The organism is Candidatus Limnocylindrales bacterium (assembly GCA_035559535.1).
Lineage (GTDB): Bacteria > Moduliflexota > Moduliflexia > Moduliflexales > JAUQPW01 > JAUQPW01.
In genome coordinates this window covers 1-57,671 of sequence record DATMBG010000033.1, presented here as the reverse complement: position 1 = coordinate 57,671, position 57,671 = coordinate 1, and the positions used below count along the sequence as shown (strand labels likewise).

General features: G+C 44.5%; 53 protein-coding genes and 2 tRNA genes (1 of these 55 running past the window's edge). 18 read left to right on the top strand and 37 right to left on the bottom strand.

The window, feature by feature from the left end; genetic code table 11:
• The 10 genes from VNM22_10740 to VNM22_10695 form a co-directional block, all read right to left on the bottom strand.
• Positions 1 to 314, bottom strand: partial view of an FG-GAP-like repeat-containing protein gene (locus VNM22_10740; GenBank protein HWP47627.1) — the start only. The gene continues 1,744 nt to the left of window position 1, outside the view; only the first 314 of its 2,058 coding nucleotides appear in the window; it begins with the start codon at positions 312 to 314; the stop codon falls past the left edge of the window.
• Positions 311 to 802, bottom strand: a complete 492-nt coding sequence (locus VNM22_10735; protein ID HWP47626.1) for a hypothetical protein — start codon at positions 800 to 802, stop codon at positions 311 to 313. The genes VNM22_10740 and VNM22_10735 overlap by 4 nt, the downstream gene beginning before the upstream one ends.
• A 225-nt stretch (positions 803 to 1,027) precedes the next feature.
• Positions 1,028 to 1,099, bottom strand: a tRNA-Val gene (locus VNM22_10730).
• Between the two features lie 73 nt (positions 1,100 to 1,172).
• On the bottom strand, positions 1,173 to 2,279 hold the full coding sequence (aroB, locus tag VNM22_10725) for a 3-dehydroquinate synthase (protein ID HWP47625.1): 1,107 nt from the start codon (positions 2,277 to 2,279) through the stop codon (positions 1,173 to 1,175).
• A gap of 19 nt (positions 2,280 to 2,298) precedes the next feature.
• On the bottom strand, positions 2,299 to 2,982 hold the full coding sequence (locus VNM22_10720) for a DUF1080 domain-containing protein (protein HWP47624.1): 684 nt from the start codon (positions 2,980 to 2,982) through the stop codon (positions 2,299 to 2,301).
• Positions 2,983 to 3,000: 18 nt separating this feature from the next.
• Positions 3,001 to 3,741 (bottom strand): hypothetical protein, encoded by a 741-nt coding sequence (locus VNM22_10715; GenBank protein ID HWP47623.1) that lies wholly within the window; start codon positions 3,739 to 3,741, stop codon positions 3,001 to 3,003.
• 334 nt (positions 3,742 to 4,075) lie between these two features.
• On the bottom strand, positions 4,076 to 5,215 hold the full coding sequence (locus VNM22_10710) for a tetratricopeptide repeat protein (protein HWP47622.1): 1,140 nt from the start codon (positions 5,213 to 5,215) through the stop codon (positions 4,076 to 4,078).
• Between the two features lie 130 nt (positions 5,216 to 5,345).
• The gene (gene hflX / locus VNM22_10705) at positions 5,346 to 6,707 is read right to left on the bottom strand and encodes a GTPase HflX (GenBank protein ID HWP47621.1); all 1,362 of its coding nucleotides are present in this window, start codon (positions 6,705 to 6,707) and stop codon (positions 5,346 to 5,348) included.
• A gap of 453 nt (positions 6,708 to 7,160) precedes the next feature.
• Complete coding sequence (locus VNM22_10700) at positions 7,161 to 8,879, bottom strand: ATP-binding protein (GenBank protein HWP47620.1); 1,719 nt, start codon at positions 8,877 to 8,879, stop codon at positions 7,161 to 7,163.
• A 93-nt stretch (positions 8,880 to 8,972) separates the two neighbouring features.
• Positions 8,973 to 9,251, bottom strand: coding sequence for an ATP-dependent Clp protease adaptor ClpS (locus VNM22_10695; protein ID HWP47619.1), 279 nt, complete (start codon positions 9,249 to 9,251; stop codon positions 8,973 to 8,975).
• A gap of 229 nt (positions 9,252 to 9,480) precedes the next feature.
• Here VNM22_10695 and uppP point away from each other — a divergent pair, with 229 nt between their 5' ends.
• The 4 genes from uppP to VNM22_10675 all read left to right on the top strand — a co-directional run bounded on the left by uppP (position 9,481) and on the right by VNM22_10675 (position 14,069).
• Positions 9,481 to 10,299, top strand: coding sequence for an undecaprenyl-diphosphatase UppP (gene uppP / locus VNM22_10690; protein HWP47618.1), 819 nt, complete (start codon positions 9,481 to 9,483; stop codon positions 10,297 to 10,299).
• A 192-nt stretch (positions 10,300 to 10,491) separates the two neighbouring features.
• Positions 10,492 to 12,201, top strand: coding sequence for a D-aminoacylase (locus VNM22_10685; protein HWP47617.1), 1,710 nt, complete (start codon positions 10,492 to 10,494; stop codon positions 12,199 to 12,201).
• Positions 12,202 to 12,845: 644 nt separating this feature from the next.
• Positions 12,846 to 13,580, top strand: coding sequence for a DUF732 domain-containing protein (locus tag VNM22_10680; protein ID HWP47616.1), 735 nt, complete (start codon positions 12,846 to 12,848; stop codon positions 13,578 to 13,580).
• 156 nt (positions 13,581 to 13,736) lie between these two features.
• Positions 13,737 to 14,069 carry a hypothetical protein gene (locus VNM22_10675; GenBank protein ID HWP47615.1) on the top strand — a complete coding sequence of 111 codons (333 nt, stop codon included), beginning with the start codon at positions 13,737 to 13,739 and terminating at the stop codon, positions 14,067 to 14,069.
• 222 nt (positions 14,070 to 14,291) lie between these two features.
• Here the strand turns inward: VNM22_10675 and leuD are convergent, their stop codons facing one another.
• The 5 genes from leuD to VNM22_10650 form a co-directional block, all read right to left on the bottom strand.
• Positions 14,292 to 14,858 carry a 3-isopropylmalate dehydratase small subunit gene (leuD, locus tag VNM22_10670; protein HWP47614.1) on the bottom strand — a complete coding sequence of 189 codons (567 nt, stop codon included), beginning with the start codon at positions 14,856 to 14,858 and terminating at the stop codon, positions 14,292 to 14,294.
• A 135-nt stretch (positions 14,859 to 14,993) separates the two neighbouring features.
• Complete coding sequence (locus VNM22_10665) at positions 14,994 to 16,340, bottom strand: 3-isopropylmalate dehydratase large subunit (GenBank protein HWP47613.1); 1,347 nt, start codon at positions 16,338 to 16,340, stop codon at positions 14,994 to 14,996.
• A gap of 147 nt (positions 16,341 to 16,487) precedes the next feature.
• Entirely contained in the window at positions 16,488 to 17,042 is a 555-nt protein-coding gene (gene rfbC / locus VNM22_10660) for a dTDP-4-dehydrorhamnose 3,5-epimerase (GenBank protein HWP47612.1), read from the bottom strand.
• A gap of 16 nt (positions 17,043 to 17,058) precedes the next feature.
• Positions 17,059 to 17,220 carry a hypothetical protein gene (locus VNM22_10655; GenBank protein ID HWP47611.1) on the bottom strand — a complete coding sequence of 54 codons (162 nt, stop codon included), beginning with the start codon at positions 17,218 to 17,220 and terminating at the stop codon, positions 17,059 to 17,061.
• A complete protein-coding gene (locus VNM22_10650; protein ID HWP47610.1) occupies positions 17,221 to 17,427 on the bottom strand; it encodes a hypothetical protein in 207 nt (68 codons plus the stop codon). It lies immediately after the preceding gene.
• A gap of 279 nt (positions 17,428 to 17,706) precedes the next feature.
• Between VNM22_10650 and VNM22_10645 the strand changes: the two genes are divergently transcribed.
• Entirely contained in the window at positions 17,707 to 19,146 is a 1,440-nt protein-coding gene (locus VNM22_10645) for an MFS transporter (GenBank protein HWP47609.1), read from the top strand.
• A gap of 122 nt (positions 19,147 to 19,268) precedes the next feature.
• Positions 19,269 to 19,673, top strand: coding sequence for a MaoC family dehydratase (locus tag VNM22_10640; protein HWP47608.1), 405 nt, complete (start codon positions 19,269 to 19,271; stop codon positions 19,671 to 19,673).
• Between the two features lie 73 nt (positions 19,674 to 19,746).
• Here VNM22_10640 and VNM22_10635 read toward each other — a convergent pair whose 3' ends face one another.
• Positions 19,747 to 20,106, bottom strand: coding sequence for a TraR/DksA family transcriptional regulator (locus tag VNM22_10635; GenBank protein ID HWP47607.1), 360 nt, complete (start codon positions 20,104 to 20,106; stop codon positions 19,747 to 19,749).
• A gap of 182 nt (positions 20,107 to 20,288) precedes the next feature.
• Here VNM22_10635 and VNM22_10630 point away from each other — a divergent pair, with 182 nt between their 5' ends.
• Positions 20,289 to 21,659, top strand: coding sequence for a B12-binding domain-containing radical SAM protein (locus VNM22_10630; protein ID HWP47606.1), 1,371 nt, complete (start codon positions 20,289 to 20,291; stop codon positions 21,657 to 21,659).
• A gap of 4 nt (positions 21,660 to 21,663) precedes the next feature.
• Positions 21,664 to 22,404, top strand: a complete 741-nt coding sequence (locus VNM22_10625; protein HWP47605.1) for a hypothetical protein — start codon at positions 21,664 to 21,666, stop codon at positions 22,402 to 22,404.
• 96 nt (positions 22,405 to 22,500) lie between these two features.
• On the opposite strand, the gene VNM22_10620 is transcribed toward VNM22_10625, so the two are convergent.
• The 6 genes from VNM22_10620 to VNM22_10595 all read right to left on the bottom strand — a co-directional run bounded on the left by VNM22_10620 (position 22,501) and on the right by VNM22_10595 (position 28,161).
• A tRNA-Gln gene (locus VNM22_10620) sits at positions 22,501 to 22,573 on the bottom strand.
• 51 nt (positions 22,574 to 22,624) lie between these two features.
• Positions 22,625 to 23,428 carry a DsbA family protein gene (locus VNM22_10615; protein ID HWP47604.1) on the bottom strand — a complete coding sequence of 268 codons (804 nt, stop codon included), beginning with the start codon at positions 23,426 to 23,428 and terminating at the stop codon, positions 22,625 to 22,627.
• A gap of 145 nt (positions 23,429 to 23,573) precedes the next feature.
• Complete coding sequence (locus tag VNM22_10610; GenBank protein HWP47603.1) at positions 23,574 to 25,274, bottom strand: glutamine--tRNA ligase/YqeY domain fusion protein; 1,701 nt, start codon at positions 25,272 to 25,274, stop codon at positions 23,574 to 23,576.
• A gap of 223 nt (positions 25,275 to 25,497) precedes the next feature.
• Positions 25,498 to 26,907 (bottom strand): glutamate--tRNA ligase, encoded by a 1,410-nt coding sequence (gltX, locus tag VNM22_10605; protein ID HWP47602.1) that lies wholly within the window; start codon positions 26,905 to 26,907, stop codon positions 25,498 to 25,500.
• A 43-nt stretch (positions 26,908 to 26,950) separates the two neighbouring features.
• On the bottom strand, positions 26,951 to 27,331 hold the full coding sequence (locus tag VNM22_10600) for a hypothetical protein (protein ID HWP47601.1): 381 nt from the start codon (positions 27,329 to 27,331) through the stop codon (positions 26,951 to 26,953).
• Positions 27,328 to 28,161, bottom strand: a complete 834-nt coding sequence (locus tag VNM22_10595; GenBank protein ID HWP47600.1) for a TIGR02757 family protein — start codon at positions 28,159 to 28,161, stop codon at positions 27,328 to 27,330. Before VNM22_10595 ends, VNM22_10600 begins: the two co-directional genes overlap by 4 nt.
• A gap of 371 nt (positions 28,162 to 28,532) precedes the next feature.
• Between VNM22_10595 and VNM22_10590 the strand changes: the two genes are divergently transcribed.
• Positions 28,533 to 28,718 carry a hypothetical protein gene (locus VNM22_10590; GenBank protein HWP47599.1) on the top strand — a complete coding sequence of 62 codons (186 nt, stop codon included), beginning with the start codon at positions 28,533 to 28,535 and terminating at the stop codon, positions 28,716 to 28,718.
• Between the two features lie 260 nt (positions 28,719 to 28,978).
• Here VNM22_10590 and mgtA read toward each other — a convergent pair whose 3' ends face one another.
• The gene (mgtA, locus tag VNM22_10585; protein HWP47598.1) at positions 28,979 to 31,522 is read right to left on the bottom strand and encodes a magnesium-translocating P-type ATPase; all 2,544 of its coding nucleotides are present in this window, start codon (positions 31,520 to 31,522) and stop codon (positions 28,979 to 28,981) included.
• 717 nt (positions 31,523 to 32,239) lie between these two features.
• Here mgtA and VNM22_10580 point away from each other — a divergent pair.
• The 3 genes from VNM22_10580 to VNM22_10570 all read left to right on the top strand — a co-directional run bounded on the left by VNM22_10580 (position 32,240) and on the right by VNM22_10570 (position 37,447).
• Complete coding sequence (locus VNM22_10580) at positions 32,240 to 33,766, top strand: thymidine phosphorylase family protein (GenBank protein HWP47597.1); 1,527 nt, start codon at positions 32,240 to 32,242, stop codon at positions 33,764 to 33,766.
• A 275-nt stretch (positions 33,767 to 34,041) separates the two neighbouring features.
• Entirely contained in the window at positions 34,042 to 35,742 is a 1,701-nt protein-coding gene (gene glgP, locus VNM22_10575; protein ID HWP47596.1) for an alpha-glucan family phosphorylase, read from the top strand.
• Positions 35,743 to 35,800: 58 nt separating this feature from the next.
• Complete coding sequence (locus VNM22_10570) at positions 35,801 to 37,447, top strand: formate--tetrahydrofolate ligase (protein HWP47595.1); 1,647 nt, start codon at positions 35,801 to 35,803, stop codon at positions 37,445 to 37,447.
• 529 nt (positions 37,448 to 37,976) lie between these two features.
• On the opposite strand, the gene VNM22_10565 is transcribed toward VNM22_10570, so the two are convergent.
• The 3 genes from VNM22_10565 to VNM22_10555 form a co-directional block, all read right to left on the bottom strand.
• Positions 37,977 to 38,843, bottom strand: coding sequence for an RNA polymerase sigma factor RpoD/SigA (locus VNM22_10565; GenBank protein HWP47594.1), 867 nt, complete (start codon positions 38,841 to 38,843; stop codon positions 37,977 to 37,979).
• Between the two features lie 29 nt (positions 38,844 to 38,872).
• Complete coding sequence (locus VNM22_10560; GenBank protein ID HWP47593.1) at positions 38,873 to 39,727, bottom strand: L,D-transpeptidase; 855 nt, start codon at positions 39,725 to 39,727, stop codon at positions 38,873 to 38,875.
• A 286-nt stretch (positions 39,728 to 40,013) separates the two neighbouring features.
• Entirely contained in the window at positions 40,014 to 40,310 is a 297-nt protein-coding gene (locus VNM22_10555; GenBank protein HWP47592.1) for a hypothetical protein, read from the bottom strand.
• A gap of 730 nt (positions 40,311 to 41,040) precedes the next feature.
• Between VNM22_10555 and VNM22_10550 the strand changes: the two genes are divergently transcribed.
• Complete coding sequence (locus VNM22_10550; protein HWP47591.1) at positions 41,041 to 42,012, top strand: universal stress protein; 972 nt, start codon at positions 41,041 to 41,043, stop codon at positions 42,010 to 42,012.
• A gap of 200 nt (positions 42,013 to 42,212) precedes the next feature.
• On the opposite strand, the gene VNM22_10545 is transcribed toward VNM22_10550, so the two are convergent.
• Entirely contained in the window at positions 42,213 to 42,335 is a 123-nt protein-coding gene (locus tag VNM22_10545) for a hypothetical protein (GenBank protein HWP47590.1), read from the bottom strand.
• A gap of 91 nt (positions 42,336 to 42,426) precedes the next feature.
• Positions 42,427 to 42,687, bottom strand: a complete 261-nt coding sequence (locus VNM22_10540) for a hypothetical protein (GenBank protein HWP47589.1) — start codon at positions 42,685 to 42,687, stop codon at positions 42,427 to 42,429.
• 661 nt (positions 42,688 to 43,348) lie between these two features.
• On the opposite strand from VNM22_10540, the gene VNM22_10535 reads away from it, so the two are divergent.
• The 3 genes from VNM22_10535 to VNM22_10525 all read left to right on the top strand — a co-directional run bounded on the left by VNM22_10535 (position 43,349) and on the right by VNM22_10525 (position 45,524).
• Positions 43,349 to 43,771 carry a hypothetical protein gene (locus tag VNM22_10535; GenBank protein ID HWP47588.1) on the top strand — a complete coding sequence of 141 codons (423 nt, stop codon included), beginning with the start codon at positions 43,349 to 43,351 and terminating at the stop codon, positions 43,769 to 43,771.
• A gap of 143 nt (positions 43,772 to 43,914) precedes the next feature.
• Positions 43,915 to 44,493 carry a class I SAM-dependent methyltransferase gene (locus VNM22_10530; protein ID HWP47587.1) on the top strand — a complete coding sequence of 193 codons (579 nt, stop codon included), beginning with the start codon at positions 43,915 to 43,917 and terminating at the stop codon, positions 44,491 to 44,493.
• An 89-nt stretch (positions 44,494 to 44,582) separates the two neighbouring features.
• The gene (locus VNM22_10525) at positions 44,583 to 45,524 is read left to right on the top strand and encodes a radical SAM protein (protein ID HWP47586.1); all 942 of its coding nucleotides are present in this window, start codon (positions 44,583 to 44,585) and stop codon (positions 45,522 to 45,524) included.
• A gap of 75 nt (positions 45,525 to 45,599) precedes the next feature.
• Here VNM22_10525 and VNM22_10520 read toward each other — a convergent pair whose 3' ends face one another.
• The 4 genes from VNM22_10520 to VNM22_10505 form a co-directional block, all read right to left on the bottom strand.
• Positions 45,600 to 46,259 carry a phosphoribosyltransferase family protein gene (locus VNM22_10520; protein ID HWP47585.1) on the bottom strand — a complete coding sequence of 220 codons (660 nt, stop codon included), beginning with the start codon at positions 46,257 to 46,259 and terminating at the stop codon, positions 45,600 to 45,602.
• Positions 46,260 to 46,581: 322 nt separating this feature from the next.
• Positions 46,582 to 46,908: an MTH1187 family thiamine-binding protein gene (locus VNM22_10515; protein HWP47584.1), complete on the bottom strand. Its 327-nt coding sequence runs from the start codon at positions 46,906 to 46,908 to the stop codon at positions 46,582 to 46,584.
• A gap of 104 nt (positions 46,909 to 47,012) precedes the next feature.
• Positions 47,013 to 47,495, bottom strand: a complete 483-nt coding sequence (locus VNM22_10510; GenBank protein HWP47583.1) for an Hsp20/alpha crystallin family protein — start codon at positions 47,493 to 47,495, stop codon at positions 47,013 to 47,015.
• 353 nt (positions 47,496 to 47,848) lie between these two features.
• Positions 47,849 to 48,280, bottom strand: coding sequence for a DUF2267 domain-containing protein (locus tag VNM22_10505; GenBank protein HWP47582.1), 432 nt, complete (start codon positions 48,278 to 48,280; stop codon positions 47,849 to 47,851).
• A gap of 870 nt (positions 48,281 to 49,150) precedes the next feature.
• On the opposite strand from VNM22_10505, the gene VNM22_10500 reads away from it, so the two are divergent.
• Positions 49,151 to 49,588, top strand: a complete 438-nt coding sequence (locus VNM22_10500) for a DUF2267 domain-containing protein (GenBank protein HWP47581.1) — start codon at positions 49,151 to 49,153, stop codon at positions 49,586 to 49,588.
• 25 nt (positions 49,589 to 49,613) lie between these two features.
• Here the strand turns inward: VNM22_10500 and phoU are convergent, their stop codons facing one another.
• The 5 genes from phoU to VNM22_10475 all read right to left on the bottom strand — a co-directional run bounded on the left by phoU (position 49,614) and on the right by VNM22_10475 (position 56,151).
• Complete coding sequence (gene phoU / locus VNM22_10495; GenBank protein ID HWP47580.1) at positions 49,614 to 50,405, bottom strand: phosphate signaling complex protein PhoU; 792 nt, start codon at positions 50,403 to 50,405, stop codon at positions 49,614 to 49,616.
• Positions 50,406 to 50,543: 138 nt separating this feature from the next.
• Positions 50,544 to 51,362 (bottom strand): phosphate ABC transporter ATP-binding protein PstB, encoded by an 819-nt coding sequence (gene pstB / locus VNM22_10490; GenBank protein ID HWP47579.1) that lies wholly within the window; start codon positions 51,360 to 51,362, stop codon positions 50,544 to 50,546.
• Positions 51,363 to 51,406: 44 nt separating this feature from the next.
• The gene (gene pstA, locus VNM22_10485) at positions 51,407 to 53,119 is read right to left on the bottom strand and encodes a phosphate ABC transporter permease PstA (GenBank protein HWP47578.1); all 1,713 of its coding nucleotides are present in this window, start codon (positions 53,117 to 53,119) and stop codon (positions 51,407 to 51,409) included.
• 65 nt (positions 53,120 to 53,184) lie between these two features.
• A complete protein-coding gene (locus VNM22_10480; protein ID HWP47577.1) occupies positions 53,185 to 55,800 on the bottom strand; it encodes an ABC transporter permease subunit in 2,616 nt (871 codons plus the stop codon).
• A gap of 99 nt (positions 55,801 to 55,899) precedes the next feature.
• Positions 55,900 to 56,151, bottom strand: coding sequence for a hypothetical protein (locus tag VNM22_10475; protein HWP47576.1), 252 nt, complete (start codon positions 56,149 to 56,151; stop codon positions 55,900 to 55,902).
• Positions 56,152 to 57,221: 1,070 nt separating this feature from the next.
• Between VNM22_10475 and VNM22_10470 the strand changes: the two genes are divergently transcribed.
• Positions 57,222 to 57,548, top strand: a complete 327-nt coding sequence (locus tag VNM22_10470; protein ID HWP47575.1) for a CapA family protein — start codon at positions 57,222 to 57,224, stop codon at positions 57,546 to 57,548.
• Positions 57,549 to 57,671: the final 123 nt, after the last annotated feature.

Here is a 57,671-nt window from a genome sequence, read left to right as displayed (position 1 = left end):
TTAATGAGAAACTCACCCTGTTTATTGGTAACTCCAGCCCTTACGGCCGATTGAAGTGGAGGCAACGGGATATCTCCTTTATCGGTATGAATAACATAATCTGTGGGACCTCGCCGGGTAGAAGGATCCAGAAGAAAAATGTCTGCATCGGGAATAGGTTTTGAAGTGACCGCATCGGTTACAGTTCCATATACATTACCGACCAGTTGATCAGCCGATAAGGAGGTATATCCCTCCGTTTGAGAAAATACAGGTTCTGAAGCCAGGATGTCCAAGAGAAGCAGCAGAATGACCCAGAGGGAGTTTTGCTTCATTTATCTTTCTCCTTTTCCGACGTGATTTTCTTGATTTTTTCGGTTCTATAAGAGTACAAATATTTAGATTCTGAGAAATCCGGCAGCGTTATGGCTTTAACTATTAAAGTTTCGTTATCTTTCCATTGAGGGTCGTAGGTTGAAAACCGTTCGTTCGGCTTTGGCAGGGTTACTTTTTTTAAACCACTTCCATCATATCGGACAACCCATACATGGGTCGTGGTCAGGGGGCTATGGCCACCCAGATTATAACTCACAAATGCAATCAATTCTCCATCAGGAGACCAAACGGCCGACTTTACTCCCTCGTCTTTTCCCAGGTTGCTTATCTGTCTTTTCTGGGTTTTATCCATCTCCATGACCCAAAGCTCGGGTCGTCCAGCACGACAAATAATGGCAAGGGCTCGTTTTTTATCGGGGGAAGGGATCAACTCTTCTTCCTTAGGTTGGGGAATATCCTCGGTCGTCTCTTGACCAGAAATTTTCATCGGAAAGGAGAAAAGTACGAGAAGTAATATAAGTATCAGTTTCTCGACTCTTGAGAACCGTTTCCCTATCCTGTAAACCGTTTGCATCTTCTTCAAATCTTTCAATCCAGGGACTTTAGAAAAAACCTGACAAAATGCAAGCTTACAAACTTCTCTAAGGATGTTGGTAATGTGTCTAAGCGAAATGTTTCACTCTATCGAATCCGGAGGGGGAGGAAAGGAGAGTGGGTGCTACTGGTTTCGAACCAGTGACCTCTGCCGTGTGAAGGCAGCGCTCTACCCCTGAGCTAAGCACCCATTTTCTACTTTAACCTTATAAGCTATTTCGTTATGCTCTGTCAAGGAGTAAGTTAGAAATTTTCTTCGGATTTCAGTTTGGATGGCTCAGGACTTTTCTGACTATCTCGTCGTCTACTCTAATTCCATAACGACCGTTGATAGTGACCATTTCCCCTATTTTTCTGGGTAAAACATATTCTGCTTTCCCTCCCCGGGCTTTTTTATCTAAAGTAGTAGCCTGAATAATTTCCTGGGGGTTTAAATGGGAAGGAAGGGTGACCGGAAGCCCGAAAGCTTCTAACAAACTCCTCTGGCAACGAACCTCTTCTTCGGTTAAATAGCCCAGTTCTTGGGCGATACGGCTTTCTATTGTCATACCTATAGCCACGCCCTCTCCATGGAGGATCCGATATTGACAAAGGGCCTCAATGGCATGTCCGATGGTATGACCATAGTTTAAGATCTTTCTCAAGTCCCCCTCTCGTTCATCTTGCTCAACCACATAAGCTTTGATTTCGCAACATCGTCCGATGATATAAATGATCGGTTCACTTTCTAAGTTTAAGATTTTGTCTTGATTCTCCTGGAGGTAATCGAAGAGAGATCGATCTTGAATCACGGCATATTTTACGATTTCAGCCAGGCCGGCCTTTATCTGTCGAAGGGGAAGGGTTTTTAAAGTATCTATATCGATATAAACGGCTGCAGGTTGGTAAAAGGCGCCTACCAGATTTTTTCCCCAGGGGACATCTACTGCCGTTTTACCTCCGATACTGCTATCCACATGGGCCAGCAGGGTGGTAGGAATCTGGATGTAGGGAATCCCCCGATTATAGGTGGCAGCCACAAAACCGGCCATATCTCCGACCACCCCACCCCCCAGAGCGATAATGGCCGAGTCTCGACCAAAACCCTGGCGGAACATCTCATCCTCCAGGTAAGCTTTAGTTTCACGGGTTTTGTATTCCTCTCCGGCCGGGAAAGTAATAAGCGTAACGTGTAAACCTTTTTTTTGAAAATCCTTTAGCAATGGGATTCCGAAAATAGGGGCCACTTCAGAATCTGTGATAAGGGCATAACGATCTGCAAGGGGTTTATTTTTTAGATCCTGTCCCACTTGAAAAAGTAACCCCGAGCCGATTTTAAGGTCATAGGAATGATCAACGTGTTTAGCCAGATGAACGCGGATTGTTTTCAAGGAATCTTACTCCCTATCTTTAAGGTTTATTCAATTCTTTAATGGCTATGTTTCGATATCGGGTAAAACGACCTGGGGCCCATCGATCGGTTCCACCATGTACCTGCAATCCGATCATTCCTTTATCCGGCAGGCGTTTCTGATTATCCGTCCAGTCCATAAGAGGTTGTCCGTTCATCCAGGTCTTGATGTGGGGAGGATTTCCTTCAATTCGGACAAGCAGACTATTCCATTGATCCCTTTTCCAAACTTTAGGAAAGTCCTTGGCCGGAAGGAGAAAACCGCCTATCCCTTCTCCATAAATACCTCCCACGTTTCCTTGCGGAAGGTAATCGTTTAAGATCTGGTAAGCCTGACCTCGCTCATTAGCCCGTAAAAAGATTCCACTATCGCATCCAAAATCCGGCATAAGCTCAAGGTACAATTCAAAATCACCAAATTCTTGATCTGTCAGGAGAAGCCCCCCATTACCCGGTCTATCCTGGGTTCCGGCAATCGCGCCATCTTCAATGATCCAGCTTTGGGTATTACCATGGACACTTTCTTTACTCATATGCCAGCCTGTAAGGGTTTTTCCATCGAAAAGGCTTTGAAAACCTTCGGGAATTTGTTCTGGAGAGCCCGTCTCAGAGGCAGGAGGTTGTGCCTTGCCGGTACACCCTATTAAGAAAAAAACCATGAATAAATTTATAAAATAAAACATAGAAGGCCTCTTTTCCCTTTATACCAGCTTTCCATAGGAGAAGACCAATCGAATCCCGGTATCCCGCAGGATCTGTTCTACCTCAGGCCGAACTCGATAGCAAAAACATACCGGAAATATCTCCCCTGCAAGGTGTTGACGGGCTCGTTCGACTTGTTTAATAAAGTCCTTGACCTCTTTGAGGGTCAGGTTGTGTTTTGCCTCACCGACAATCCAGATGGTCGTTTCCGGCCTTGCCGGATCTGTAGCCGTTCCAAAGATATTCACCTCTTCGGGCTCGGTATCCCACCTTTGCCAAGACCGATGTAATTCACTGACCTGCCAGCCAAGCTCGCGTTTCAGTACGTTATACAAGACGATATAAGCGATGTTTTCAATATCCCCACCCACCGTATCACTCAATCCACCAACCTGTTTCTGGAGACGATCTATAGCCCAGGTCAATTTCTCAATGGCTTCCCGTGTTTCCGTTTGAAAGATATTCAAGCGTTCTTCGGTTTTGTGTTGGGCTTCGGCCAGTTGTTCCACAGCCAACTCCAGTCTGCTGACCTGTTCTTCGGTTCTATGTTGTGCTTCTGCTAACTCCCTCACAATCTGCTTCAGCTCACTAAAATCTTCACGTGTCACACCCGCCTGATGTATCTGGGTTGCAACCCGATCCAGCACGCGCATAAGAACTTCCGCAGTCTGCGCATCGAAAGCTTGACGCAGCTCGGCCAGCAAAGCTTCCCGGTCTATTAGAATTAAGCTATCACTCATGGTGGATCCCTCAGGTTATAAAAAAGAGGGTTTATTTTAATTTACATATTTAATTCTCCACCGGCAATTTCTTCAACACTTTTGTAACTTTCTTAAACCGTAGGTTTGAGAGTATCCCAGTGGACAGAGGTTTTGAAATAAATCAGATTTTTCTGGGTAGAAAAATATGAAACTCAGAGCGGCTGGTATCAAGAAGCTCCTTTACTCCTATTATCGCAGGCCATAATGTAGCGGAGTATCCTTTTCGAGTTAAAAAGGTACCGGAAATCTTTCTCCTGCCCGACGGACAGGCCATACCCGGCTTCCGTTAATTGGTTTATTCTTTTAGTAAAGATTAGCCTTTTTTCTTATCGACCAGTTCTTTTAAATGCTGCCTGGCTTCTTTAGCCAACTCACTTTCCGGCTCCAATTCCAGAACTTTTTTCCAGCACTGGGAGGCCTTTTCCCAGTCTTCCATGAGTGTATAAATTTCTCCCAGGCAGGCATAGACTTCCTCGTTGGAGGGATCTTTCTCGAGGTATTGTTGAAGGGTGGCCGAAGCCTGCAGATATTGACCCTGCTTTTTATAAAGATGACCGAGAGCTAAATACCCTTGGAGGGCATTTTCATCCAGGATGGCCGTTTTTGCCTGTTGTCTGATGAATTTAAGATACATTTCCTCGGCTTTAGAGGGATCTTGAAGTTTTTCATATAGCTGACCCAGATAGTAATAAGCCAGTTCGAATTTCGGATCCAATTCGATACTTCTCCTAAGGAAGCGAAGGCTTTCTTGTAAATCTCCATAATCCGAATAGAGGTTTCCCAGGACAAAGTGGGCTTCTGAGTGGGTAGGGTAAATTTGGATAACCTTTTTCATTTCCTCGATGGCCTTGGTCAAAAAACCATATCGCGCATATACCATTCCCAGGTCAAAATGGAGATCCGGGTCTTCAGGGTTCAACTTAAGCCGGGCTTTGAGGTCTGCAATTTGTCGATCTGTAAAGTGGCGGCTATCATCGAATCTAATATCATAGGGTGCAATTTGATAAAGACCGAAATTCTTAATTCTTCTGAGTTCTGCAAAGCCAAATCCCAGGGAATCTTCCAGCCCGATATGTTTTAATCTTTCGCTGAGCGTTTTTTCTTGATGCATTTCCAGGGCAATTTCTAGTTTTTCCTGAATCTCATCGATCTCCGGAGCAAATTCTCCATATAACTCTTTGGCCGTTTGGTAGGCTTCTATGGCGAGGTCCCATTGTTGGTCGTTCGCATAAGTATCCCCTTTTTGAACATATTCCACCGCCAGATTAATCCTGGAGTTTTGTAGTTTTTCTTCAATCCATCTATGGATGGGTTCTTCTTGGGGTCCCAACATTTCCAGAGCTTTTTGGTATTCTATAAGAGCCGAATGCCACTTTCCTTCTTGAAAGAAAAGGTTCCCCCGTCTTATGTATTCTTGATAATCTCGCTTAAAAATAGATCGGAGAAATTTCATTCTAAAACGTAAAGCCTTCACCCCCAGGACATCCCTGCCATAAGGAAAAATCGGTTATTTCTTTTTTGGACTCTTGGTCCTTGGAGGTGAGGGCTACTTACGTTTTATTTTTGCTTTGACCCACCTGGGCTTAGTTATAGGCAAGAACTTTCTCTCCCTCTTCCTTCTCTAACGAAAGGGGGTTTTGGGCAAGTATCCGGATCAGCTCTTTCTCCATCCGCTGGGTTAGTTTAAAGAGGGTATTGGGTTGAAGAGCCGATATAGAAACCGCCTGATAAAGCCTGCATAGATTCTCGACTAATTTGGGATCTACTTTATCTTCTTTATTAAAGACTATTAATGTGGGTTTGGTATGCAACCCGAGCTCATAGAGAATTTTGTTAACGGCCTGAATCTGTTCTTCAAATCGAGGATTGCTTACATCAACGACATGCAAGAGTAAATCGGCATCTTCCAGTTCATCGAGGGTAGATCGGAAAGCCTCCATGAGATCTTTAGGAAGATCTCGAATAAATCCGACCGTATCCGTGATAATTACTTCTAAATCTCGGGGGAAACGAAGCCTTCGACTGGTTGGATCCAAAGTAGCAAATAATTGGTCCTCTACATATACCTGACTGTGGGTTAAGGCATTAAGTAAAGTAGATTTTCCGGCATTGGTATAGCCTACAATGGAAACAATGGGTAATTCCTTCTTAAGGCGTCGAGACCGGCGTTGTTCTCGACCTTTTGCCAGATGTTTGAGTTCATTTTCTAATCGATGGATGCGATCTTTTACCCGTCTGCGATCAACTTCTAGCTTTGTTTCACCGGGTCCTCTCCCTCCAATACCTCCGGTTAAGCGAGATAATGCATCATCTCGGGTGGAGAGCCTGGGAAGCATATATTTGAGCTGAGCAAGTTCCACCTGGACCTTTCCAACTCGGCTGTGAGCCCGTTGAGCAAAAATATCCAGAATAAGTTGAGCCCGATCAATGATTTTAAGATCTGTAAAATCTGCCAGGGTTCTCACCTGGGCAGGAGTTAACTCCTGATCAAATACCAAAAGATCGGCTCCCAGTTGGAGAGCTTTTAGAACCAGCTCTTGAAGTTTTCCTTTTCCCATTAAAAACTTCGGGTCTGGTTTCGGACGATGTTGAAGAACCGAATCCAGGACCAGAATTCCGCTGGATCTTGCCAGTTCTTTAAGCTCTGCTAAAGAATCCTCTGCCTCGAATTTACTCCCAGACGTTACACTCACCAAAATGGCCCGTTCACGGTTATCTCCTAACTCTCTAACCCCCTGAACTCGAGCAAACTCTTCTTCCAGGGATCGAATCAATTGCTCAAAATCCAGCTCCAGCTGGCTGGGGTGGACAGGATCCAGCAGTAGCCAGTTCTTGTTTTCCAGATTTTTAGGAAGGAGATGAGCCAAGTAAGCAAAACCCGGGAGACCATCTGGCTGCACACTAATAGCCCCCATGAGGTCTAATCGGAGTAAGGCCAGATCCATTAAATCTTCCTGGCTTAATGGCTCTCCTTTCAAATGGGTATGTAAACATCGAAGCCCCAGAAGTCGGCTTGATCCTTTACGGAATCCCCTTAGATCCGGGATAAAAATACTTTTGGCATCTCCTACGATGACATATTCAATATTTCCTCGACGATTGACCAGAATTCCAATCTGCCTTCCTATTTCCTGGGAAATTTCCGTTAAATAGCGAGCCAGTTCTTGGGTAATGACTTTGGTGGCAGGAATCTTTCTTCGGTAGATATGTTCAATTCTTTTCAGTTCATTAGGTTTTAAACCGATTAAATTACCATAAAGTTTATGAATAGAATTTCACCTCGACTTACTGATTGTTCGTTGTTTATTGTTCGTTGTTTTTTGTTTAAACCGATAACTTAAGACGACCCTGGCAGGTAGTCAAAGTTATCGGATCCACTGACCCCCAACAATGAACAATTAACTACGAACAATATACGACTCTTTCCCTTCAGTTACCAGGGGTAGGGTAAAGTAGAAGGTACTCCCCTTTTTAGGTTCACTTTCAACCCCAATCTCTCCTCGATGACGACTGATAATTTCCTTACAGAAGGCTAATCCTAAACCCACCCCAGGTGGTTTTTCTGTTAAAATATTACCGAGTTGATTGAATTTTGTAAACAGATAGGAGGTATTCTCCTTAGAAATTCCTATACCCGTATCGGTAATGGAAACCTTAACAAAAGGATGACACTCCTTCCGCTGAACTTCTTCCATTTTGATGTCGATCTTTCCCTTTTCTTTGTTAAATTTAATAGCATTGTCCATAAAGTGACATAAAACCCGATCTATTTTCTCTTCATCAGCATATACCTGAAGGCTTCTATCTGAAGGTTGATAAGTGAGGGTTATTTGTTTTTTCTCGAGATGGGTTTGGAACCTATCGATAATTCTGGTGATAAGAGGATGCAAAAGGACGGGTCTGATATTCCATTTCACCTTATCGGATTCGACTAAACTAAATTCTGCAATTTGATCCAGAAGAATCGAAATTTGCTTTCCAGATTCTAAAATGGCCTGAAGAAATTCTTTTCCTTTTTCAGGAGAAAGTTTATTTCCCATCTCCAGAAGAAGTTCAGCATATCCGTTGATCGAAGTCAACGGGGTTCGGATTTCATGGGAAATATTGCTGATAAAATTGGACTTCATTTGATCCAGTTGCTGGAGTTCTTTATTGAGCCGTTCAAGTTCTCGGGCCTTGATTTGGAGCTTCTCATAGAGCCAGGCGTTTTCAATGGCCAGGGCGATGGGATTGGAGATGCCCCTTAGAAGATCCAGGTCATGTAGATCAAAGGCCTTGCCTGATTTTTTATTATTCACGTTGAGAACCCCAATCACACGGTCTTTGATCTTCAAGGGGACACATAAAAGAGAGTCATTTTTATATTGATCGAGAGTTTTTTTTCTGAACTTCTTGAATTTTTCACTCTTCTCAATATTATTAATAAGCAAGGGTTTGCCTTGTTGAGCAACCCATCCCGAAATCCCTGTCCCTATGGGAACTCGCGCGTTTTCCACAATTTGTTTCTCAGGTCCTATATAGGCCAATACAGCCAATTCTTGGGTATCTTCCTGGATCCCCATTAAAGAGACTGTTTCTACATCCAAAATTTGAGAAACTATTTCGACAACCCGTTGGAGGAGTAAATCAATGTGTTCAAAGGAATTGGTGATTTTACTTACTTCCATCAGGGTTATGAGCTCTTCGAAATATTGCCTGGAGTTCTTGAGGATAGCTTGATCCAACAGGGTTTGTTTATATCGGCTGATTGCTTCACGGATCGAGTCGAGCAACTCCATAGGATCAGGAGGTTTAAGAATATAATCCGAAACGCCTAACTTTATTGCTTTTTTAATCGCTTGTAGAGATATCTCTGAAGTAAGAATAATGATGGGTAAATAAGGATGATTTTTCCTCAGTTCTTCGGCAAACAAAAGACCCTTTCCTTCACCCAGGGAAATCTCTATCAGAATCAGATCCATAGAGAATTGAGTTAAATATTTTTTGCCTTCCTCATAAGAATTTGACGGAAGGATGGTACAGCCCTTAGGGATCAGGATTTTTTTCAGGATACGCCATGTGTTTGGATCCTCATCTAAGACTAAAATTTTACTGCCCACCAAGCTCATTTTAGACATTTTTAATCCTTCTAGCCCAATTTTTTCTACCTATCAGGAACTCTCTTTCAGGTCAAGATTTTTCTCAGCAAAATTTGGACCATCCTTTTTTCCCTAGATCTCCACCTGGGTGCGTAATTCGATTTCTTCCAGAACTCGACTAACCCGTAAGCACTCCTCTAATTCGCCGGTGATTACAATGGCTCTTCCTTTGGTATGAGCTTCCCAGGTAATTAATTCTGCTTCTTCCCGAGAACAACGAATAGCCTTTATAATTTGAGCAATAACTTCTTCAAAGGTGTGATAATCGTCGTTAAATAAAATCACTTTAGCCGGTAGACTCGTCTCAATTTTTTCTTCGGTCTCGGTGATGACAGATATTTTTTGGGCCATATCTTTTACCTCCTGAACTTGGGTGAAAGTTACCTTCGGTTAAAAGAATTCCCCATCCATTTGATTTTGCATCAGATCTTCTGTTAAAAGCAAGGGTAAATTTCCAGATTTTAATCGACTTTTAATTGACTTTCCCTACAAAGTATCTTACTGTAAAAGAACTTACAAGTAAATCTTTCAAATGATGGATTCGGGTTTAAACGTCTTTCTGAGAAACAGAGGTTGTATTATGACGACTTTACAAGCTTTCGTTCTCGGAGTTGTTCAAGGTCTTACAGAGTTTTTACCTGTCTCCAGCTCAGGCCATCTTATACTTATACCCCACCTCCTTCATTGGCCTGATCAGGGATTGGCCTTTGACGCTATCTTGCATTTAGGGACTTTAATGGCCGTTCTGCTCTTTTTCAGATACGAGTTATTTGAGATAGTTAAAAATTCCGTAATGATGATGCTTAAAGGTAGGTGGGAAAATTTAAATCAGGAGGTAGGGGTGAAGATTCTGATCGGTTCTATTCCTGCAGCAGTGGCCGGAAAACTTTTAGATGAGTTTATCGAGACCCACGTTCGCTCTGGAATCCTCGTAGCCAGTATGCTTATTATTTTTGCTATTCTACTTTGGCTGGCAGATCGATATTCCGAGCAGATCAAACAACCCATCAAGCAGATAGAAATGCTTGGTTGGAAAGAAGTTCTTATTATCGGTTGTGCCCAGGCGGTAGCTTTAATTCCAGGGGTTTCTCGTTCGGGTATGACGATAACGGCCGGATTATTTTCTAAGTTAGATCGAGAATTGGCTATCCGATTTTCCTTTCTCTTGAGTGCTCCGATTACAGCAGGCGCCGGCGGTCTTAAACTGTTACAGCTCCTTCACAAAGGAATTCCTGCGGGAGGAATTTCTTATCTGGTCATTGGATTTTTGGCTTCTATGCTCAGTGGAATCCTGGCCATTAAGATTCTCCTCCGGTTAGTTCGATCCCATACTTTTGATCTGTTTGTATTTTACCGGATTGGCTTAGGGATTTTTATTCTCATCCTTTTTCTCCGATAGATGAATCTGGAAGTTTTTGAAATTGGAGGAGGGTTGTAGATTACCAAGATACTTTTCTGGGTTTCCCTGGCAATGGTGAAATTCCTTTAAAGAGATAAAAATAATCGGTTATCGTCTGTTCTCCATTGTCGGTTGTTGGTACTTATCTGTAATGACTCTTTAACGACCGATAGTGGTCCACAGACTGCCTGTATGTTTGATGTTATTATTAAAAATGGTTACATTTATGATGGCTCTGGAAAGCCGGGTTTTAAAGGGGATATAGCCATTCAAAATGGAAAGATAGCTGAGATAGGATCTGTGAGCGGTTCGGCTGGGCGGGTTATAAATGCAGAGGGGTTAGCAGTCAGTCCGGGTTTTATAGATCCCCACACCCATTATGATGCTCAATTTACCTGGGATCCTCTGGCTACTCCATCCTGCTGGCATGGAATTACTACGGTTATCATTGGAAATTGTGGTTTTACTATAGCACCCTGTCGTCCCCAGGATCGGGAATTAATTATGCGAACCCTGGAAAAGGTGGAAGGAATGTCCCTGGAAGCCATGCAAAAAGGGATTCGGTGGAACTTTGAAACCATCCCGGAATATTTGAATGCCCTGGAAAAGCAAGGAGTAGGACTCAACGTGGTGGCTTTGATGGGTCATTCCACCATCCGCCAATATGCCATGGGTCCTGAGGCTTCTGAGCGAGAAGCAACCCCGACTGAGCTGGAGGCCATGAAACAGATTGTTCGAGAAGCCATGGAAGCCGGGGCTTTTGGAATAGGATCTTCCACCGCCACAACCCATATTGGTGGGGATGGAAAACCTGTTTCGAGTCGATTGGCTTCTGAACAGGAGTTCTTAGAACTTGGCCGGGTCATCGGCTCTTATAAACGGGGGATTATTGAAGTTACTCCGGCCCTTTATTCTCCTTTGGAACCCTGGGCACGCCTGGCCAGGGAGTCCGGTCGACCGGTTACCTGGGCGGTTCTTTTACAGCAAAATGCCCAGCCGGATTATCATCGGCAAATGCTTAAGGAAACAGAAGCTTTTTTCAACCAGGGTCTGGAAGTTTATCCTCAAGTAAGTTGTCGCCCCCTTGTCATGAGCTTCAGCATGGAAGATCCTTATGTCTTTGAGGGGCTCCCTTGCTGGCAGCAAGTATTTAAAGCCTCACCTGAAAAAAGACCGGAGGTTCTCCGAGATCCTGACTTCCGTGCAGCTTTTCGACAGGATACCACAACCTTCCCATCCCGCCTTTTTGCCGGAGATTGGGAAACCATACAGGTTCAAAAAGTGACCCAGACCAAACATCAATCCCTGCTGGGAAGAAACCTTGTAGAAATAGGTCAAGAATTGGGGAAGCATCCTTCAGATGTCCTTTTTGATCTGTCTTTAGAGGAAGATCTAAAAATGGAATTCTTTGTAAGGCTGATGAATAATAAAGAAGACGACGTAGCCGAACTCCTGATTCATCCTTACACCTTGATTGCGGCCTCCGATGCAGGAGCTCACCTGACTTTGTTCTGCGATGCCGGTTACTGTAGTTACTTCCTGGGCCATTGGATCCGTGAAAAAAGAATTATGCCTCTGGAAGAGGGAATTCGTAAACTTACTTCAGTACCTGCCCAAATCTATGGAATTAAAGACCGGGGTCGCATTGAAGTGGGTAAAGCAGCCGATCTGGTTATCTTTGATCCAGATGCTATTCACACAGAACCCACCGAACTGGTCCGTGATTTGCCGGGGGGAGGTGAACGCCTGATTTCAAAATCCCGTGGTATTTATTATTCTTTTGTAAATGGAGTTCCCCTCTTAGAAAATGGAAAGCTTACGCCTTCTTTAAATGCACACCCAACGGGTTCTTCTTTGCCGGGTAAGGTACTTCGAAGTAACCTCTATACTCCAGATGTGTAATACTGTTTCCATGTTGAAACATCACCTAAACTATAGGGTAGTCCTTTGTGGCTACCCTATTTAAGGGCCATTCTGGGCGGCATTTCTACTTAGATTTAATATAAAATAACCCTTTGACACCCAATCCCAGGTGGTCGAAACAGAAAATACTGATACCCCCATTCAGGAGCTTGGCAAGAAAATTTTAACGAATCCTCGGAAGGAGTCATCTACCTTAACTGATCCTGTCCCATCATTTACCCGGAAATTCAAAGATCTTGGATCAGGAATCGAACTTTACAGGGCAGGTTTTTTGTTTATCTCCGCAGGATTTTGTGCGAACCTGACCGATCTTTACCCTGGTAGAAGGGTATATCAGATTTCAACTTCCAGGTTTTTAGAGAATTTTTGAAAAAATTTTCCCTCCTGGTTAACTGATTCCTTCTTATCGGGTTTATAAATACAACACACGATCTCATCTTCTTCATATTAACCTTCTGAGGAGTGTTGTGTAGATCCCTCATGTCAGATTTCCCGATGGAATAATTCAAGGGTTACGCTATATAGGGGCGATCGGCCGATCGCCCGTACCGGGCGGGAAGCCCCCCGCCCGTACTTTAAGGGAGATGATCTGCATAACCATCCTGATGAATGGAGGCAATCCCATGGAGTTAGTAGTCAGGTTTATTTTTGTTGTAATACTCTGGAACTTAATCTTACAGCAGGCCAGCGCACAGTCTTTGTCCCAGAAAGATTACGATTTCTATACCATCGTTGTGACAAATGCTCAACGGATGGGAGTAGGAATGAGACAAAGTCCTGAAGCAATAGTTGCTGCAGCCAAGAAGATCTGCCAGGACATCCAACAATTAGGCGCTCCGAAGGTTATCGAGAACAACCGCCAGCAGGCATCGGCAGCGATCCAGAATGTGGACGAATCCACAAAACGTCAGGTCGCCGATATGTTCTTCCGCAATGCCATCTCAACCTATTGCGACCATCAAATTCAAAAAGCCTACGACGCACTCTTTAACACAGCACAGAACAATACAACTCCTGCGCCTGGAAGTAACTATTCTGAAGCAGGTCCTAATAGGGATGATCTGATGTACGGAAGGTTTACAGATCTTGCGGCCCGATCAAATATTGATTTGCAACAACATCTATCCTACACGAAGCCCTATGTGGTGGATCGGGCAGGTTATTTTTGTCGTTTGATGAGAGGTGGAGATATCCCTAAGTTGACCGCTGAGATTGCATTTCCTCCGATCCAATCCTGGGGAAAAACTTCGAAGGATCAATCCCGGCTTGAGGTTGTAATTCTCATAACGGGAACAGAGGCTTATTGTCCCGATCAAACCTCCACGGTTGACCAATGGCGCAGGACCTATGAGAGATAATTCCAGGGTAAACCAGGGGCAGTTAAATGCGGCCAGGGATTCTAAGGATCGGGAAGGCTGGGGTAGTGGAAGGCTGGTAAGGCTCGAAACGGCTCCAGCGGCCAAATATCTTAAGTATTTTTGATACTGAACGGAGAGGAGGGTATAGTATAAAGAATGCGGAAGACGGTACTGTACTATCGGTTATTTCAAAGGGAAAGAAAGGATCAGGTCGGCAAATGGTTGAACAAATCCCATGCCTATTCCTTAAAAGGGCTGTATACCCTTCAAGGTATACCGATCCAATTTGTTGTTGAGAACTCATCCGGCAAGATTGAATACGAAGGAAATATCCAGGGGGATACCCTCAACTTGAACTGGTATTCTTATATTAACGGTCATCGGGGGATCAGTACCTATACCTTTACCACAGTGTCATTGAGCGTGAGTTACGAGCATACTGTAGCCGCAACCCCCGAACGAATTCAGGAGTTGCTTCTTAAATATTAGATTACAGCCGGTATTCCGGAGGGATTCTCTCTTACGGCTAACAGGGCTTCGGATTATTTCCTTAACTTGAAAAAACTTGAAATTTACAAATCTCTCTGAGGGGTTATCCATCCCTTCATGCAACAGGTTCGAGCGAAGGGGTAGAGAATACAAAATTTCCAACGGCGATAGCCCCACCCGTTGCATAAAGGGTATTCAAAGAACAGGCTTTAATACTTTAAATCAGTTGTTAACACCTTTTACATACCGTTTATAGGCGAATCCTACCAACCCTCCATCCCGAAGTAGGGCCTGATCATATTCGTCTAAGGCAAAGGGGATTTGATCCTCCCCAACCTGGATGATCTTTTTCTCCAGATCGATTTGTATGTCGGTACCGTTTTCAAGGGAAAAGAGTTTTTGGATCTCTTCCGGGGAGATCCGAATAACAGGGAGTCCACAGGCAATACTATTTTGATAGAAGATTCGGGCGAACGTAGTTCCAATAATGGCCTGAATGCCATGGGCTTGAATAGCCCAGACAGCGTGTTCTCGAGAAGAACCACAGCCGAAATTCTCTCCGACAATCAAAATTTTAGCCTGTTTGAAGGCCGGGCTATTACGGTCGAATCCCTCAAACTCAAGACTCTCCATGACAAAAGGTCCAAAACCAGATTTGTCGGATTTGGTCAGGTAACGAGCCGGTATGATCTGGTCGGTATCCACATCATTTTTAGGAATTTTAAAAATAGGTCCCCGGATGGTTGTAACCATGGGAACGGTCATAGTAACGGCAGATGAAGCGGGCATATACTCTGAGGTTGAAGGCAGAGGAACGAAAGCCAGAGGTTAGAGACCGAAGGCCAAAGGCTTGAGGTTTTCAACTTTCTTGCCTCTGATTTCGGGGGCTCTAGCTTCTAGCTTCCGGTCTTCTGCCTCAGGTGATTAATTTAAGAATTCCCTTGGGTCTGTAATAGCTCCTTTGATGGCACTGGCAGCCGCCGTGGCCGGGCTCATGAGTTGAGCTCGAGCTCCTTTTCCCATACGTCCTGGGAAGTTTCTGTTGGAGCTGGAAGCACAAATATGACCTTCAGGAACAACCGATTTCATTCCTAAGCACATGGAGCAACTGGGTGTATCCACCAGGGCCCCGGCTTCCATGAAAATTTCTATGAGCCCTTCCTCCAGGCAGAGTCGATAAACTTCGGTGGTTGCAGGTACAATAACCAGGGTTACATCGGGATGAATCTTTCTCCCCTTCAGAATCTCGGCAACTACCCGCATATCGCTGATACGACCGTTGGTGCAGGAACCTATAAAGACCTGATGGATCTTTCCGCCGACCAGTTGAGAAATCGGCTTTCCCAGGGAAGGTTTATCATCTTTGGGGTGATCTGCCAGGGCGGTTACCATAGGTTCCAGAGCGGATAGATCCAGTTGATGGACGGCCTTATATTTTGCGTCGGGATCCGACCAAAGCTGACGCCACTCAGCCAGGATCGCGGCATCACTTCGAGATTCCAGGGTCTTACGGTAATCTATGGCATCCGGGTTATTTTTATCCATTCCTAAATCCCGGTACTTGAGATACTGGAGGGTCTGCTCATCCGGGTAGAACATCCCTGTTGTTCCCCCGAACTCGGCCATCATGTTGCAAATGGTCATTCGTCCCTCCATGTCGATGGTTTTAGCTCCTTCTCCGGTAAACTCTGCCACACAATTCGTCATATACGAAACGCCATATCGGGAAATTAAATACAGGATAACATCTTTAGGATAAACACCCTTCTGAAGTTTACCGGTTAATTCAAACTTAACCGTTTCGGGTATACGAAAGAACGTGATCCCGGTAAGTAATCCCGTTTCCAGGTAGGTGGTTCCCACTCCCACGGCAAAGTTCCCAAATGCGCCCATGGTACAGGTATGGGAATCTCCACAAATAAGTACTTCACCGGGACGGACATAGCCCTTTTCTGGAAATAAGGCATGGCAGATCCCATGTCGTCCTAAGTCATAAAATACGATTCCGTGCCGTCGGCACCATTCCTTCAGAATTCGATATTGTAATGCGGTATCTGCATCTTTAGGAGGTGCCACGTGGTCTACGGTAGCTTTAATTTTTTCTGGATTGAAGACTTTATCGAGACCCCGATCTCGTAAATCGTTGATGGCCGGAGGCGTGGTAATTTCGTGACAAAGCACGTAATCCAGTTTCAGCGCATATAAGCCTGGAAACGGCTCATCTTGAATATGCCGCTCGAAGATTTTTTCAACCATGGTTTTTGCAGCCATACGAAAATCTTTTAGCCATGAAGACACCAAGACATACAGTTCCACTAAACTTTTCTTATATGCGGAGAGTTCTCTAAAAAGAACGGTGAAAAAATTACCCTTCTCTTAGGGAATCTGAATATCTTCATGTCTCTGGGATCAGGATGGTTAAAAATAAAAATTAATTTCAGCTCTACTTAAAGTAGGGGCATTTTTATCCTTTTCCGACATTAAATTTGGGTCTGGAGTGATAGGCCATTGGATGGCGATTTGCGGATCGTTCCAAATAATCGCGCGTTCTGCTTCCGGCACATAAAATGCGGTACATTTATAGGTAAATTCCGCTTCATCTGTTAATACACAAAAACCATGCGCAAAACCCGGGGGAATGTAGAGAGCGTGCCTATTTTCCGCGCTTAAGATATAACCAAACCACTGTCCAAAGGTAGGGGAGCCAAAGCGAATGTCCACCGCCACATCAAATACAGCGCCTTCGGTTACCCGAACAAGTTTACCTTGACTATGAGGGTTGAGTTGATAATGCAGTCCGCGCAAAGTACCCTTTACCGATCTACTTATATTATCCTGTACGAACTCTGAAGGAATTCCATTTTCAGAGAATTTTCGCCGGTTGTAACTCTCCATGAAAAACCCCCTTACATCTCGAAATATTTGGGGTTCAATAATCAAGAGACCCTTAAACTTTGTTTTTATGAACCTCACTTTTAACTCCTGGCTATCAAGGAATCAACAAACCTAAAAGTGTCAATAAAATTGCTACAAATATGGATTTAATATAAACTTTCCGGGCCTGGTAGTGAAGTTGCATTATTTCAGATTTAGTCTGGATCTTTTCGATCCCTTTGTCCAGATTGCGCAACCCACGCTTAGCCAGTAACACTCAGGTTTTCTCTTGGGTTTGAAAAAAGCCCAGGGTACTTGCCCAGAATGGTAAAAAAAGGCTTACCCGCCACCAGCGATTTACGTCCATAGCTATAAAGGTGACGGCCAGTCCAACGGCCACCATCAACATGATTGTTCCCATTCTAAATCGCTTTTGACTTTCTCTAGGGCCGATATTGGGTACACAGATAGCGGAGTTATCCACAGACCACCTTCTTAGATCAGGAATTCTAAAAGTCGGTCGAGTGTTGGAGATTTCAATTTATTAAAAAATTTTTTATCCTTCAAATATTACAAAGTGAACAGGCATTTCGTCAATAAAAAAGTCCAGTAACCTACAGAATTTATTCTTCAGGTAAATTTTTGGATGGAGGGAAAGTTTTTCTTGACAAGAAAATTTTTAGATGAAATAAAGGGGACTCTGAGAGAAGTCAGGTGAAAAAAGATCTAAAAATAAAATTTGTTTTTTCTAGGAGACTATCATATGAGTCAAGAAAAAGATGGGTCCTATGAAACGATGGTGAGAGACTACAAACTCTGGCAAGTAATAGCGGCCTCCTCAGCCGGAACCGTTATTGAGTGGTATGATTTTTACATTTTTGGTAGCCTGGGTACGATTATTGCTCCGTTGTTCTATCCACCCGGGGATCCTGCTGTTCAATTTCTTGTTTTATTAGCTACCTTTGCGACTGGTTTCCTGGTTAGACCTTTCGGTGCGGTTGTTTTTGGTCGTATAGGGGATCTCATAGGGCGGAAATATGCTTTTCTCTTAACCTTACTAATTATGGGGGGAGCAACCACCATTATCGGTCTTTTACCTACCTATAACCATATAGGGATTCTGGCCCCTATTATTTTGGTTACGCTCAGGTTGCTCCAGGGTCTTGCCTTAGGCGGGGAATACGGTGGCGCAGCCACTTACATAGCCGAGCACTCACCCGACAATAAGCGCGGTTATTATACCAGTTACATCCAAACAACAGCCACATTGGGCTTATTTTTATCCCTGGGGGTTATTTTGATCACCCGACTTTCCATGGGTGAAGCCGCTTTTAAAGCCTGGGGCTGGCGTATCCCATTTATTCTGTCCATTCTACTGGTTGCAATGTCTTATTACATTCGTATCAGATTAAAGGAATCCCCTTTATTTGCTGGGATGAAAGCCGCAGGTAAAACTTCTCGACAACCGCTTACAGAAACCTTCCGTAACCCGGAGAACCGTAAATTGATGCTCTTAGCCCTACTAGGTGCTACGGCCGGTCAAGCCGTTGTCTGGTATACCGGTCAGTTTTATGCTCTGTTCTTTTTACAGACCGTACTTAAAGTAAACTTTGTCACTGCGAACATCATCGTAGCCGTTGCACTGGCCCTGGGTACCCCATTTTTCATTGTATTTGGGGCTTTATCCGACAAGATTGGACGAAAAAAGATTATGATGTGGGGTTGTTTGATTGCTGCACTGACTTACTTTCCCATTTACTATGGGATGCACTACTTTGCCGGCCCTACTGCTGTTATCAAAGAGGCAGTTGTAGATGCTACCGGTAAGGTGATCACCCCAGCCGTTGTGGAAGCGGTTCATCCTGACGTGATCATGTTGACGCTCCTCATACTGATCCAGGTCATCTATGTAACCATGGTGTATGGTCCTATTGCTGCCTTCCTGGTAGAACTCTTTCCAACCAGAATTCGATATACTTCCATGTCAGTACCTTACCACTTCGGAAATGGCTGGTTTGGGGGACTTACTCCGTTTATCGCCACCTATATTGTTACCGCTACAGGTAATATCTATGCAGGTCTTATTTACCCCATTATCGTTGCAATTATGACTTTTGTCATCGGCTCTCTGTACATTCCTGAGACCCATCATGTAAAGTTATGGGAGGAACTGGAAAAAGCACGACAGGAAAGAGCATCGTGACGTGACTCCAAAGCCAGGAGTCAGAATTTAGAAATCGGAAATCAGTTTTCAGAATAACCTTTCTGGATTCTGATTTCTAAAAATAGCAGGGAGAAAGAGCTACGAAACGGGAATTTAAAGATATTCAGATAGGAGAAAAACGAAGCTTTACAAAAACTCTTACCGAAGTAGATATCGGTTTTTTTGTAGGAATTACAGGAGATATGAACCCCCTCCATGTGGATGAAGAATTCGCCCGTCGCTCCATGTTTAAAGGTCGGGTCGTGCATGGGATGTTAACGGCGAGCCTCTTAACGAATCCACTGACCCAATTATTGGGTGATGGGGGGGTTCATGTATCTCAAAACTTAAAGTTTCTATCTCCTGTAAGGATTGGAGATACAATCACCGCGGAGGTAGAAGTCTTAGAAAAAAACGAGACTACCTATCGGATTAAGCTTAAAACCACTTGTAAAAGATCGGATGGAACCCTTGTACTATCCGGAGAGTCTACCTGCCTTATCCCAAAACCGGCTTCGCCCCTCTAACAGAGATTGCCAGCTCCTTGGCTCCTTGGAGTGAGGGGTTATTTCATGCCGTAGTTCCATAAAGTGAACTTATTTAACCAATAGGAATTTTACTTCTTCGTTCTTCCCTTGACTTACAATCCAAGCATAACTTGGCAAAAGGCAATGCCAGAAGCCTTTCAAATTCAATTTCATCGCCACACTCCAGGCACTCCCCATAAGTACCCTGCCCAATACTTTCTAAGGTTTCATCGATGAGTTTGAGTTTTTCTTTTTCCCTTTCTTCAAACATGTAGCTGAGTTCATGGGCCAGTCCATCGGTTGCAATATCTACATAATCCCCTCGATTGGAGGCTGTCAGCTCCTCTTCATCTTTACCTGTTTGAATCTTGCTAAGAATCTCTTGCTTTTGGGTAAGTAGTAGCTCACGTATTTTGTTGATGTCACCTTTCATGAATCTTCTCCTCCTTGATGCTGAGAATTAGAATTAACGGCTGGTTAAATAAATACTTATAATATAGGCGAAAAAGTCGTTTTGTCAAGTTAGCTACCCCTTTAAATCATTAAAAAGAACGTTATTGACGTCCTTCTTTTTTCTTTCTATTTTACTAACGTATGGGAGTTAAGATTCTTCTTATGCAATTACCGGTCCACCAGTTTAATTTCGGTGGAATCCGAGCAAATATTCCGCTCGCAGCAGGTTATTTAAAAGCCATGGCTGCCCAGGAAGGGCTCTTGGACGAGGTAGATGTAGAAATCCTGGACCCTGATACAGCAGATTTGTTAGGGGACGCCGGGTTAATTGACAAGATTGCAAATCAAGATATCGATATGTTAGGAATAACCTGTTATTGCTGGAATGTAACCCGAAGTTTGTACATTGCTGGAGAACTCAAAAAACGACTTCCTCGCCTGAAAGTAGTAGTGGGAGGACCCGAGATAACCCCGGATAATCCTTACATTTTGTCTCATCCGGTAATCGATATAGGCGTTATCAACGAAGGAGAGAGGACCTTTGTAGAACTTCTCAGACATTTTAGCAAAGGAATTCCCCGACTTCCTGAGATTCGCGGACTTTTTTTCAGAGAAGGAGACCGCCTGATTATGACTTCCCCCCGTGTTTCTATTTCCGATCTGGCAGAAATTCCCTCCCCTTATCTTAAGGGTATTATTGGCCCTTCCCGAGATCGTTCCATGTGGATTGAAACGGTTCGAGGGTGTAGATTCCATTGCCAATATTGCTATTATTATAAAATGTTTACCAATACTCTGGCCTTCCCCCTGGAACGTCTAGCACAGCATGTAGATTATGCCCGTAAAAATGGGGTTCGTGAGATATATATCATGGATCCAACGTTTAATGATCGTAAAGACCTCGAGCAGGTAGGCGAAGTTATTCAAAGGCACAATCCAGACAGATCTTTATATTTTCATACCGAGATTCGAGCCGATCTGGTCGATGAAAAAATGGCCGATCTATTTAAAAGATGTAATTTTAAAAGTGTGGAGGTCGGTTTACAAAGCATTAACCCGGAAGCTTTAAAAAAAGTAGGTCGGCGAAACAATCTGGAACGATTTTTAAAGGGTGTCCACCTCCTGAAAGATCGAAATATCCAGGTCACCGTGGGACTTATCATAGGGTTGCCTGGAGATACTTTTTCAACCATTGCAGAAACCGTTGATTTTCTCATCGACCATGAAGCTTATTCTGAAGTAGAAGCTTACAATCTAAGCGTTCTTCCAGGAACTGTTCTCCGGGCTAATGCTGAGAAACTGGGGTTAAAATACCAGGCGGAACCCCCCTACTATGTGCTGGAAACCGAAACCATGTCCGGGACCGATCTTCGCAAAGCCCAAGAATATTGCGCAGAACGGCTTGGGGTTGATATTGACCCCATTCAGTTACCCTCCCTGACAACCTATACAGGCCAAAATGGGTTAAATAGACCTTTGAATCAAAAAATCAAGTATAAAAGCTCTCTGAAACCCTTCCATGCTGTTCGATAGCCCTATGAACTACCCGGTTACGAAGGTGATCCTTAAGCTGGATGGCCAGATCCAAACCCCTTCTCAAATGAAAAACCTGGCCGAAAACTTAAAAACTCATATTGCCAACTGTTTCACGGCCTGGTTTAAATGCCAAAACCTTTCTTCCGAAGCCAGCTTGATAGAAGCTTTTCTCTCTCCTCTTGTACAGGCAAATCCCCATGGAATCTTTAGCATAGTCCTGGAGACCGAAACCCCCTTCCCCGTTGAAATTTTGGAGGAACTTCTGGTCTATGTCTCCAATCCAGATCACTTCTTGAATCGATATTACTTATTTTCCTCTTATGAAGAAAATATCATCTATTCCACTCAATTTGTGATCGTGCTCCCCTGGCACCAAAAGGATCAAATAGACCCGAAGTGGCTAGAGAATCTGGAAGACTGCGTCCCTGTAATCTGGAGCTGGAAAATCTCCTCAGAAAAGGAGATCCAACGAACCCTGAAAGCTCTTCAGGACAAGGATGGGATCCTTGTCGAGTTCTCACCGGATTTAGATGAAGAAACCATTCAAAAAATTCTCCAACAGATCAAAAAAATAGCTTCGGACGATCCGAATTGGGTACAATTCCGAGATGCTGCAATTCAGCGGATTTGGGATCAAGAGGGTGGTCAGACACCTCCGGCTTGTGAAATTGAAGAGAAGGTCATTCACTACACGACAACGTTGGAAGCTTTGGAGGGTTATCTGCCGCGTGCCATCTTCTAGATTTCAGACAAAAAAACCCTCATAGAAAAAGGATAAGGGTTTCAATCGAATTTTGTAAGTGAAATGATAGCCCGTGGCAGAAACTTAAAATTATAACTGAGGAGGCAGGGCTCGAACCTGCAACCCCCTGATCCAGAGTCAGGTGATCTACCAATTGATCTACTCCTCAACAAGGATCTGCAAAAATATAATTTCTTCTCATCAGACTGTCAAGGGCTATTTATTTTTTATCCAATTCCCCTTCAATAGCCTTCTGGAAAGTGTCAAAGGACCAGGAAGGTAATCGTTTCCCATTTACAAAGAAAGTCGGGGTTCCCCGAATCTCTACTTCTTCTCCCAACTTCATGTCCTCTTGTAGCTCTTCTTCTATCTCTGGCGAGGCATAATCTTTTTTGAATTGCTCCATGTCTAAATTTAAGCTTTGTGCATACTCCATGAGCTTTTCCTCCTGGAGTTCTGGGGAATTCTTAAACAGGAGATCATGCATCTCCCAAAACTTCCCCTGTTTATGGGCAGCCAGCGAGGCTTTAGAAGCGTTTATAGCATGTTCATGAAGACTGGGAATAGGAAACTGTTTGTAGACAAATTTAATTTTATCGGGGTAGGTTTTTAAAACCTGATCCACCACATGGGTGGCCCGATTACAGAAAGGACATTGAAAGTCTGAGAATTCCACAATGGTAATGGAAGCCGAATCCGGTCCTTTTACAGGCGAATTCCCAAGGGGAATGGTATATACTTTCGAGTAATCAACTTCGTTAGCTTCTCTGGCTTCCAGTGCTTTGCGAAGCGGAGGAAAAACAGAAGCCTCTTCCCGAATAATGTGATCCAGTTTCGCCAAAATCTCCTTTTGTAGGGAGGTAATCTCTTCCTGTCCCTTTTCCAGCTTTTCTAACCTTTGGAGAATAGCCTGTTGATTGGCCTTCAGCTCTTCCAGATCTTTTTTATCCTCGGATCCTGCCAGGCCTAAAACGACAAAACCTGATAAAATAATAACGAGAAGAATAAATTTTATATTCCGCATCTTTTAAACCAGGAAGGAAAGGGAGTATGGGGGTATGGGAGTATGGATGTAGATTCTCATATACTTCCCCACTTCCATACTCCCACACCCCCATACTCCCATACTCCCATACCCCCCGCTCCTTCCCTGCTCCCGTCCTTCTTCTTTACTTTCCTTGCAGAGCTTTCTCGATCTTAGCCCATGAATCTCGCAGTGCTACTGTTCGATTAAAGACGAGGGTTTTAGAGGAAGAATCAGGGTCAACGCAAAAATAGCCCTGCCTCTCGAACTGATAATGACTTCCGGGTACCGCACCTGCCAGACTGGGTTCTATCCGACATGATTTCAATGTGATCAATGAGTTCGGATTCAAATGCGCTTTAAAATCTAAACCATCTTCTTCATCGCTGGGGTTTGGTTTTAGAAAGAGATGATCATATAAACGTACTTCGGCTTCCAGAGAATGGGGCGCCGAGACCCAATGTAAAGTTGCTTTAACCTTACGTCCATCTGGAGATCCACCCCCTCGGGTTTTGGGATCATAGGTACAGCGAAGTTCGATCACTTCGCCGGTTCGTTCATCCTTAATCACGTCTACGCAGGTGATATAGTAAGCATATCGCAGGCGTACCTCACGACCTGGAGCCAATCGGAAGAACTCTTTCGGGGGGTTTTCACGAAAATCATCCCGTTCGATATACAGCACCCGCGAGAAAGGAACCTTTCTGGACCCCATACTCAGATCTTCCGGATTGTTTAAAGCCTCCAACTCTTCCACCTGGTTTTCCGGATAGTTAACAATCACAACCCTAAGCGGCTTCAACACGGCCATAACCCGTGGAGCCCGCTTATTCAAGTCCTCCCGGATACAATGCTCAAGCAGAGCAATATCAACAAGACTATCGCGTTTGGCCACTCCGATACGTTCACAAAAGTTCCGGATAGCCTCTGGTGTGTAACCACGCCTTCTTAAACCTGCCAGGGTAGGCATCCGGGGATCATCCCAACCGGTAACATATCCTTGCTCCACTAATTCTAGAAGCTTTCTCTTACTCATTACCGTATAGCTAAGATTAAGGCGGGCGAACTCGATTTGCTGAGGATGCCATTCAACATTCAACTCATTAAGTATCCAGTCATATAACGGGCGATTATTTTCAAATTCCAGGGTACAGATAGAATGGGTGATGCGTTCAATGGAATCTGAAAGACAATGAGCAAAGTCATACATGGGATAGATACACCACTGGTCCCCGGTTCTGTAATGGGTTACCCGTCTAATACGATAGAGAACCGGATCTCGCATAAGCAGGTTGGGAGAGGCCATATCGATCTTTGCCCGAAGAACATGGGTTCCGTCTTCGAATTCTCCTGCCCGCATGCGCCGGAACAAATCCAGATTCTCTTCTACCGAACGATTCCGATATGGGCTTTCCCTACCGGGTTCCGTTAAAGTACCCCGATATTCTCTGATTTCCTCTGCACTAAGACTATCAACGTACGCTTTACCTTTTTTAATTAGTTGTACGGCATACTCGTATAGCTTCTCAAAGTAATCCGAAGCATAGTACAGATGATCTCCCCAATCGAATCCAAGCCATCGAACATCCGATTTAATCGATTCAACATACTCGATACTTTCTTTAGTAGGATCGGTATCATCGAACCTCAAATGACAAACCCCACCAAATTCGGCGGCAAGACCAAAATTAAGACAGATGGATTTGGCGTGTCCGATATGCAAGTAACCGTTGGGTTCCGGTGGAAATCGGGTCGCCACACGGCCTCCATACTTGTTGGTCTCCAAATCTTTCACGATGATATCCCGAATAAAGTTAGGAGGAGGAGTAAAATCGGTTGTACTCATAATTGTAAAAACTCCTTTCTTAATTTATTTTCTTCTTAATTTTTTATGTTTAGGAGATATCCGTCTGTTTTTCCCTGGTTTAAAATTAACGGGGGTTAAATGCGTTTATCTGAAGACAATGGTGCTTTTTCGCTTAACCCTCTGATTCATTCAGGATTTTATATTTTATTTAATTTAAATGTTTCAGGCCTAAAAAGCAAAGTGTATAGGTTTCTGTTCCCGTTTATCTATTCAGATGGGAATAAAAAAATTCAATAACCTGTTTTATCCGCTTTAGCACCCGTTCTTTTCCCAAGATCGCCATGATCTCAAAGAGTCCTGGACTTGCGGTTCCACCTGTTAAAGCAATGCGAACGGGCTGGGCAATATCTGCCAATTTGAGTCCCTTTCGGTCTATTATATTCCGGAAAATCTTCTCAAGTTCTTTTTCTTCAAAAGATTCCAACTGTTCCAGGTCCCGGATTAATTCCTGTAGCGCTTCCACCGTTTCCTTCCTAAAAAATTTCTGTACGACCTTTTCCTGATAAGGAATCGTTTCCTGAAAATAAAATTCTGCCCGGTCTGCCATCTCCACCAGAGTCTTGCTCCGTTCCTGGAGTGTTTGTACCACTCGGGTTAGCCAGGGTCCTTCCTCCACCTTAAAACCCTTCTTTTCCAGAAAGGGAATGAGCAACCTTGCTAACTCGGCCGGTTCCGTCGCTTTAATATAATGGTGGTTTAGCCAGAGGAGTTTTTCCGGGTTAAAAACCGCCGGGGCTTTACCTACATTTTCCAGAGAGAACTTTTCGATTAATTCCGGTACCGAAAAGATCTCCTGATCTCCGTAGGACCATCCTAATCGAACCAGATAATTCACCAGGGCCTGGGGGAGGTAGCCCATTTCCCGATAGGCGAGGACCGAAGTGGCTCCATGTCTTTTACTGAGTCGGGTTTTATCCGGGCCTAAAATCATGGGAACATGGGCAAATTGGGGTATGGGATACCCAAATGCTTCATAAAGTAAAATCTGTCGGGGGGTATTATTTAAGTGATCGTCTCCCCGAATTACATGGGTAATTTCCATGGTCACATCGTCTACAACCACGCAGAAATTATACGTCGGCATTCCATCGGAGCGCTGAATAATGAGATCGTCCAGCTCGGTCACCTCATAGGTGATCGGACCTCGAATTAGATCCTGAATAAGGATACGGCCCGTTTGGGGAGCTTTGAATCGAATGGCAAAGGGTTTTCCTATAGGCTCTTCCTTCAATTCCCTACACTTACCGTCATATCGGAGAGGTTTTCCTTCTTGAAGGGCCTGCTTTCTTTTCGCTTCCAGTTCTTCAGGAGTACAGTAGCAGCGGTACGCTTTTCCGGCCTGTAAGAGCTGTTGTACGTGGTGTTGATAAAGTTCAAGCCGTTGAGATTGATAATACGGTCCTTCATCCCAGATTAAACCTAACCATTTCAATCCATCCAGAATCCCCTGCACGGATTCCAGGGTGGATCTTTCTACGTCTGTATCTTCAATCCTTAAAAGGAAAATTCCTTGATTTTTACGGGCAAAAAGCCAGTTAAAAAGGGCTGTTCTGGCCCCACCGATATGCAAATGTCCGGTGGGGCTGGGTGCAAATCGAGTTCTTATCTTCATAAGATTTTCCTGGATACACGAGAAACTGAAATCTCCATACGTTCTAGGGATTGCTCGCGGTTTCCGGGGAGGTAATTATCAAAGTTTTTCGTACTTTGTTACTTCCTCCCGTTGGTTCTATCTCGAAAACAAGTTGATCTTCGGTGATTTCTACTACTCTGGCCGATTCATTCCTCAGGATGACTTCATCCCCAAGTTTAAAAATATACGGTTTATTTTCTCCTGCATCGATAATCGCTCTTCGTTCCTTATTGGGGAGAATAACAAATCCCACCATTCGGGCCGTCGAGGGATCAATATGAGGTCGATGGGTGGCTCTTCGCTCGGCGGATAGGGCCTGCGTTGTGATTCCAGAGAAGATCGGCATTATCCCACCCCCTACCAATCCTATAAAGATTATGAGAGAATATTTCCTTATCTTCATAATATCAAATCTCCTGAGATCCCCATATGGGAGAGGGCAAAATCATATTTAACCGGATCTTCTGGATCGAACATTCTTAAACGATCTGTAATTTCCTCAGCCGTTTTCCAATCCTCTGTTTTTCGGGTTGTAAGACCCAGGTTCCTGGCTATTCTTCCTACGTGAACATCCAGGGGGACTACCAATTGACGGGGTGAAACCTCTACCCACAGTCCCAAATCTAGCTGATCTCCCCGGCGAACCATCCATCGAAGAAACAAATTCAACCGCTTACAAGCACTCCCACCGGCAGGAGAAGGCAGCAGGTACCAGATTCCTTCGGAGATCCGATTCTGCCGTACATAACCCCCTGGAAAAGGCAACCTTAATAAGCCTTCTACAAACCGGGTTAGAGCAGACCGTATGGTTTTCTCCCGGGCACTATAGCCTTGTAGGAAGTAATTTCCCAGGCTTCCATGCTTCAGGAGAACCTGTTGCAACAAATACACCAGACAAACTATATCTTTTCCCTGGGTAAACCGATGTACAAAGGAATCGAAGTCGGCTCCCTGTAATTCTGGATTGAACGTGATAACATAATGATACGGCTTTTCTCCCAAAACGGCCAGAATCTTTTGAACACTGGCCCGAATTTGTTTTACATTTCCATACGCCAGACAGGAAGCAAGCAATCCTACAATTTCCTGATCCCGCGGATCCTGGAATCGGTGCACGAATTCTAAAGGATCGTTGGAAAGGAAAGATGAATTGTACTGTTGATACAGTTTTTCTAAATACTCTTTAAGTTGATGGGAATGCAAGTTTTTAAGGTATAACGGATTAAGGTTCACTGTTTTTTAGACTTAATTTATCTTTTTATAACACTCTTTAGAGGAATTGTCAAAAAGATCTCTACATAGTCCAAGAGGGATTCGAGTTATTTATTTGAGGGTAAAGAAAGTCATGACTGAACAGTTAGCCAACTTACCAGGATTATCCGTCCGCATACCAAGACCCAGCAGATACTTCCTGTAAGTTACTACACTTTTGTATTTTTATCCACGAAGGACTATGAAAGTATGGAAGTGGGGGGGTATGGAGGTAGGGAAGTAAGGAATGAAAACCGTACCGGGGACCTCAGTTCCACCCCTTGTAATGCTCGACTCCTCATGGAGTACCGGGGGGATGATAAAAAGCGTATCGAACAGGGCCTCTGGATTCCTTGCGTGGTCGTCTTCCCTGGGTATATAATAGAAAAGAATTAAGCCTTCGAATCACCCTGCATGCGGGTCCAGTCTATGCGTACACGAATCCTGTAACCCAACTGCCAGCCTGTACCAGCACCCATGTGATCCGTGCCGCACGGCTTGAGCCAATTACGCCGCCAGGTCGGGTATATGCAAGCTAGGTATTCGCGGCTCTAACAGCGGTGGGACAAATTCGCGAATTCCGATGTGACTATGTTGGACAGACCCCATTAGCCAAAGGATATGGTACCTTTCCAACCTATCATGTTCGTCGTCGTAATTTTTAGATTCTTGATTTAAATCCCTTCCACCCTGCAAGCGAGGATACCCTCAACATACTTAGCGTATGATTTGAACCAACTTAAAAACAGTGGAACTACCAGTTAGTTAAATTCTGCGACTTGGACAGCCTGGGGTTGGCTCAACTTAGAAGAGGTCTCATCAAGCGACGCTTGGCCAGCTCGACGAGCAGCAAATAAGTACTCGTTACGCTGATAAGGAAGATAAAGTAGGTACCCGGCAGCGGGGTGAAGCCGAGTGGGACGGCCAGGGGGGTGAATGGAAGCAGGATGCCAATGAAGACTACCAGAAGGGTGGTGCTCGTCAGGGGGAAACTGGGTCGACTCTGCAATGGATTACCGGCTGTTCGGATGATAAAGAGTACAAGCGTCTGAGTAACCAACGACTCGATAAACCAGCCCGTATGAAAGAGTGTCTCTGAGGCATGGAAGAGTTTCAGCAGCGCGAAAAATGTCAGAAAATCATAAATGGAACTGATTGGACCGATGAACACCATAAAATCGCGGATGATGGAAATATTCCAGCGTCGGGGTTTATGGGTAAAGGTAGGGTCGACGTTATCGGTCGGGATGGTCACCTGGGCGAGGTCGTAGAGAAAGTTGTTGAGTAAAATTTGCATCGGCAACATGGGCAAAAACGGCAAGAACAGAGAGGCTCCTGCCATACTGAACATATTTCCGAAATTGGAACTGGTACCCATAAGTAGATATTTCATCACATTGCCGAAGGCCTTGCGCCCCTCGATGATACCGCTGTGCAGGACTTGTAAACCACGCTCAAGTAGGATGATATCCGCAGCATCCTTGGCAACGTCTACTCCTGTAGCAACCGATATACCAACATCGGCGGCGTAGAGGGAGGGAGCGTCATTGATGCCATCCCCGAGAAAACCCACCACATGACCACGACGCTTCAAGGCGAGAATAATACGGTTTTTCTGAGCCGGTGATACACGGGCAAACACCGTGACCTGGTCAGCCACGTGGGCCAGCGCTGGGTCGCTCATCCGGTCAAGTTCCTCTCCCAATACGATACGACCTGCTTCTAACCCTACCTGTGAGCAAATATGTCGGGCAACCAGTTCATTATCACCGGTCAGAATCTTCACCTTCACCCCATCTCGGTGGAGTGCTTGCAATGTATCAGGGACATCCTCCACAAGAGGATCGAAAAATGTTACGAAGCCCGCGAGTACCAGATCCATCTCATCAGTTACACTATAGACCTCTCGGGGTGGTACAGGTCGGTAAGCGACTGCCAGCACGCGATACCCCTGGGCACTGAGCTCCTGGTACGTGACCTTACACTTCGTCCTTGCCTGTGGGTCTAAGGGATAGCGCTGTCCATTTACTTCATAAGTGGAGCAGAGAGCTAAGAGACCCTCAGGGGCACCCTTAGTAATCAGCAAGCACTCACCATCGGTCTCAACTACCACAGAGAGCCGTCGCCGTTCAAAATCGAAAGGAATTTCATCGCGCTTGCGATATCTTCGCACATCCAGGTAATCATGCTGCAAGATAGCCGTATCGAGGGGGTTTGTATTCCCCCTTCGTAGAATCGCTGCGTCGAGAGGGTGCTTAACTCCTGTCTCGTAAAAACTATTGAGGTAAGCAAGCAGGAAAACCTTCTCAGCTCTCTTCCCAAGAGGGTCAAGATACTGATCAAGGACCATCTCTCCGCTGGTCAAAGTACCCGTCTTGTCGCTGCAGAGCACATCAATACTACCAAAGTTTTGAATGGCAGCCAGATGTTTAACGATAACCTTCTGCCGCGCCATGTGAACAGCACCCTGTGTGAGAGTGATCGTTGTGATCATGGGCAAGAACTCTGGGGTTAACCCGACAGCCAGGGCGATGGCAAAGAGTAAGGATTCCAGCGGATCTCGTTGCAGGATAATGTTTACCAGGAACACGAAAAGCACCAGGAAAAAAACAGTCTGCATAATCAAAAAACTAAATTTTCGAATACCTCGCTCAAACTCGGTTTCAGGTGGTCGGGCTGTAAGACGTGCGGCAATATTACCGAATGCGGTCGACGAACCTGTCGAAATAACCAACGCAGTTGCCATTCCGCTTACAACCGAAGTACCTAGGAACACCATATTGCGCGCATCAAGGGGGGATTGTGACTCAAAACTGAAATCGATGGCCTCCTTCTCAACCGGCAACGATTCTCCGGTGAGCATAGCTTGCTGGACGTGGAGATCTTTGGCTTGAAGTAAGCGTGCATCAGCAGGTACCAGATCCCCGGCCGTCAAGCGGATAATATCACCTGGAACTAACTCACGCCGGGGCAGCTCAACCCAGTTCCCATCACGAAGGACCGTAGCTAGGGAGGCTACCTGTCCACGAAGTCGCTCAGCAGCACGCTGGGAGCGGTAGGTCTGAATGAAGTTGAGGATGACACTCAGCAGTACTATGACGACGATGATAGAAGCATTGAGGAGTTCTCCAAGGAAGGCAGAGACAAAGCTGGCGATCAGCAGGATACCGGTCAATGGATTCACAAAGAAAAGTAATATTTGTACAACACTAGAAGTACGTCGTGGGGGAACCGGTTCGTTCGGACCAATCTCAGCCAGGCGCCGACTTGCCTCCTGGCTGGTCAAACCCCGCTCAGAAGTACGTAACTGCTCAAAGAGAGTCGTTAAGGGGACTTGCTTCATGATTATCTTACTTGTAGTTTTTCAAAAAAACCAAAACGCTTCATAACCGACTTTGCTAATGGGTTTATCTATACAAAACCTATGCCTCGGTTCGATCCCCTTTAAATGAAATACCCCTCTCAGCTCTTTCAAGGCGAAAGGGTATTGATGATGGCCTCGAATAACTTCCGAGGATAGCTCGAAGTCGTAAAAAAGCTCTTCTCTTTTGCCGATCTTCTGTTTGCAGGATTCATATGTCGTGGAACCTTAACCGAGGAGAAAGCTTATTTTGAACAACTGGTTTAACTCATCAGCCATGAAAAAAAGAGAGGGTCAAAGAATATGGAACTTTAAAAAACAACTACCTTACCTTCTTGAACTCTCACGGATCATCTCTCTCATCTCTTTGGGTAGATCTTGCAATAATTCCTCAAAAAAGGTATTTGTATCTTTAAGTAGTTGTTTCATCACTCTTTCTCCTTTTGTTGGATTGTTAAAAGGTTTTGTCGCCATGATGAAGTCTACCATCTGGTTTTTATTATTTAGACCTTATCCTGGTGCATATGGGACTTGCGAGGAGAGTAGATGTCTTTAAATTCCCTTTGGCGAGAAGATATGAAAAATGAAAGGCAAGGGGGGAGAGAAATAACCCATCCATATTCCCAGCTTTTCCCGAAGGAACCAGGAAGAGTTCATGGGGAAACCTTCTGCATTGAAATCTTTTAGGGAGGAATCAGCATGGGGGGTATTTCCCATACCGATAGAACCCGTTCCTTGCGGTTACGCCGGCTGGGTATCGATACCTATCAAGAAGCGGTTATTTATATGCATCGCGATTGCTATGTGTGCCGCTCGGAAGGCTTTGAAGCACAGGCCCGTGTACAGGTTGATCATAGTAATCGCTCGATTATCGCCACACTCAATGTTGTTACCACCGATCTGTTAGCATTGGATGAGGTTGGTCTGTCGGAGGCGGCATGGCGCCTTCTAGGAGCGCAGGAAGGGGATCAGGTTGTGCTATCTCATCCAGCACCGGTAGAATCCCTCAGCCATGTACGTGCCAAGGTCTATGGAAAACGGCTTGATAGGATGGCTATGAAAACTATCGTATATGACATTGTGGCCGGCCGCTATTCGGATGTTCACCTCTCTGCATTCATTACTGCCTGTTCTGGGGATCGTCTGGATCATCAGGAGATGATAGCCCTTACGCGGGCGATGATTGAAGCGGGGGAACGACTCGATTGGGGGCATACACCGGTCATGGATAAACATAGTGTTGGTGGATTGCCGGGTAATCGCACCACCTTACTGGTGGTGCCGATCATTGCAGCCTGTGGTTTGATCATTCCGAAGACCTCCTCAAGGGCTATTACATCCCCTGCCGGTACAGCCGATACTATGGAAACCCTGGCCCCTGTAAACCTTGATACCGCAGGCATACGTCGGGTGGTAGAACGTGAGGGGGGATGTATCGTCTGGGGCGGAGCCCTTCGCTTAAGCCCCGCCGACGACATTCTGATTCGGGTTGAGCGATCGTTGGATCTCGACAGCGAGGGACAACTGGTCGCCTCGGTATTATCCAAGAAAGCTGCTGCAGGCTCAACCCATGTCGTCCTGGATATGCCCGTAGGACCCACTGCCAAAGTACGTACCTCTGAAGCAGCTAAAACCCTGAGCAATCATCTTGTGGAGGTCGGTCGTGAAGTTGGTTTGGAAGTGCGGGTGATCTTTACCGACGGTTCACAACCTGTGGGCCGTCGTATTGGACCGGCCCTGGAGGCACGGGATGTACTTTCTGTATTGCGTGGGGAAAGAGATGCTCCACAAGATCTACGTGAACGGGCGCTGCTGCTGGCCGGTCATATCCTGGAACTTTCGTCCCGTGTTCCTTCAGGTCAAGGTCAGAAAGTCGCCCAAGAGGTCCTAAATAATGGACGTGCCTGGCGTAAATTCCAGGCAATCTGCGAAGCCCAAGGTGGCATGCGTGAACCTCCTTGCGCTACCCATACCCATGTTGTAACAGCCCCATATGGAGGTCGTATTATTGGTATTGATAATCGTCGCCTGGCTCGAATCGCAAAGCTTGCCGGTGCACCAGATGCCCCGGCAGCAGGTCTCGAATTACATGCCCGCCTCGGTTCCATCATCGAAAAGGGGCAGCCGCTGTTTACCGTTCATGCTGAAACACCCGGGGAACTGGCCTACGCATTAGATTACGTAAAGGCCAATCCAAACATTTTCCACATGGAGGCGTCTGTATGAAACTTCTGCTATCAGGTTTTTCGTCCTTTATAGGACAAGCAGGATTCAGATACCTTCTACCTGACCTATCACATTTTATAAGCTGATAGAGACCGTCATAATCAAAAATTAAATAAGCCAATTTTATTGCTATTGCTGATTGAGATCCCTCGTTGAAGGGAAGATAAAGGCAAGCATTTGGTGCCAATGACAATGAAATCTTATGTTGGTAAACCGTTAAGGGATGGCAAAGGATGTGAATTAACTCAAAATCAAAATGTAAAGGAGTAAAGTCTATGAACAACCAGAGATCCATTGCATATTTTTCCATGGAGATAGGGCTTGAAGCCGGTATACCCACTTACAGTGGAGGGCTGGGTGTACTGGCGGGGGATACCATTCGTGCTGCAGCGGATCTCAATGTGCCCATGGTTGCAGTCACACTTCTCCATCGGAAGGGCTATTTTTATCAGAGGCTTGATGCAAATGGCTGGCAAAGAGAAGAACCCGTGGAGTGGGTCGTCGAAGATTTTTTAGAAGAGATGCCTCAGAGAACTTCCGTGACCTTAGAAGGACGAACTGTTCAACTTCGCTCCTGGAGATATGAGGTTAATGGCATTGGGGGCTTCAAAGTTCCTGTTTATTTTCTGGATACAGATTTACCGGAAAATTCTGAATGGGACAGAACTTTAACCCATTTTCTTTATGGAGGGGATCAGCACTATCGACTTTGTCAAGAAGTAATTCTTGGAATTGGGGGTGTGAGAATGCTTCGTGCTCTGGGTTATAAAAACATTGAGCGCTTTCATATGAACGAAGGCCATGCAAGCTTGCTAACCCTGGAGCTTTTAGATGAGGAAGTAAAGAAAGCCGGCAGAAAATCAATCACCCACGAGGATATTGAAGCAGTGAGGGCAAAATGTGTGTTTACTACTCATACCCCTGTTCCTGCCGGGCACGATAAGTTCCCCCTGAAGTTAGTCGACCAGGTCCTTGGGCGTCGAGAGGTTTTTGACATGGACATGAAAGAGATTTTCTGTTGCGATGATCTTCTCAATATGACTTACCTGGCCCTTAATCTGAGTCATTATATCAATGGGGTTGCAAAGAAACACGCAGAGGTTTCAAAATTGATGTTTGCCGGTTATACCATTGATGCCATTACCAATGGAGTTCACCTAGCTACCTGGGCGGCAAAACCTTTCCAGGAACTCTATGACCGCTATATTCCGGGTTGGAGACAGGACAACTTTAGCCTCAGGTATGCTCTGAGCATCCCCAAGCAGGAAATATGGGAAGCCCATACCCGAGCGAAGAAGCGGTTGATTTTCTATGTGAACCGGGAAACCAATATTGGAATGGATGTGGATGTTTTAACCGTTGGTTTTGCAAGGCGTGCTACCCTGTACAAAAGGGGGGATCTTCTCTTTCAAGATATTGAACGGCTTAAAAGCATTTCATCAAGGACCGGATTGTTTCAAGTAATTTATGCCGGAAAAGCCCATCCTCAGGACCAAGGTGGCAAGGAGCTTATCCGACGAATTTTTCAAGCTAAAGAAGCGCTCCGGAGAGATGTCAAGGTTGTTTACCTTGAAAATTATGATATGGAGCTCGCTAAAATGATGACCTCAGGGGTCGACCTGTGGCTTAATACCCCCCAACCTCCCCTTGAAGCTTCGGGAACAAGTGGAATGAAAGCAGCAATCAATGGGATCCCAAGCCTCAGTGTTCTGGATGGATGGTGGATTGAAGGTCACATTGAGGGAATAACAGGATGGTCCATTGGAGAAAATGGACGGGGAATGGGGGAAAGCAGTGATCGATCCCAGGACGCTTCCTCCCTTTATGACAAATTAGAGCGAGTAATTATTCCCCTCTTTTACCATGATCGGGATCGCTTTTTAGATGTCATGCGCCATTCCATAGCCCTTAATGGTTCTTTCTTTAATACCCATCGAATGATGCAGGAGTATGTTTTGAAGGCTTATTTTCGTTAAAATTCTAAGGGGCATCACTGGCATCGGGTTTTCGTCACAGGAAAAGGAAGGAAAAACTATGACCGACGGAATGCGACCTGTTCGGGAAATTGCAGATAAGTTGGGAATTCCCGACGAGTATATGGATTACTACGGAAAGTACATCGCAAAACTAAAATTGGATCTGCTCTCTCAGTTTAAAACCCCCGACCTGGGTAAGCTAATCCTGGTCACAGCCATGACTCCTACCCGTTACGGAGAAGGCAAGACTATTGTTTCAATTGGTCTGGCACAAGCCCTTGAACAAATTGGAAAGAAGGCTGTTGTGACGTTACGAGAACCTTCCCTTGGTCCTGTATTTGGGGTAAAGGGAGGGGCAACGGGGGGTGGAAAATCTAAAGTACTTCCCAGCGAGGTGATCAATCTTCACTTTACAGGAGACTTCCATGCAGTAACAGCAGCCCACAATTTGCTGGCAGCAATGATTGACTCGCACATCCATCACGGCAATGATCTTCGGATTGACGTCGACAATATCTTCTGGCCACGTGCCGTCGACATGAACGATCGTGCCTTACGTCACATTATCGTAGGTCTTGGTGGGAAGGCAAATGGTGTGCCAAGGGAGACCGGTTTTGTTATAACAGCAGCATCAGAAATCATGGCCATACTGGCCCTTGCTAATTCTCGTGAGGATTTGCGTCGTAGACTTAATGAGGTGGTAATCGGTTTTGATCTGGACGGGAGGATTCTTCGTGCAGTCGATTTAAAAGCTACAGGAGCTATGATGGTCCTTTTGAAGGAAGCCATTCTACCCAATCTGGTGCAAACCAGTGAACACACTCCTGCATTGATTCACGCTGGACCCTTCGCAAACATTGCCCATGGTACTAGCAGCATTATTTCACAAAAAATGGCCCTAAAGCTTGCCGATTACGTTGTGAATGAAACAGGATTTGGAGCTGACCTCGGTGCGGAAAAGTATCTTGATATCGTAATGCCCGCCTCGGGTATAAAACCGACCCTAGCAGTTTTGGTTGTCACAATAAGGGCTTTAGCATCTCAAGGAACTTTACAGAATGAACCTGTTTCTAAGGATATGGCAACTTTGAAACACGGCTTTAGTAACCTGGCCAAACATATGGAAAACCTTCGAAAATTCAATTTGCCTTTCGTTGTTGCCATCAATCGCTTCCCCTCTGATACTCAAACTGAAATTCAACGAGTTCAGGATTTCTGTAGGGAAAGAGATGTCGAAAATTCAATAGTTGAAGTCTTTGACAAGGGGGGATCCGGTGCATGGGATCTGGCTTCAAAGGTTATAACGCTTGCGGAAATCTCCAGTCCTGAGGCAGTACATCCTCTTTATCCCTTAACATTGAGTATAGAGGAGAAGATTGAAACCATTGCAAAGGAGATCTACGGTGCAAGTTCCATTCATGTGGAGTCCAAAGCCCTCCAGAAACTACAAAAATTTGCTGAACTGGGCTTCAATCACCTGCCTGTATGTATGGCTAAGACGGAGTCCTCTCTTTCAGATAATCCAAAACTACCTGGCGCCCCAAAGGATTGGATTCTGACTGTTACCGATGCACATCTATCAGCCGGCGCTGGATTTATCGTAGTGGTAGCCGGGAATATGTTACTCATGCCAGGGTTACCCAAGATCTCACAGGCCACAAAGTTGGATGTTGACGAAACCGGTAATATAATCGGCTTAAGTTAAAAACTTTGGACTCCGTCCATCTACCTTTTTATCTGAATTGGGAAGGATTTTATACCATTTCCAGTTAACAATAAACCTAAAACTGCCTCTGCCAGGACTCTTGTGACAGGCTTAAACTAAACTTCCCGACGAGGTAACCGGTATGAGAGCCACCCTGAGGGGAGAGGGTATTACTTTTCCTCCCCTTTCCTCCTGGTTGTAAATAGCTCTTCTTTTTTCTGCTCGCAGCAAGTCTCTTCCTTACTGTCATTCTGTGGATTACCACAAAATTCACATAAGTACCAGCCCACATCAACGCAACCCTCGCAGATTAAAGCCTTACCGTTATCCAAAACAATCCTGCATCCACAGCAGGCACAGACACCGGGGCGTAAGTCAGCACTCCATTCGTGGTAATTTTCAGCCACAATGCAGGCATCACAATATAGTAGCTGTACCCTTTTCTTCATGAACTGACCCTTTACACCCCCTCATCAAGATAACACTGCAAAGAAACAGATTACTTCGTTTTCTTTGCTTCTGTGTTCTTTTAACTTAGGAAATCTCCCAAACTTTTAGCATCCGCCCGCCTTTTCAACCTCTCTTTCGCCCGCTTTTCAAGTTGTCGAACCCGCTCTCGACTTAAATGTAGGCGTTTACCGATCTCTTCCAGTGTCATCGGCTTTTCCCCATCGATTCCATATCGTAGTCGAAGAATGGTTGCATCACGAGGGTCTAACTCATCTAAAAGTCCATGAAGCTCCTCAACGAGAGCGCGTTTGATGATTATTTCATCTGGTGCCAGGGTTTTATTAGCAATAAAATTCAGCAAGGTAACTTCTTCATCTTCGACAGAGGGTACATCAAGGGATAATGGCTTTTTCGAGAGTTCCAAAATAGCTCGAACTTCTTTCTCCGGAATATCCATCCTTTCAGCGATTTCTTGCGGTGTGGGCTCTTTTCCTTCTTTCTCCTGAATCAGCTCGTTGTATACCCTGCCGAGTTTTGTCAAAAGCCCTCCCTGTTTCAATGGTAATCGAATGGTACGGCTCTGCTCAGATAAGGCCCGTAGAATGGCCTGTCGGATCCACCAAACGGCATAGGAGATAAATTTAACTTTTTTTGAAGGGTCAAACCGCTTAGCGGCTTCAATAAGCCCGAGATTTCCTTCATTGATTAAATCGGCCAGAGATAGCCCACATCCTTGATAACCCTGGGCGATTTTAACCACAAACTTTAAATTCCCTTCAACCAGACGATTAAGAGCTTCCTGATCCCCCTGTTGGATCCTTTCAGCTAGCTCTTGTTCTTCTTTTCTGGTGGTAGTGGGAATTTTACCGATTTCCTGAAGATAAAGCCCCAGGCTTTTATCTGTAAAAACCCTTGCTGTCAAGCTATGGAGCCTTGAAGGTTTCATAGACATGGGTGGTATAATAGGTTATAAAATTAATATCTTTCATTACCTGATGATCTGGCTTCATTTAAGACCTCACTTAGGAAGAGAGAATAGTGGAGCTGCTGCTTCTCTTCGTCTAAAAGGAGCCGTTTAAAAGGGGGCTGACTCAATTTCTTTCGAATATATTGCTCGGCTATTTGAAATTGGGTTTCTGCTTCCACAATCCGCCATTTCAACCTGGGAATATCGATCTGTCGTAAATCGATGGATTCTTGATGCAAAACTTTCAAAATTTCATCGAGGTAATTCAAGGGTTTATGATATATATTTGCATGGAGAAGGAGCTTTCTGGAATGACGGTCATACTCCACGATCTCGTAATGGATAGAAATAGGTACAGGAAGAGGAAATTTACCGGATTTCACGTCAGGTACCAGGCTGTTATAGAAATTCTGCATATCTTCTTCATCAATACGAATACAACCATTAGAAGCCGGGGCCCGCACAGTATACCAATCCGTAGTCTGATGGAGCACAAACTGTTGGTCCACACTTTGGGTTTCTTGATTGTAAATGATCATGAACACCGATTTCATATCCTTCGGCATAGGAATTTTAATGGGCTTTAAAGTCTTTTTATCAAAGGTGTAAGAATACTTAATGATTTTTCCGATCAGGTTCTTTGGATTCTCACTTCCATATCGGAAGATAACCCCGGTCTCCTTGGCGTAAAGATAACCTTCACCCCCTGGTGTTTCATTGGAAGGCTCTGTACCTTTTCCGATTCCGATGGGGATTGTTAAAGTTTTCCAAGAATCACCCTCGTCACGTGTATAAAGAGTCAACCGATAAGCCGGAATGTTAACCACTACGTGTTGATTGGATCCTTTATCAGAATAACCCATGGAGAAGTCTTTAAGTATATCAGAAACTGATCCTTCTGTAGGATAAAAGTGGAAAATAGCATGAATCTGTAGAAAGACAGTGAGGATCAGAACGCGCTTCAGGCTCATTAAGCAAAGATCTCCAACAGAGTTATAAAACTATCATCTTTAACTTGTACTCCGTTCTAAAATGTGGTAACAACAACAAAAAAACCATGTGTAATTCCTCCATCTCACTAAAAGAGATGTTAAGCAGCAGTATCCTGCCTTAACCTTAAGCTAAAAATCTGGCTCTCTCATCCATAACTTACGGTTTTTCCTTGTCGGGGGGAGTCGGCTCTACTTCTTCCTTTTTTAGCTTCTCGCCAGCTTTTTCCAGGGTCTTACCGGCTTGCTTTAAGGCTTCAGATCCAACTTCTTTCCCTTTTTCAATAACTTCCTCCGTTTTCTTCTGGGCTTTTTCTGTCTCAATAGTTATGGTAATTCGATTGTTGGTTCGCTGAACATAAATAATACCGGCAGCAATTAAGACAAGAACAATAATCAGGATTACTAAAAGAATCCTTATAAATTTGGGAATTTCGGTAAATTTAGGGACTCTCATAGGAAAACCTCCGCTCTCAAAAGATCTCTACTCTATAAATTTCTATTAACTAATCCAGAGCAATAGCTATACCATACCGGTTATTGGTTTGAATGATATAGGACCTTGATCTATCCTGCTTTTAAGCTTTTATCCTTGTTTTATCTTAATTTTTGATAAAACTTATATCTTTTATTGGAATTTTTGATATCCTTAAATTTTGTCTTTTTTTTTGACATTCTTTTATAGATTCTATGAATATCAGGCCTTTGTTGGTATTGTAAGATTTTAGGACAACTCGTGGGGCTCCATATCTTCCAAAGGGGTTTAGTAGATTGTCTTCCCTACTTTGATTTCCTATCTGTAATCATCTGTGGAATCCTATATCTAAGATAGGGGTTTCAAAGTTTTTATTGACCTCGGTTCAGGGATTGCATTATTCTTCAGGATAAATAGCTCTGTAAGAATTCGAGTAATTGCTCGCCCTCACCTCCCTGAACTCCCTCTTCCGAGGCTTCGAGAGAGGGAGCGCATAACGAAGCAATCTGCTATCCTATTCCACTTCCCTCTCCCACAGCGTGGGAGAAGGGTTGGGAGAGAGGGTGAGCAGTTACAAATTCGAAGTTCAAGTAGCTGTTGAAACTTGGATCAGTAAATTATCAAGGCCGTTGTGCTAAAGGTTACTTATCCATAACCCAGGTTGGGATTGTCAAAACAGAAAGACGGACTTCCTAACCTGAGGGAAAGTAGTATGTATCGATCTATTCTTACCCCCCTCGATGGTTCGGCCTTTGCGGAACACGCCCTACCTCTGGCGCGAAGTATTGCGCGTCGGGCGAACGCAACACTTCGATTGGTCCTTGTGCATGTACCCATCGAAGGGAAGCAGGTAGATTATATAAGTAGTAAGGTTACCGTCGATGAGGCATTGGATAAACGACTTAAAGAATATGAGCAGGCATACCTAAGCAAGGTAGTTGAAAACCTGGCGACCGATATGACAACTCTGGTTACTGCTTCCTTGCTTGACGGACAGCCAGGACAGGTTGCTGAGACGCTTAATAACTTCATAGCGACTGCAGGTATAGATCTGATAGTGATGACCACACATGGATATGGTGCTTTGAATCGTTTCTGGCTCGGCAGTGTCACAGATTGGCTTGTACGACATGCATCAATCCCTATTTTGTTGGTTCGATCACGGGAAACAGAAGAATTTGGGCCGAATCTCAGCCAGGAGCAAATCTTCCAGCATATATTGATTCCCCTAGATGGCTCAACCCTCGCTGAGCAGGTGTTAGAGTACGCGATAGAACTGGGTAAGTTAATGGAAGCTGACTATACATTGCTCCGGGTTATTGAGCCAATGACCCCTATTGATTACTCAGCCACCCAATATCCAATTCAGTTAGAACAACAACTTCTAGATCAGCCGCAGAGGGAAGCAGAGGCCTATCTCACTGGTCTAGCGGAACGATTGCAAGCGCAGGCAAGGGCGCGCGATAGTGTGTCCCTACGAATCCAGACAAGAGTCGTTATCGGTAAGAATCCATCCCCTATCATACTCGAAGAGTCGAGTAAACATGGAATAGATCTGATTGCCATGGAAACGCATGGTTACAGTGGCTTAACACGTCTGTTGATAGGTAGTGTAGCTGATAAGGTGTTACGGGGTACTTCTGTACCCATACTGTTACATTGTCCACACCACGAGACCTCGTGATCTTATGGTTTATTCTAATTTTTGATGCTGTTCAACCCATTTAACAAATTACTTATGAATACAACCCCCTGACATAGTCTCTCTATTGACAACACCCTGAAGCAGGTGGGTATGCGTCCAGAAGGATTGACAGTGGCCGGGACCACCGAAAGACTCAGGCAATGGGATCGCTTAGCAGGACTGAAGCTGAGGGGTGTAGCCTATGCATGAACGCTGGATTGGCGGGCGTGGGCAGTCATGATACCTGGAGTGGCCGGGTCATCCCGGGCTGGGGCGTACATGACCCGCTGGATCCTGAAGCTTGTGCCATTATACCACACCATCCATTAACAACTTCCTGCCGTCCAGGCGCCATTCAGAAATGAGGTCGTAAGTAGGAGTGATCCTTGGGCTCACTCCTACAAATTTCAGTATTCAGACTTGTCCCTGTTGAGATCGGCCCCCCTTACGCAGTTCCTCCAGTTCTCGCTCCAGGCGTCGCAACCGCTGCTCCAGTATATCACGCTCCTCTTCTAAACTCCGGACGTAATCCTCACGGGCTGATAAAGGGTAACGTCCAGGGTACGGTGGATAAGGTTCGGGCCAGATCCAGCGGAGCCAGTGGGGGGGGATGTAAATGGTGATGGTAATAACCACAACAGTACGGCATAATAAACCTCCTTGTCTAATTTCCACCCATGTAGTCAGATATAGGGCGGGTTCTATAAATTAGGCTATGAATAACTAATCGTTACACAACCTCCTGATTGTTTAGATTATGGTAAGGGACTTTGACAAAGAAATCCAGCAATTATTGTGCCAGAGCTTCAAAACATGAAATTCTACTGCCATCTAAATTCTCACATTTTTTAAAATTGACAGGAAAACTCCATCAGTCGGATTTTGAATTCTTGCCTCTATTTTTTGTCTTAATTTCTGATGCTGTCTGATACTTCTTATGAACCCTTTATAAATATTAAAAATTTTCTTGATATCTTCAGGTCTTTGTCTTTATCTCTGACACTACTCTATAGACCTCATAATTATCAGGCTTTTGTTGATCCCATAAGATTTTAAGATAGCTGGCATGATCCTGTACCCTCCCCTAAGTGTCCCCTTACCTTTGGTCTGCTATTGGTAATCATCTGTATAGTTCTATCTTACAACAAGATTCCGATGTTTTTATGAATCCTGGTCTATCGGTTGCATTATTCCTTCAATGTCTGGTCACCGGGTGGTTTGACCTGATAGCAGGGGAGTCTTTCCATAAAGTTAGCTGAAATGGGGTGGGTTAAAAACAACCAAAAAGGAGGACCACATGAAAAAGGTCGGGACTATGGTAATAATGATTTTCCTTATGAGTCTTTTTCTTACCCTAGAGACTTTTGCCACCCAACGGGGCATAAAATGGAGAGGGGGTGGGGGATGGGGGATAGGAACCCCGTATGGGAAGATGTATGACCCCAAAACCGTTGAAACCCTTAGTGGAGAGGTGGTCAGTGTGGAGAGATTTACTCCTATGAAAGGGATGTTTGAAGGCATCCATCTGACAGTGAAAACGGATCAGGAGACCATTGCGGTTCATTTAGGACCGAGCTGGTACCTGGAGAACCAGGATACCAAGATTGAGCCCGGGGACAAAGTTGAGATTACCGGTTCGAGGATCACCTTTGAAGGAAAACCGGCTATCATTGCGGCTGAGGTCAAAAAGGGTGAGGAAGTATTAAAGCTTCGGGATGAGAAGGGTTTTCCGGTTTGGGCTGGTTGGAGACGACGTTAGTTTAACGAAAAATTCATCCCATTTTCAGCTCCAAAGTTCATCCATCGAAGTCAATTCATAGAGATGGAACAGAAAGACAAAAAGGTTTCGTTAATGCCAGGAACACTTGATAAATCCACAAATTAAGTCAGGAGGTTTTTATAATGCCCCACAAGTTTGATCCTAAGAATATCGAAAAGCTTGATAACTCTGAACGTGCCCGTTGGCAAGGGGTGGAAGCCTTCTTAGAAGTCTTGCAACCCCGAATGGGCATGAGTTATGCGGATATTGGGTGCGGGTCAGGATATTTCACGCTCCCGGTAGCCGAACGCATTGGTCCTGAAGGAAGGATCTACGCCGTTGATATTTTGCCTGAAATGCTGCAAGAACTTGAACGGAGAGCTCAGGCTAGAGGATTAAAAAATATCCTAGCAGTGCATTCTGGTGAGCGGGAAATCCCTTTACCCGAAGCCTGTGTAGATGTTGCCTATTCAATCAACCTCTTCCACGAGCTGGAAGCACCTGATGCATTTTTGCGGGAAATCTGGCGAATTCTTAAACCAGGTGGTTCTCTATTTCTGGTCGACTGGAAGCCGATTGAGACTTCCATGGGACCGCCCCTAGAAGTAAGAGTTTCTCTTGAAACGCTTTGGGCAGCCTTACACGCTGCAGGCTTTGAACATCTGCGCGAGCATGGAATTTATCCCTACCATTATGTGGTTGAAGGGACGAAAAAGATTTGAGTGCTTTATGAGATGAGTCGGAGCTAGCTCCAAGAAAAACAGTACCTGGGAACAATCAGGGTAAAATAGAGTCTAAGGAGGTCAAGCCTATGATTACTTTTGGGCCGATTCCATCCAGACGTTTAGGGCGAAGTCTAGGAATTAACAACATTTCAACTCCTTCCAAAGTCTGCACTTACTCTTGCGTGTATTGTCAGCTCGGACGTACGGTCGAGACCCAGGTTGAGCGTCGGGCATTTTATAAACCGGAGGAGATTTTGAAGGCGGTGGAAGAAAAAATAAAAAAAGTAAAGGATATTGGAGAATCCATTGACTATCTTACCTTCGTGCCAGATGGTGAACCTACCCTGGATATTAATCTCGGTCGCGAAATCGAATTATTAAAACCTTTAGGGATTAGAATTGCAGTCATCACCAATGCTTCCCTTATCTGGCGCACGGATGTCAGGGAAGACCTTATGAAAGCAGATTGGGTTTCTCTGAAGGTCGATTCTACCCGGGAAGAGGTCTGGCGGAGGATTAATCAACCGGATCAAAGTTTGCGATTTGCCTCCATTTTAAGTGGGATGCTTGAGTTCGCCCGGGTTTATGAAGGAGAGCTGGTCACAGAGACGATGCTAGTCAAAGGGGTCAATGATAGTGAGGATCTTATTCAAGAGGTTGCTGCTTTTCTGACCCGGTTGAGACCTCTTAAAGCTTATCTAGCTATTCCTACAAGGCCCCCTGCAGAAAAATGGGTCCAACCTCCTGATGAGGAAACTATCAATCGAGCCTATCAGATCCTTAGCGAGAGAATTCATCATGTAGAGTGCCTTCTGGGCTATGAAGGTACTGCTTTTACTTTTACGGGAAATATTGAAGAAGACTTGTTGAGCATTACTTCAGTACATCCCATGAGGGAAGACGCCGTGAAGGAGTTCCTGCTAAAAGCTAAAGCTAACTGGTCCACCATTCAGAAGTTAATCAATCGGGGTCAACTCATAGAGACGGAATATAAAGGCAAGAAGTTTTATATAAGAAAACTCTATTAACGCCAGGGATCTGATAAGTTCAGCAAGTCAGGTTGAAAATCAGGTGAAGAAGACGCCAGGATACCTTCACGAGTTCTATTCTTCCAATGTATGCTTAGAATTACTTTGCTGTAAGATTGCTACCACTTCTTCATCGGAAACCTGTGAAAAATCCTCGAAAAAATCTCCTATGGCGAAAAAAACGGGCGGTACCTCGAGGCATACCACCTCATCTGCCTCTTTCTCTATTCGCCGTAAGGCTTCAAGGGGTGCCACGGCCGTGGCAACAATGAGCTTTGCCGGGTTGTTAGCCCGTACTGCACGTAATGCTGCAATCATGGTAGACCCGGTGGCGATCCCATCGTCCACAACGATCACAATACGATTGGCGGGGCTGATGGGAGGACGTACCGGGGTATACAGATTACGACGTCTGCGCAGGGTCTCCATTTGGATTCTCTTTTCCCCTTCAATATACTTATTATGCTCATCCTGGATCCCAAAGTCGCCAATATGCTCTGCTAAATAGATATGACCGGCTTCATCTACCGAGCCGATGGCTAATTCAGGGTAACCAGGTGCCCTCAGCTTACGGACCAGCACTACGTCTAACTCGCCCTCTAAGATATCAGCAATAATCTTAGCCATGGGAACAGCACCTCGTGGAATTGCTAACACCAAAGGATTTTGACCCTTGTAGTTGATCAATTTTTTGGCCAGCAAACGGGCGGCTTGTTCTCGGTTTTGAAAAGGCATACCTTTACCTCCAATGTTTTATCTACGGACCAATAAAAGTAACGGTATCTGTATCACTTCAAACGAAAATGAAAATCCCTGTGGGATTTCACGTTTTGTGACGACCTGGAAGGTCATAAATGCTTAGCAGGTGAGATTAAACCCTATTCCTATGGCGATCTGGTGGTTATCCTATATCTCCGTACCCACTAAGTTGGGGGTTGTAGCAAAGATACACCTGTTGCGTCTGTTCCATACAGAGATATAACAGGCGCAACAGATGCTCTAAACCCAAAGGCCTTTCTGGTAAAGATTGACTTTTCTATAAGAACCATAAACCTTTTCATCCATGGTGAATGCAGGTTCTCAGTTCTTTGCCAACCTTCTCCTCGACCGATTCCACCATCTCTTCCATGGTTTCCCTTTTCCCTTCCCGATCATCGATAGATATATGGGTAATAGCCCGCCCTGCCCGATGCTTCACCGCTTCATGACATTTCTGGATGACAGGAAATACTTTCTGCCAGGTACCTTCAATAATCGTTCCGCTGGCTGTAACTTGATACTTTAACCCACTTTCATCTATGATCTTTAAGACTTCGGCTAAAGGACCGCTTATACTGGCCCCTTCCAGGTTTCCTACGGGGATAATACTTAACTCTACAATCATATAACCCCCCTTTTGCCAGAAACCCCCTCCTTGGGAAGGGGGTTTCCTTCTTGTACTACTTTATAATCGAATGGGTGAAATTTGGTCTTGCTCCTTGCTTTTTTCTACTTTACTTCGATCTTGACCTGTTTTGCCTTCGCTTCCTCTGGCTTTGGAAACTTAACTTCCAAAACCCCGTTTTGATAGGTGGCTTTAATTTGTTCGGCGTTAACTCCACTGGGAAGTGGGATAGTCCTCCTGAAGGCACCATACTCCCGCTCTCGCCGATAGTAATTCTCTTCTTTGATCTCTTTCTCTTCTTTTCGCTCTCCTCGAATCACCAGATTGCCATTACTGACCGATACGTCTATATCGGATTGTTTCACACCGGGAAGATCTGCCCGAACAATTATCTCGTCTTTCGTTTCAACCATGTCCAACTTCGGATACCATCTTTTCAGAGAGATAGGTTCTAACTCACGCTCTGGGAAAGTCTCCTCAAATAATCGGTTTATTTCTCGTTGTACCTGGGAAATCCATTTAAAGGGATCCCATCTCTCTTCCCATCGCTCTAGAGAAGTAAAAGGACTCCATTTTTCAAGGGCCATAATACCAACCTCCTTCTTTTGGATTAATTAAGCCGAAAGAGATATCGTTCCTGTTTGGGGATACTTGAAACTTAACAGGTATTGTGCTCTTCGAATTAATTAATCCTTAGGATCTGATTTTAGAGCCAGGCCTGGAGATACTCAAGAGTCACCTTCATCATGCTTATAGTATCCTCTTCGACCTGGGATTCCGAAAAAAGCTGATTTTGCTGATTTGTCTGCTTAATCAAACATGGCAATAACTATGCCAACTCCTAATCCTTGAAAATAAAGACTGACTCCAATCGAGATATCGGGCTCCAGAATATAGAACTTTTCTTATAAGCCGGGATGGACTCTGGGCTGTTTATATCTTAAGTAGGTTCTGTGGGCCAGAGTTCTCGTAACTCCACAGGTAAGAGATGTTTGATATCCTTAATTTCCCCTTCGGGGATCCGCTTGGTGAGTACCTTGAAGATCGCACGAACGACCCGTTCAGGATCCACCTCAGGGTCATCTTTGAAATAACTACGAATATGAGCCAGGAACTCCTCTTTATGTCGTTCCTTAAAAGGTCTTCCTTTAAGATTCCAACCCTCATAATAGAAGCCACGAACCAACATAGGTAATTGAGCTCCCAGTTGGACAGCCTCTTCCACGGTCAGACGGTCACGGAGTGCATGTAAAGTAACACGTAACGCCTGATAAGCCCTCTGTCGGTCCTTCCAGCCCAACTCCTCCATGATATCATTGAGCCAGATATGAGTCTTCTGAATTGTACTGTCAAAAACTCCTAATCCGGTCATAGCCATCTAATCACCTCCTTTCCTTTAAGTTTCCATTAAATCCGCAGATCCGCTTTAGAAGCGAACAACCTTACCTCCATCCTTTCTCTTTCAGTTGCAGAGGAGGAAAGTAGCCATAAGGCATTATCCTTACAGTTTATGCAGTATTTCAATATACAGGCAGTAAAATTCTATCTTTTAATATGGCAATGGTTATGCCAAAACCTCGAAATAAGGGGGGAATCCATTTCCTTTTTGTACGACTACTTTGATGAATCGGTATAATAGACGACCCTGTCACAGACTATCTGTTGATATAAGTCGCCCGTAGTTACTCTATTCTTAGAAGAGAGAAAGATCTGTTCTCTGTTTTGAGGTCTACAAAGGTTTAATATTAAGAAAAAATATTATATAATACTCTAAATTAGGATAGGATTTCTACAATATTCGATAGAGTTTAATTTTTTGTAGGGAAAACTCTTTTTTCTGTCATAAAATTTTACAATACTAACAAAATCTCCTATTTACAAGATAAAGAGATATGTCAGAGATTAAGACAAAAATTTTACCTTTTTGATAAAAACCCCTTTTTATGGGAGACTCGAACGGTTTCAGGAATTAAGACACAGCCTTTCACAGGGGGTTTTATGCTTATTTTGCAAATCCTACCACAAAAAACAAACTTTCCATTCCAAAGCCGGGTTTCGAAGAGGGTCAAGGATAGTATTGGAGATGTGCCCTGAGGTGAGGGAAGGTCTGAGAAAGACTGCCAAGACCGTAACTTATCAATTTTCAGATGATGCATTCCAGGCCAATTCCTGAAGAGGTTTGGCATATTGATTGCGAGGGTTTGTTTAAGAGATGAGATTCTATCGAAAGGAGGAGAAGAGTATGCCTGAAACAGGATTAGAGGCCTTTGATACTACAGTCCAGAAGACACACACCTGGCTGATGGATATTATGAAAGAATTAAGATGGGAGGATCAACACAAAGCCTACCTGGCACTGCGTGCTACTTTGCACACGTTACGTGACCGCCTGACCGTGGAGGAAGCCGTTCAACTGGGGGCTCAGTTACCCATGTTGATTCGTGGTTTTTACTATGAGGGTTGGAATCTTAAAGGAAAACCTTTCAAGGACCAACACAAAGAGGAGTTTCTGGATCACATTCATGAATACTTTAAGCACGACCCCAATGTTAATCCCGAGCAGATAGCCCGCGCAGTTTTTAAGGTACTCACCAAACGAATCTCTGAGGGAGAACTGAAGGATATCCAGAGTCTCTTGCCTAAAGAGCTATGTGCACTTTGGCCATCGGATCCTACCTAGCGAACAGACTGATTCATCATGAAATTTATCTTAAGCCTGGCGGAGGAGGACCCAGGGTTGTTAGAGGTATCCAAGACGGAGCATCGCTTGCCGGGAATGATTCCTCAGAGGCTTTGATTACGATGTCACTTGTAGGAGTTGTAGGAATGGAATAACCCTTTACATCCTGGCTATGCCGAATAATCTTACCGGTTATCAGATAAATGGTATCTTCGGCAATGTTGGTTATGAGATCGGAAACCCGTTCCAGCTCTCTGGCAAATCGGTGCAATTGAAGGGCATGGGTAAATCCCAGGGTTCCCTCCTCACGAGCTTTTTTCGTTTCGGCATAAATATAATTTTCCAATTCATCTACAATTTGATCTTCCCTACAAATGTTTTTAGCCTCTTCCAGGTTTCCATCTATAAATGCTTGAAGTCCACGCTGACAGATCTCGAGTACTTTTTGAATCATTTCTCCCAGGTGGGGGGGAAAATTTTTGATGGGATGGTCCTGGAGAGCCAGCATAATCTGAGCTATATTAACCGCATGATCGGCAATTCTTTCCAGGTCATTGTTAGCTTTTAAGATAGCTGCTATCAGGCGTAGATCCCTGGATACCGGTTGGTAAAGGGCAATGACCTTCAGACATTCCTCTTCGATCTTGACTTCCTGCTGATCTACTTCGATCTCTTGCTCGATAACTTTCTGGGCCAGAGCAGAGTCATTAGTTAGCAGAGAGGAAATGGCATTTCTCAATTGGATTATGGCTCTCTGACCCAGATCGACCAGCTTTGTCTTTAATTCTGTAAGTTCTCTAAAAAAGTGCTCACTCATTTTTATCCCTTGTCCGTCGCCCATCATCAGCGGTAAAGAACTTGCCCCTCGGTAAGTTCAAAGCCTGTCCTGACCGGCTCTATTCTAATCTTAATTAAGAGGTCAAAGGGACAGTGAACCACGGGCTACGGACAAATCCTATCCGAATCGACCGGTTATGTAATCTTCGGTCTGGGATTTTATGGGGTTTTGATACATAACTACCGTCGGGCCAAATTCAATAAGTCTTCCCAGATACATAAAAGCCGTATAATCTGAAACACGTGCGGCTTGTTGTAAATTATGCGTTACGATGATGACGGTAAACTCCCTTTTTAGAGTATGGATAAGATCTTCAATCTTTGCTGTTGCTATGGGATCCAGGGCCGAAGCGGGCTCATCCATGAGCAGAATTTCCGGCTCTGCGGCAATGGCTCGTGCGATACACAGGCGTTGTTGTTGGCCTCCAGAAAGCTCCAGAGCCGAAGCACGAAGCCGATCCTTAACTTCATCCCAAAGTGCAGCCCTTTTTAAACTTTGCTCCACAACTTCATCCAGGATAGCTTTACGATTCTCTCCATCAATCCGAAGGGGATAAGCTACGTTTTCGTATATGCTCATAGGGAAGGGATTAAATTTTTGGAAGACCATTCCAATCCGCTTTCGCAATTCAATGACATCCGCGTCAGGTGCATAGATAGGATCTCCATTTAACCATATTTCCCCTTCAATACGGACATTATCTATTAAATCGTTCAATCGATTGATAGAACGTATCAACGTGGATTTTCCACATCCGGAGGGTCCTATGAGAGCGGTCACTTTATGGGAAGGGATATGCATGTTGATATCATAGAGCGCCTGCTGAGAGCCATACCAAAGGTTAAAATGGTCTATATCCAACACTATCTTTTCAGCTTCAAGTTCTGGATGAATGGCAGGCTCTGAATCTACAAGTTCCTGTGGGTTTTTTTTCATGGTATTGATATAACAGAAAACATCAGGGAGTTATGTTTTCTGTTTCAGAAATGTCCTATTTGATACTTTTTCCTCAATCTATTCCGCAGATAAATGGCCGCAGCATTCAAGGTAACAATCAGCAGAATCAGGAGAAGCGTCGTCGTGAATACCATAGGTTTACCGGCCTCCGAGTTTCTAGATTGAAATCCCACATCGTAAATGTGAAATCCCAGATGCATAAAACTTCTCTCCAGGTGAAAATAAGGGAAATGTCGGTCTAAGGGGAGTTCTGGAGCGAGTTTAACCACACCTGTGATCATGAGGGGGGCGACCTCGCCAGCTCCCCGGGCCATGGCGAGGATCAACCCTGTCAAGATACCAGGAGTTGCCTGAGGGAGCACAATCCTTCGGATGGTCTGCCACTTAGTAGCACCACAGGCATAGGAACCCTCTCGTACGCTTTGAGGAACAGCTGCCAGGGCTTCTTCCGTTGATACAATAACCACAGGTATTGTAAGTAAAGCTAAGGTCAGAGAAGCCCAAAGAATCCCGCCGGTACCGAAGGTAGGCACCGGCAGCTTTTCAGGAAAAAAAATGGAATCGATGGTCCCTCCAATTCTATAACAGAAAAAGCCGAGGCCAAAGACACCAAAAACGATGCTAGGTACACCAGCCAGATTATTAACTGCAATCCGCACATTGGATATTAAAAGTCCCTGCTTAGCGTATTCCTTTAAGTATAAAGCTGCGATCACTCCAAAAGGAACCACAGCCAGAGACATAAGGATTGTCATCATGAAAGTCCCAAAGATGGCCGGGAAGACTCCGCCTTCTGTGTTAGCCTCGCGAGGTTCTTTGCTTAAAAACTCCCCCCAGCGAGAGAGATAGACTCTAAGCTTTTCCATAAAATCCATCTGATTAGGATGATAGGCGCGAATTACCTCAAATACCTTGATTTCCTTAGTCCTTCCCCCTACCTCTTTAAGTAAAATCTGGTAGCGGTTATTTTCCCTACGAAGTTGTGCAATCTCTTCACTAAGCTGGTTATATCGGGTTGTCCATCGGCTTTCTTCCTTCTCGATTTGGGCTTTTATCTGATTATAAGGATCCGTATTCCTTCCATAGGCTAACTCAGCTCTTCTGAGGTTTAATCTCAGTCGTTCTAATTGGAAGTTGACTTCTCCCAGATCTTTCTTTTCTATAGACCTAATCTTTAAGTATCGTGCCCTCGCCGGGCTATGAAATTCTTTAAACTTTTTCCAGCTCTCCTCAGGGCCTCTGGCTACTGTATTTCCATCGATCCGAACCTCTTCCATAAACCCGTAGAAAGGTCCCCATTCTAATCGTTCTAAAGTCACAGCTTCCGGAGGATATTCTTTTTTCTGAATCTCAAAAAGGGGAATCCATCTGAAATCCTCGCCATAAAGATCGTAATTTCCGATCTTAACCAGGATTCTTTCGGTGACCCCATTTGAGGAGTGGGGACGTGGGAGTGTGGGGGATCCTTCTCTACCTCCATACTCCTGCACTTCCATACGTCTATCCCCTTGACCGGGATAATAGCGCTCTCGCCGAGAGACTTCTCCCAGATACCTCCTTCCCTGTCGATCGATGATCCTGACAAGCTGTTTGGGCCAAAAGGTTAAGATTCCCTGATAAAAAACCAGGAAAAGTAACCCGAGAATCATTAAGGTAGCAAGAGCCAGGGCTCCTCCGGTCAACCAAATTATAGGTTCTCCCCGTGTAATAAATCTCGAAGTTCTCCTTTTCTTCAATTTCCCGGCTCTCAGACTATCAGCTTTTAACAATTGATGACCGAAAAGCTGCGGTTGATAGCCGATTAGAGTTGAGAAGTTTTACTTCTAAATCTGATCCGGACAACCTCAGCTATCGTATTGATGATAAAAGTTATCCCAAAAAGTAGAAGTGCCGCAAGGAAGAGCATCCGGTAAAGCGTACTGTCTTTAACAGCTTCGGGTAGCTCTATGGCAATATTAGCGGACAATGCACGAAATCCGTTAAAAATATTAAGATCCAGAATCGGTGTATTTCCGGCTGCCATCACAACAATCATTGTCTCACCAACCGCTCTTCCTAAGCCAACCATCACAGCAGAGAAGATACCACTGGCCGCAGCAGGTATAACAATCCGTGTGGTGGTTTGCCATTGTGTAGCCCCACAGGCTAACGAGGCCGCACGTAAAGACTCAGGAACAGAGGATAAAGCATCCTCGGTAAGGGTATAGATGAGGGGAATAACAGCAAATCCCATGGCAAATCCCACAATCAGGGTATTTCTTTGCACATAAGTCCCCACCAATTCACCCCGGGCATCAAAACCTAACCCAGTTAAAAACCATCCTGCCCAATAACTTAAAAGAACTGATCCTATCAAAACAGAGAGTGCTTTGGTAATCTCCATCAAACCCATGGTAAACTGATTTGCATAAGATATTTTTTCCCGGATGACCGGATCTAGATACTTTTTCTGAGTCAGGAAAGTGAGGAGCAATGAAAATGGAAAAAACACCGCAAACCAGAGGGGGGTCCCGGTTCCGGTCTTCCCGTCTAACCAGGCTTTGAAATCTCCATTAAAAACCTTATCCTCCACAAGTAAACCTATATCGTCCGTCAAGCAAAAAACAATCCATAGAATCATAATTGCTGCAATACTAACAAGTTGACGTACACCCGAGAGCCTGAGCGTGATTCTTTTCGGTAGAAGTTGCCAGATATAACCTAACAAGAGGAGGATCAGAGGGGTCACTCCAAAGGCAAATATCACCGATAAAACCCAGTTTTCAACAAAGGGGGCCAAAATCAGTGCAGCAATGAAGCCTAAAATGACACTGGGTAAAAAGGCCATCATTTCGATCCCAGGTTTTAAGAAAGCTTTAAGCTTTTTATCCAGAAACTCAGAGGTATAAATTGCAGCCAAAATAGCAACAGGTATAGCAAATAACAAGGAATAAAGGGTTGCCTTAAAAGTACCAAAAATCAAGGGAATTAAACTGAGCTTCGGCTCAAAATCGTCTGTACCACCGGAAGATTGCCAGGTATAAGTGGGCTCTGGATACCCTTCATACCAAACCCTACCGAAGATAGTCTTTAAAGATATCTCTGGATGAGGATTGTGTATCTTCCACATATAAGCTGTCAGCGATTTATCTACAGCAAAGATACCATCTGCTTTGGGAGTGAGTTGGAGAGTAATAATTTCTTCTTTAGAAGGGAGGTCCAACCGGATAAGAACCCTTTCTGAAGTCATGTGGCGGAGAAAGATTTCCCCTCCCAGTGCGGCGGTAACCAGGCTCTTATCTCGGGGCGATATGGCCAGGACGGATATTGCGCTTCGATGCTTTTCCAAGCTATGGGCTGGAACAAGTTCGTATCCATCACTTCCCCGGGCATTCCAGCCTCTTTCTATCCGAAACCAGGCTATGACATTTCCAGAGGAATCTGCAGAGATTAAGGATTGGTCTCCGATCATGAAGCTTAACTGGGAGAGTGTTCGTTGTTCATTGCCCACGACCCCTGGTTGAACGACGTTTATTTTTTCAGCAACGGTGGGATTTTTAAGATCCCGAAGATTATACCGATGGAGCGTCCCATCCTTCCAAACCAGATAGAGTTGATCCCCATAGGAGTTCAACAGAAGTTTGTTGGGAAGAGTTGATCCGGTTAGAGGAAACTCGTGAGGAATTTCCCATGTATCCAAACTCGTCGTTACTTTACCCGTGAGGAGGTCCTTTTTCCTCTTAATCTTGTTGAGGAGTAACTGACCATCGGCCTTAAGTCCCACAATAGCTTCATTTTGGTCTTCCAGAGGCTTATAATCTATTAAAACCACTGGAATCTCACCTGCTCCTATTCTGAGGGGTGAAGCAAAGTCTATATTTACTTCAATCTTTCGGTATAAACTTTCTGAGACTCTCTGCAGAACCCCTTTCTCGAAAATAACAGGTGCCCCGATATTTAGATTTTTGAGGCTCCCTGGAATTTTCTCTTCTTCGAGAAACAAGGATTTAAAAGAGAGATTTCCCAAGGAGATCTCTCCAGTGGTCAGTCCCAGGGCTGTATAACCACCTCGCAACGTCCGGGAAAACGCTGTTACTTCGGCCCCGGAAGTTATCAACTCCTTTTCAAATATTTTCTCTCCAGTAGCAGCATGAAAAGCGGTGAGGATTCCCTTCCTGGATAGAACGATTCCCAGGGAATGGTATTCATCCACCTCGGCAAAGAGTGGGTCCACCTCTTTTAAAGGAAGCTTATAGGAGGTAAAAGAAGTTACTTTTGCTCCTTGAAAGAGCGGAATCACAACCATCACCAGGAAAAGCAAAATCCCTGATACAGCTACAATCACCAGAATACCTCCCGCCGTAATGATCGTGGTAGAAATTTTATTAGCCAGGATAACGCTCTTTTTTGTTTTTCTTAGGTGTGTAAGGGCGCCCATTTTCTCCCTTCTATCATCTTGTCCTCTGTCACTAGATTTTTATATTTTATACTAAATCTAAATAGAGATGAATTGCTTTCCGATCTCTAAACTCAAAGATTACTTGTCGTACTCTTCCTCCTCACCCCATTCCTGTTCCTCTTCTTCTTCTCCACTCCACTCTTCCTCTTCTTCTTCCTCTGGAAGGGGAATAGGACCGTATTTTCCCACTATCTCTTCAAGCTCTGCAAGGGCCTCTTCGAAATTTGAGGATACTCTGGGGCTTGCAGCTTCATGATAAGTATAGATGACTTCTCGACAGGCTTCTAGCAACTCTTCAAAATCTGAATCTTTTATCTTTTTCTTTGGCATATAACAAAACCTTAACCAGGTTACTCCATCAATTGCCTCTTCCAGCAGTAGTTAGCCTCTGATAAATAAATCTTTTCTTATCCGGACAAAAGTAACCCGGTCAAAGCTCTCCTCTAATCTTTATCCGATTACAACCATAGCGGCTGAAGACGCCCGTGTTCCTACCACACACGTTCAAGTTGGTAATCATTTAGGCACACAATCCATTTAATTTAGATAAAATTTCCCTAAAAGCCCCAGCAGGGCGATTATAAACGAGGATTCTTTCTTTTTCTAGCCTTAGCGCCTTGTATATCCAATGCTTAAAACAGCCCCTCCGAGGCTTGGAAAGCTTTCACCGGAAGCTACCTATAAGACCAGGACGCTCCTCTGGAGCTTTAAGGATTGATTCAATTGCCAGAATTAAATGGACTAGGTATTAGTCTTATCGATTCCTTAAAAAGGAAACTTCGCAATTGCCGTGCCAAAGCCACCCAATCTTAAAAGTTTGGTTGGTAAATATAATAAACTTTGGAAGTGTGCCAAGAAAAAAGGTTTAATTCTTACCATTTAAGAATGATCCCAAGGATCTCTTTGGTTAATTATGCAAATTAATTTTTGTCCTAGTTTCCAACATTATCTGATGTGATATTAAAAACTTTACACTTGTTGAATTTACAATGATTTCAGAAAATTTTCATCTTAATTTCTGACATGATTCGATATTCTTATAAATCTAAGGGATAGATATTAGATTTTGGCCGATCCCGCAAGATTTTTGGACAAAAGGCATAACTTTTTAGAAGCTGAAGCTAAAAAACTAAACGACTCATTTTGCATGCCTTTAATCTTCGACTTTAAACCGTAATTCTAAACCTCAAAGTGAGATCTTCATATTTTGAAGTTTTGGCATGATGATTGCGGAAATTATTTACAGACCCAACAAAGTTAATATCCAAGGCACCTGGATTAAAGATAGTTTTGCAGAAGCTTGAATTATCCTTGTTGGGAACTCGAAGGAAACTTATTTAAAGTATTCCATTATAGTCGGTCAAAAAATAAAGATCCCCATTGGGAAGGGAGAACATTTCATGGGTCACCTTATAACTCTTGCAATTGCTGGAGATGTCATGCTAGGCCGTATGGTAAATAGGATCATCTCCTTAAAAGGATTCGCTTATCCTTGGGGTAATACCTTACCTGTCCTACGAAAGGCGGATCTCTTTTGCATCAATCTGGAATGTGCTCTGACTGCTGAGACCCGACCCTGGCATGACGGTGAGTATAAAGCTTTTTACTTTCGGGCTGAGCCCAGCGTGGTTGCTACCCTGATAGCGGGTCGCGTCAACTTTGCTTCCCTGGCCAATAATCACACCTGTGATTTTGGCACCGCGGGCTTGTTACTGATCTTTGCATAAATTGCTAATAATCTCTAGCTATAAGTTAGACAGGGAAGTAAAATAAATTTTATGAAACTGACCCTGTCAAACCAAACTAAGGATTGGCGCGAAGGCCGCCGTCTTCGCGCCTTGGAACTCAGC

Bases quoted from the DNA above. Each gene is read 5' to 3' on its own strand.
- VNM22_10735 (HWP47626.1), bottom strand. From the start codon at position 802: ATGAAAATTTCTGGTCAAGAGACGACCGAGGATATTCCCCAACCTAAG.
- VNM22_10720 (HWP47624.1), bottom strand. From the start codon at position 2,982: ATGTTTTATTTTATAAATTTATTCATGGTTTTTTTCTTAATAGGGTGT.
- VNM22_10715 (HWP47623.1), bottom strand. From the start codon at position 3,741: ATGAGTGATAGCTTAATTCTAATAGACCGGGAAGCTTTGCTGGCCGAG.
- VNM22_10710 (HWP47622.1), bottom strand. From the start codon at position 5,215: ATGAAATTTCTCCGATCTATTTTTAAGCGAGATTATCAAGAATACATA.
- hflX (HWP47621.1), bottom strand. From the start codon at position 6,707: ATGGATCTGGCCTTACTCCGATTAGACCTCATGGGGGCTATTAGTGTG.
- VNM22_10700 (HWP47620.1), bottom strand. From the start codon at position 8,879: ATGTCTAAAATGAGCTTGGTGGGCAGTAAAATTTTAGTCTTAGATGAG.
- VNM22_10695 (HWP47619.1), bottom strand. From the start codon at position 9,251: ATGGCCCAAAAAATATCTGTCATCACCGAGACCGAAGAAAAAATTGAG.
- uppP (HWP47618.1), top strand. From the start codon at position 9,481: ATGACGACTTTACAAGCTTTCGTTCTCGGAGTTGTTCAAGGTCTTACA.
- VNM22_10685 (HWP47617.1), top strand. From the start codon at position 10,492: ATGTTTGATGTTATTATTAAAAATGGTTACATTTATGATGGCTCTGGA.
- VNM22_10680 (HWP47616.1), top strand. From the start codon at position 12,846: ATGGAGTTAGTAGTCAGGTTTATTTTTGTTGTAATACTCTGGAACTTA.
- VNM22_10675 (HWP47615.1), top strand. From the start codon at position 13,737: ATGCGGAAGACGGTACTGTACTATCGGTTATTTCAAAGGGAAAGAAAG.
- leuD (HWP47614.1), bottom strand. From the start codon at position 14,858: ATGCCCGCTTCATCTGCCGTTACTATGACCGTTCCCATGGTTACAACC.
- VNM22_10665 (HWP47613.1), bottom strand. From the start codon at position 16,340: ATGGCTGCAAAAACCATGGTTGAAAAAATCTTCGAGCGGCATATTCAA.
- VNM22_10645 (HWP47609.1), top strand. From the start codon at position 17,707: ATGAGTCAAGAAAAAGATGGGTCCTATGAAACGATGGTGAGAGACTAC.
- VNM22_10635 (HWP47607.1), bottom strand. From the start codon at position 20,106: ATGAAAGGTGACATCAACAAAATACGTGAGCTACTACTTACCCAAAAG.
- VNM22_10630 (HWP47606.1), top strand. From the start codon at position 20,289: ATGCAATTACCGGTCCACCAGTTTAATTTCGGTGGAATCCGAGCAAAT.
- VNM22_10625 (HWP47605.1), top strand. From the start codon at position 21,664: ATGAACTACCCGGTTACGAAGGTGATCCTTAAGCTGGATGGCCAGATC.
- VNM22_10615 (HWP47604.1), bottom strand. From the start codon at position 23,428: ATGCGGAATATAAAATTTATTCTTCTCGTTATTATTTTATCAGGTTTT.
- VNM22_10610 (HWP47603.1), bottom strand. From the start codon at position 25,274: ATGAGTACAACCGATTTTACTCCTCCTCCTAACTTTATTCGGGATATC.
- gltX (HWP47602.1), bottom strand. From the start codon at position 26,907: ATGAAGATAAGAACTCGATTTGCACCCAGCCCCACCGGACATTTGCAT.
- VNM22_10600 (HWP47601.1), bottom strand. From the start codon at position 27,331: ATGAAGATAAGGAAATATTCTCTCATAATCTTTATAGGATTGGTAGGG.
- mgtA (HWP47598.1), bottom strand. From the start codon at position 31,522: ATGAAGCAAGTCCCCTTAACGACTCTCTTTGAGCAGTTACGTACTTCT.
- VNM22_10580 (HWP47597.1), top strand. From the start codon at position 32,240: ATGGGGGGTATTTCCCATACCGATAGAACCCGTTCCTTGCGGTTACGC.
- glgP (HWP47596.1), top strand. From the start codon at position 34,042: ATGAACAACCAGAGATCCATTGCATATTTTTCCATGGAGATAGGGCTT.
- VNM22_10570 (HWP47595.1), top strand. From the start codon at position 35,801: ATGACCGACGGAATGCGACCTGTTCGGGAAATTGCAGATAAGTTGGGA.
- VNM22_10565 (HWP47594.1), bottom strand. From the start codon at position 38,843: ATGAAACCTTCAAGGCTCCATAGCTTGACAGCAAGGGTTTTTACAGAT.
- VNM22_10560 (HWP47593.1), bottom strand. From the start codon at position 39,727: ATGGGTTATTCTGATAAAGGATCCAATCAACACGTAGTGGTTAACATT.
- VNM22_10555 (HWP47592.1), bottom strand. From the start codon at position 40,310: ATGAGAGTCCCTAAATTTACCGAAATTCCCAAATTTATAAGGATTCTT.
- VNM22_10550 (HWP47591.1), top strand. From the start codon at position 41,041: ATGTATCGATCTATTCTTACCCCCCTCGATGGTTCGGCCTTTGCGGAA.
- VNM22_10545 (HWP47590.1), bottom strand. From the start codon at position 42,335: ATGGTGTGGTATAATGGCACAAGCTTCAGGATCCAGCGGGTCATGTAC.
- VNM22_10535 (HWP47588.1), top strand. From the start codon at position 43,349: ATGAGTCTTTTTCTTACCCTAGAGACTTTTGCCACCCAACGGGGCATA.
- VNM22_10530 (HWP47587.1), top strand. From the start codon at position 43,915: ATGCCCCACAAGTTTGATCCTAAGAATATCGAAAAGCTTGATAACTCT.
- VNM22_10525 (HWP47586.1), top strand. From the start codon at position 44,583: ATGATTACTTTTGGGCCGATTCCATCCAGACGTTTAGGGCGAAGTCTA.
- VNM22_10520 (HWP47585.1), bottom strand. From the start codon at position 46,259: ATGCCTTTTCAAAACCGAGAACAAGCCGCCCGTTTGCTGGCCAAAAAA.
- VNM22_10515 (HWP47584.1), bottom strand. From the start codon at position 46,908: ATGATTGTAGAGTTAAGTATTATCCCCGTAGGAAACCTGGAAGGGGCC.
- VNM22_10510 (HWP47583.1), bottom strand. From the start codon at position 47,495: ATGGCCCTTGAAAAATGGAGTCCTTTTACTTCTCTAGAGCGATGGGAA.
- VNM22_10505 (HWP47582.1), bottom strand. From the start codon at position 48,280: ATGACCGGATTAGGAGTTTTTGACAGTACAATTCAGAAGACTCATATC.
- VNM22_10500 (HWP47581.1), top strand. From the start codon at position 49,151: ATGCCTGAAACAGGATTAGAGGCCTTTGATACTACAGTCCAGAAGACA.
- phoU (HWP47580.1), bottom strand. From the start codon at position 50,405: ATGAGTGAGCACTTTTTTAGAGAACTTACAGAATTAAAGACAAAGCTG.
- pstB (HWP47579.1), bottom strand. From the start codon at position 51,362: ATGAAAAAAAACCCACAGGAACTTGTAGATTCAGAGCCTGCCATTCAT.
- VNM22_10480 (HWP47577.1), bottom strand. From the start codon at position 55,800: ATGGGCGCCCTTACACACCTAAGAAAAACAAAAAAGAGCGTTATCCTG.
- VNM22_10475 (HWP47576.1), bottom strand. From the start codon at position 56,151: ATGCCAAAGAAAAAGATAAAAGATTCAGATTTTGAAGAGTTGCTAGAA.
- VNM22_10470 (HWP47575.1), top strand. From the start codon at position 57,222: ATGGGTCACCTTATAACTCTTGCAATTGCTGGAGATGTCATGCTAGGC.